Origin of the sequence: Marinomonas phaeophyticola, from assembly GCF_026966905.1 — a bacterium.
Classification (GTDB): domain Bacteria; phylum Pseudomonadota; class Gammaproteobacteria; order Pseudomonadales; family Marinomonadaceae; genus Marinomonas; species Marinomonas phaeophyticola.
In genome coordinates, this window is record NZ_JAPUBN010000024.1 from 1 (window position 1) to 57,671 (window position 57,671).

General features: G+C 41.7%; 51 protein-coding genes, 2 rRNA genes, 1 pseudogene and 1 riboswitch (1 of these 55 running past the window's edge). Of the genes and pseudogenes, 20 read left to right on the forward strand and 34 right to left on the reverse strand.

Annotation, left to right across the window (positions count from 1 at the left end; genetic code table 11):
* From O1D97_RS18340 to O1D97_RS18375, 8 genes are all read right to left on the reverse strand, one after another.
* A 23S ribosomal RNA gene (locus tag O1D97_RS18340) occupies positions 1 to 679 on the reverse strand; the annotation flags it as partial.
* Between the two features lie 393 nt (positions 680 to 1,072).
* A 16S ribosomal RNA gene (locus tag O1D97_RS18345) occupies positions 1,073 to 2,610 on the reverse strand.
* A 371-nt stretch (positions 2,611 to 2,981) separates the two neighbouring features.
* Complete coding sequence (gene purL / locus O1D97_RS18350; protein ID WP_269127642.1) at positions 2,982 to 6,878, reverse strand: phosphoribosylformylglycinamidine synthase; 3,897 nt, start codon at positions 6,876 to 6,878, stop codon at positions 2,982 to 2,984.
* A gap of 129 nt (positions 6,879 to 7,007) precedes the next feature.
* Positions 7,008 to 7,484 (reverse strand): tRNA adenosine(34) deaminase TadA, encoded by a 477-nt coding sequence (tadA, locus tag O1D97_RS18355; RefSeq protein ID WP_269127643.1) that lies wholly within the window; start codon positions 7,482 to 7,484, stop codon positions 7,008 to 7,010.
* Positions 7,485 to 7,543: 59 nt separating this feature from the next.
* Positions 7,544 to 7,783 carry a cold shock domain-containing protein gene (locus O1D97_RS18360; protein WP_269127644.1) on the reverse strand — a complete coding sequence of 80 codons (240 nt, stop codon included), beginning with the start codon at positions 7,781 to 7,783 and terminating at the stop codon, positions 7,544 to 7,546.
* Between the two features lie 77 nt (positions 7,784 to 7,860).
* Entirely contained in the window at positions 7,861 to 10,644 is a 2,784-nt protein-coding gene (locus O1D97_RS18365) for a valine--tRNA ligase (protein WP_269127645.1), read from the reverse strand.
* A gap of 222 nt (positions 10,645 to 10,866) precedes the next feature.
* Positions 10,867 to 11,253 (reverse strand): hypothetical protein, encoded by a 387-nt coding sequence (locus O1D97_RS18370; RefSeq protein WP_269127646.1) that lies wholly within the window; start codon positions 11,251 to 11,253, stop codon positions 10,867 to 10,869.
* A gap of 239 nt (positions 11,254 to 11,492) precedes the next feature.
* Positions 11,493 to 12,956, reverse strand: a complete 1,464-nt coding sequence (locus O1D97_RS18375; protein WP_269127647.1) for a leucyl aminopeptidase — start codon at positions 12,954 to 12,956, stop codon at positions 11,493 to 11,495.
* 125 nt (positions 12,957 to 13,081) lie between these two features.
* Between O1D97_RS18375 and lptF the strand changes: the two genes are divergently transcribed.
* Together lptF and lptG are read left to right on the forward strand one after the other, a co-directional pair.
* Positions 13,082 to 14,173, forward strand: coding sequence for an LPS export ABC transporter permease LptF (gene lptF / locus O1D97_RS18380; protein ID WP_269127648.1), 1,092 nt, complete (start codon positions 13,082 to 13,084; stop codon positions 14,171 to 14,173).
* Positions 14,170 to 15,231, forward strand: a complete 1,062-nt coding sequence (gene lptG / locus O1D97_RS18385; RefSeq protein ID WP_269127649.1) for an LPS export ABC transporter permease LptG — start codon at positions 14,170 to 14,172, stop codon at positions 15,229 to 15,231. Before lptF ends, lptG begins: the two co-directional genes overlap by 4 nt.
* On the opposite strand, the pseudogene O1D97_RS19975 reads toward lptG, so the two are convergent.
* A pseudogene (locus tag O1D97_RS19975) lies at positions 15,224 to 15,681 on the reverse strand (RDD family protein). The gene lptG and the pseudogene O1D97_RS19975 overlap by 8 nt on opposite strands.
* Before the next feature lie 53 nt (positions 15,682 to 15,734).
* Here O1D97_RS19975 and O1D97_RS18395 point away from each other — a divergent pair.
* On the forward strand, positions 15,735 to 16,250 hold the full coding sequence (locus O1D97_RS18395) for a DUF3413 domain-containing protein (protein WP_269127652.1): 516 nt from the start codon (positions 15,735 to 15,737) through the stop codon (positions 16,248 to 16,250).
* Positions 16,247 to 17,578, forward strand: a complete 1,332-nt coding sequence (locus O1D97_RS18400; RefSeq protein ID WP_269127653.1) for a sulfatase-like hydrolase/transferase — start codon at positions 16,247 to 16,249, stop codon at positions 17,576 to 17,578. The genes O1D97_RS18395 and O1D97_RS18400 overlap by 4 nt, the downstream gene beginning before the upstream one ends.
* A 64-nt stretch (positions 17,579 to 17,642) precedes the next feature.
* Here the strand turns inward: O1D97_RS18400 and O1D97_RS18405 are convergent, their stop codons facing one another.
* Entirely contained in the window at positions 17,643 to 18,809 is a 1,167-nt protein-coding gene (locus tag O1D97_RS18405) for an aminotransferase class I/II-fold pyridoxal phosphate-dependent enzyme (protein ID WP_269127654.1), read from the reverse strand.
* A 175-nt stretch (positions 18,810 to 18,984) separates the two neighbouring features.
* Here O1D97_RS18405 and dksA point away from each other — a divergent pair, with 175 nt between their 5' ends.
* The 8 genes from dksA to pgi all read left to right on the forward strand — a co-directional run bounded on the left by dksA (position 18,985) and on the right by pgi (position 27,639).
* Positions 18,985 to 19,419 (forward strand): RNA polymerase-binding protein DksA, encoded by a 435-nt coding sequence (dksA, locus tag O1D97_RS18410; protein ID WP_428981138.1) that lies wholly within the window; start codon positions 18,985 to 18,987, stop codon positions 19,417 to 19,419.
* 34 nt (positions 19,420 to 19,453) lie between these two features.
* On the forward strand, positions 19,454 to 20,341 hold the full coding sequence (gene gluQRS / locus O1D97_RS18415) for a tRNA glutamyl-Q(34) synthetase GluQRS (protein WP_269127656.1): 888 nt from the start codon (positions 19,454 to 19,456) through the stop codon (positions 20,339 to 20,341).
* 124 nt (positions 20,342 to 20,465) lie between these two features.
* Complete coding sequence (locus tag O1D97_RS18420) at positions 20,466 to 21,833, forward strand: sigma-54-dependent transcriptional regulator (protein WP_330221511.1); 1,368 nt, start codon at positions 20,466 to 20,468, stop codon at positions 21,831 to 21,833.
* Between the two features lie 520 nt (positions 21,834 to 22,353).
* Positions 22,354 to 23,811, forward strand: a complete 1,458-nt coding sequence (gene pcnB, locus O1D97_RS18425) for a polynucleotide adenylyltransferase PcnB (RefSeq protein WP_269127657.1) — start codon at positions 22,354 to 22,356, stop codon at positions 23,809 to 23,811.
* Positions 23,804 to 24,280: a 2-amino-4-hydroxy-6-hydroxymethyldihydropteridine diphosphokinase gene (gene folK / locus O1D97_RS18430; RefSeq protein WP_269127658.1), complete on the forward strand. Its 477-nt coding sequence runs from the start codon at positions 23,804 to 23,806 to the stop codon at positions 24,278 to 24,280. The genes pcnB and folK overlap by 8 nt, the downstream gene beginning before the upstream one ends.
* A gap of 10 nt (positions 24,281 to 24,290) precedes the next feature.
* A complete protein-coding gene (gene panB, locus O1D97_RS18435) occupies positions 24,291 to 25,112 on the forward strand; it encodes a 3-methyl-2-oxobutanoate hydroxymethyltransferase (protein WP_269127659.1) in 822 nt (273 codons plus the stop codon).
* Positions 25,113 to 25,114: 2 nt separating this feature from the next.
* Complete coding sequence (gene panC / locus O1D97_RS18440; protein WP_269127661.1) at positions 25,115 to 25,966, forward strand: pantoate--beta-alanine ligase; 852 nt, start codon at positions 25,115 to 25,117, stop codon at positions 25,964 to 25,966.
* A 26-nt stretch (positions 25,967 to 25,992) separates the two neighbouring features.
* Positions 25,993 to 27,639 carry a glucose-6-phosphate isomerase gene (pgi, locus tag O1D97_RS18445; RefSeq protein WP_269127662.1) on the forward strand — a complete coding sequence of 549 codons (1,647 nt, stop codon included), beginning with the start codon at positions 25,993 to 25,995 and terminating at the stop codon, positions 27,637 to 27,639.
* A 92-nt stretch (positions 27,640 to 27,731) separates the two neighbouring features.
* Here pgi and O1D97_RS18450 read toward each other — a convergent pair whose 3' ends face one another.
* The 8 genes from O1D97_RS18450 to O1D97_RS18485 form a co-directional block, all read right to left on the reverse strand.
* Positions 27,732 to 28,277, reverse strand: coding sequence for an Lcl C-terminal domain-containing protein (locus O1D97_RS18450; RefSeq protein ID WP_269127663.1), 546 nt, complete (start codon positions 28,275 to 28,277; stop codon positions 27,732 to 27,734).
* A gap of 2 nt (positions 28,278 to 28,279) precedes the next feature.
* The gene (locus tag O1D97_RS18455; RefSeq protein ID WP_269127664.1) at positions 28,280 to 29,863 is read right to left on the reverse strand and encodes an Lcl domain-containing protein; all 1,584 of its coding nucleotides are present in this window, start codon (positions 29,861 to 29,863) and stop codon (positions 28,280 to 28,282) included.
* A gap of 180 nt (positions 29,864 to 30,043) precedes the next feature.
* A complete protein-coding gene (greA, locus tag O1D97_RS18460; protein WP_269127665.1) occupies positions 30,044 to 30,520 on the reverse strand; it encodes a transcription elongation factor GreA in 477 nt (158 codons plus the stop codon).
* Positions 30,521 to 30,522: 2 nt separating this feature from the next.
* Positions 30,523 to 33,735: a carbamoyl-phosphate synthase large subunit gene (carB, locus tag O1D97_RS18465; protein WP_269127666.1), complete on the reverse strand. Its 3,213-nt coding sequence runs from the start codon at positions 33,733 to 33,735 to the stop codon at positions 30,523 to 30,525.
* 17 nt (positions 33,736 to 33,752) lie between these two features.
* Positions 33,753 to 34,883: a glutamine-hydrolyzing carbamoyl-phosphate synthase small subunit gene (gene carA / locus O1D97_RS18470; protein WP_269127667.1), complete on the reverse strand. Its 1,131-nt coding sequence runs from the start codon at positions 34,881 to 34,883 to the stop codon at positions 33,753 to 33,755.
* Positions 34,884 to 35,147: 264 nt separating this feature from the next.
* Entirely contained in the window at positions 35,148 to 35,699 is a 552-nt protein-coding gene (locus O1D97_RS18475) for a DJ-1 family glyoxalase III (protein ID WP_269127668.1), read from the reverse strand.
* 23 nt (positions 35,700 to 35,722) lie between these two features.
* Positions 35,723 to 36,175 (reverse strand): ribosomal protein S18-alanine N-acetyltransferase, encoded by a 453-nt coding sequence (gene rimI / locus O1D97_RS18480; protein ID WP_269127669.1) that lies wholly within the window; start codon positions 36,173 to 36,175, stop codon positions 35,723 to 35,725.
* Positions 36,172 to 36,972, reverse strand: a complete 801-nt coding sequence (locus tag O1D97_RS18485) for a hypothetical protein (protein WP_269127670.1) — start codon at positions 36,970 to 36,972, stop codon at positions 36,172 to 36,174. The genes rimI and O1D97_RS18485 overlap by 4 nt, the downstream gene beginning before the upstream one ends.
* 198 nt (positions 36,973 to 37,170) lie before the next feature.
* Positions 37,171 to 37,303: riboswitch (cobalamin riboswitch) on the forward strand.
* A gap of 38 nt (positions 37,304 to 37,341) precedes the next feature.
* On the opposite strand from O1D97_RS18485, the gene O1D97_RS18490 reads away from it, so the two are divergent.
* The 3 genes from O1D97_RS18490 to O1D97_RS18500 all read left to right on the forward strand — a co-directional run bounded on the left by O1D97_RS18490 (position 37,342) and on the right by O1D97_RS18500 (position 39,719).
* Positions 37,342 to 38,022, forward strand: a complete 681-nt coding sequence (locus O1D97_RS18490; RefSeq protein ID WP_269127672.1) for an energy-coupling factor ABC transporter permease — start codon at positions 37,342 to 37,344, stop codon at positions 38,020 to 38,022.
* Positions 38,023 to 38,050: 28 nt separating this feature from the next.
* Entirely contained in the window at positions 38,051 to 38,851 is an 801-nt protein-coding gene (locus tag O1D97_RS18495; RefSeq protein ID WP_269127673.1) for a transporter substrate-binding domain-containing protein, read from the forward strand.
* A 61-nt stretch (positions 38,852 to 38,912) separates the two neighbouring features.
* Positions 38,913 to 39,719, forward strand: a complete 807-nt coding sequence (locus tag O1D97_RS18500; RefSeq protein WP_269127675.1) for an amino acid ABC transporter permease — start codon at positions 38,913 to 38,915, stop codon at positions 39,717 to 39,719.
* Positions 39,720 to 39,790: 71 nt separating this feature from the next.
* Here the strand turns inward: O1D97_RS18500 and O1D97_RS18505 are convergent, their stop codons facing one another.
* From O1D97_RS18505 to nrdR, 7 genes are all read right to left on the reverse strand, one after another.
* Positions 39,791 to 40,270, reverse strand: a complete 480-nt coding sequence (locus O1D97_RS18505; RefSeq protein WP_269127677.1) for a phosphatidylglycerophosphatase A family protein — start codon at positions 40,268 to 40,270, stop codon at positions 39,791 to 39,793.
* Positions 40,271 to 40,302: 32 nt separating this feature from the next.
* A complete protein-coding gene (thiL, locus tag O1D97_RS18510) occupies positions 40,303 to 41,253 on the reverse strand; it encodes a thiamine-phosphate kinase (RefSeq protein ID WP_269127678.1) in 951 nt (316 codons plus the stop codon).
* Positions 41,254 to 41,378: 125 nt separating this feature from the next.
* Complete coding sequence (nusB, locus tag O1D97_RS18515; protein ID WP_269127679.1) at positions 41,379 to 41,879, reverse strand: transcription antitermination factor NusB; 501 nt, start codon at positions 41,877 to 41,879, stop codon at positions 41,379 to 41,381.
* Between the two features lie 8 nt (positions 41,880 to 41,887).
* Complete coding sequence (gene ribH / locus O1D97_RS18520) at positions 41,888 to 42,364, reverse strand: 6,7-dimethyl-8-ribityllumazine synthase (RefSeq protein ID WP_269127680.1); 477 nt, start codon at positions 42,362 to 42,364, stop codon at positions 41,888 to 41,890.
* 46 nt (positions 42,365 to 42,410) lie between these two features.
* Complete coding sequence (ribBA, locus tag O1D97_RS18525) at positions 42,411 to 43,529, reverse strand: bifunctional 3,4-dihydroxy-2-butanone-4-phosphate synthase/GTP cyclohydrolase II (RefSeq protein WP_269127681.1); 1,119 nt, start codon at positions 43,527 to 43,529, stop codon at positions 42,411 to 42,413.
* Between the two features lie 140 nt (positions 43,530 to 43,669).
* Positions 43,670 to 44,818 carry a bifunctional diaminohydroxyphosphoribosylaminopyrimidine deaminase/5-amino-6-(5-phosphoribosylamino)uracil reductase RibD gene (gene ribD / locus O1D97_RS18530; RefSeq protein WP_269127682.1) on the reverse strand — a complete coding sequence of 383 codons (1,149 nt, stop codon included), beginning with the start codon at positions 44,816 to 44,818 and terminating at the stop codon, positions 43,670 to 43,672.
* Entirely contained in the window at positions 44,818 to 45,306 is a 489-nt protein-coding gene (gene nrdR, locus O1D97_RS18535; RefSeq protein WP_269127683.1) for a transcriptional regulator NrdR, read from the reverse strand. Before nrdR ends, ribD begins: the two co-directional genes overlap by 1 nt.
* Before the next feature lie 151 nt (positions 45,307 to 45,457).
* On the opposite strand from nrdR, the gene O1D97_RS18540 reads away from it, so the two are divergent.
* Both O1D97_RS18540 and ettA read left to right on the forward strand, forming a co-directional pair.
* Positions 45,458 to 46,369 (forward strand): DMT family transporter, encoded by a 912-nt coding sequence (locus O1D97_RS18540; protein ID WP_269127684.1) that lies wholly within the window; start codon positions 45,458 to 45,460, stop codon positions 46,367 to 46,369.
* A gap of 150 nt (positions 46,370 to 46,519) precedes the next feature.
* Entirely contained in the window at positions 46,520 to 48,181 is a 1,662-nt protein-coding gene (ettA, locus tag O1D97_RS18545) for an energy-dependent translational throttle protein EttA (protein WP_269127685.1), read from the forward strand.
* Positions 48,182 to 48,259: 78 nt separating this feature from the next.
* Here ettA and O1D97_RS18550 read toward each other — a convergent pair whose 3' ends face one another.
* Entirely contained in the window at positions 48,260 to 48,658 is a 399-nt protein-coding gene (locus tag O1D97_RS18550; protein ID WP_269127686.1) for an H-NS histone family protein, read from the reverse strand.
* A gap of 328 nt (positions 48,659 to 48,986) precedes the next feature.
* Between O1D97_RS18550 and O1D97_RS18555 the strand changes: the two genes are divergently transcribed.
* Positions 48,987 to 51,152, forward strand: a complete 2,166-nt coding sequence (locus O1D97_RS18555) for a helix-hairpin-helix domain-containing protein (protein ID WP_269127688.1) — start codon at positions 48,987 to 48,989, stop codon at positions 51,150 to 51,152.
* A 98-nt stretch (positions 51,153 to 51,250) separates the two neighbouring features.
* On the opposite strand, the gene O1D97_RS18560 is transcribed toward O1D97_RS18555, so the two are convergent.
* Positions 51,251 to 51,841 (reverse strand): FMN-dependent NADH-azoreductase, encoded by a 591-nt coding sequence (locus O1D97_RS18560; protein ID WP_269127690.1) that lies wholly within the window; start codon positions 51,839 to 51,841, stop codon positions 51,251 to 51,253.
* 141 nt (positions 51,842 to 51,982) lie between these two features.
* Here O1D97_RS18560 and O1D97_RS18565 point away from each other — a divergent pair, with 141 nt between their 5' ends.
* Entirely contained in the window at positions 51,983 to 52,933 is a 951-nt protein-coding gene (locus O1D97_RS18565; RefSeq protein ID WP_269127692.1) for a LysR family transcriptional regulator, read from the forward strand.
* 34 nt (positions 52,934 to 52,967) lie between these two features.
* On the opposite strand, the gene trmB is transcribed toward O1D97_RS18565, so the two are convergent.
* The 5 genes from trmB to O1D97_RS18590 all read right to left on the reverse strand — a co-directional run bounded on the left by trmB (position 52,968) and on the right by O1D97_RS18590 (position 56,208).
* The gene (gene trmB / locus O1D97_RS18570) at positions 52,968 to 53,675 is read right to left on the reverse strand and encodes a tRNA (guanosine(46)-N7)-methyltransferase TrmB (protein ID WP_269127693.1); all 708 of its coding nucleotides are present in this window, start codon (positions 53,673 to 53,675) and stop codon (positions 52,968 to 52,970) included.
* A 68-nt stretch (positions 53,676 to 53,743) separates the two neighbouring features.
* Positions 53,744 to 54,181 (reverse strand): DUF423 domain-containing protein, encoded by a 438-nt coding sequence (locus O1D97_RS18575; RefSeq protein WP_269127694.1) that lies wholly within the window; start codon positions 54,179 to 54,181, stop codon positions 53,744 to 53,746.
* Positions 54,181 to 55,155, reverse strand: a complete 975-nt coding sequence (locus tag O1D97_RS18580; protein ID WP_269127695.1) for a WD40 repeat domain-containing protein — start codon at positions 55,153 to 55,155, stop codon at positions 54,181 to 54,183. The genes O1D97_RS18575 and O1D97_RS18580 overlap by 1 nt, the downstream gene beginning before the upstream one ends.
* Positions 55,139 to 55,609, reverse strand: coding sequence for a sigma D regulator (gene rsd, locus O1D97_RS18585; protein ID WP_269127696.1), 471 nt, complete (start codon positions 55,607 to 55,609; stop codon positions 55,139 to 55,141). Before rsd ends, O1D97_RS18580 begins: the two co-directional genes overlap by 17 nt.
* Positions 55,610 to 55,710: 101 nt before the next feature.
* Positions 55,711 to 56,208: a disulfide bond formation protein B gene (locus O1D97_RS18590; protein WP_269127697.1), complete on the reverse strand. Its 498-nt coding sequence runs from the start codon at positions 56,206 to 56,208 to the stop codon at positions 55,711 to 55,713.
* A gap of 138 nt (positions 56,209 to 56,346) precedes the next feature.
* Between O1D97_RS18590 and O1D97_RS18595 the strand changes: the two genes are divergently transcribed.
* Positions 56,347 to 56,760 carry a flagellar basal body-associated FliL family protein gene (locus O1D97_RS18595; protein ID WP_269127698.1) on the forward strand — a complete coding sequence of 138 codons (414 nt, stop codon included), beginning with the start codon at positions 56,347 to 56,349 and terminating at the stop codon, positions 56,758 to 56,760.
* Positions 56,761 to 56,849: 89 nt separating this feature from the next.
* On the opposite strand, the gene O1D97_RS18600 is transcribed toward O1D97_RS18595, so the two are convergent.
* Positions 56,850 to 57,134: an oxidative damage protection protein gene (locus O1D97_RS18600; protein WP_269127699.1), complete on the reverse strand. Its 285-nt coding sequence runs from the start codon at positions 57,132 to 57,134 to the stop codon at positions 56,850 to 56,852.
* Between the two features lie 84 nt (positions 57,135 to 57,218).
* Positions 57,219 to 57,671: the final stretch of a chromate efflux transporter gene (gene chrA / locus O1D97_RS18605; protein ID WP_269127700.1), read on the reverse strand. It continues 717 nt past the right edge of the window; only the last 453 of its 1,170 coding nucleotides appear in the window; its start codon lies off the right edge, out of view; its stop codon occupies positions 57,219 to 57,221.

Here is a 57,671-nt window from a genome sequence, read left to right on the forward strand (position 1 = left end):
GGATAGATCGCCCGGTTTCGGGTCTATTCCCAGCAACTAAACGCCCTATTAAGACTCGATTTCTCTACGGCTCCCCTAAATGGTTAACCTTGCTACTGAAAATAAGTCGTTGACCCATTATACAAAAGGTACGCAGTCACGGAACTAAGTCCGCTCCCACTGCTTGTACGTACACGGTTTCAGGTTCTATTTCACTCCCCTCGCCGGGGTTCTTTTCGCCTTTCCCTCACGGTACTGGTACACTATCGGTCAGTCAGGAGTATTTAGCCTTGGAGGATGGTCCCCCCATGTTCAGACAGGATACCACGTGTCCCGTCCTACTCGTTTTCATTGAAAAGGTGTTTTCGTATACGAGGCTTTCACTCTCTACGGCCAAGCTTTCCAGCTTGTTCTACTAACACCAAATCAACTTAAGGGCTAATCCCCTTTCGCTCGCCGCTACTTAGGGAATCTCGGTTGATTTCTTTTCCTTCGGGTACTTAGATGTTTCAGTTCCCCGAGTTCGCCTCATTAAGCTATGTATTCACTTAATGATACCCGCAAGCGGGTGGGTTTCCCCATTCGGAAATGTTCGGATCAAAGTTTGTTTATCAACTCCCCGAACCTTATCGCAGATTACCACGTCCTTCATCGCCTCTGACTGCCAAGGCATCCACCGTGCACGCTTGGTCACTTGACCATATAACCCAAAGTAGTTTTTTAATCCCTCACTTTTCTAAAAGAAAAGTCAGTATCAAAACAACACTCAGATCACATACCAACGATGCTTTTGTGTCATCACTGGATTTTACGATTTAGAAAGTCATCCAGGTTATTCTCAATAAAGAGAAAGATGCTTTCCACCGGTTTGACGCTTGATTATCGTCTATTTCAAAAAGTCACATTGTTAAAGAGCAAGTTTAGTGCAAAGCACTAAGTCAGACATTCATGAATAACGCGAACATTATGATGACTGGTCATCACATAATCGCTTTCATCAACCCCTTGCTTAGGACTCTATCCTAGAACAATTGCTGCTATAAAGTAGTCATCAGATAATTTGTGTGAACGCTCACCAGAGCTTCGTATCGTTTAAGGAGGTGATCCAGCCCCAGGTTCCCCTAGGGCTACCTTGTTACGACTTCACCCCAGTCATTGACCACTCCGTGGTAACCGCCCTCCTCGAAAGGTTAAGCTAGCTACTTCTGGAGCAATCAACTCCCATGGTGTGACGGGCGGTGTGTACAAGGCCCGGGAACGTATTCACCGTGACATTCTGATTCACGATTACTAGCGATTCCGACTTCATGGAGTCGAGTTGCAGACTCCAATCCGGACTACGACGCACTTTGTGGGATTCGCTTACTATCGCTAGTTCGCAGCCCTCTGTATGCGCCATTGTAGCACGTGTGTAGCCCTACTCGTAAGGGCCATGATGACTTGACGTCGTCCCCACCTTCCTCCGGTTTGTCACCGGCAGTCTCCTTAAAGTTCCCACCCGAAGTGCTGGCAAATAAGGATAAGGGTTGCGCTCGTTACGGGACTTAACCCAACATTTCACAACACGAGCTGACGACAGCCATGCAGCACCTGTCTCAGTGTTCCCGAAGGCACTCCAAAATCTCTTTCGGATTCACTGGATGTCAAGAGTAGGTAAGGTTCTTCGCGTTGCGTCGAATTAAACCACATGCTCCACCGCTTGTGCGGGCCCCCGTCAATTCATTTGAGTTTTAACCTTGCGGCCGTACTCCCCAGGCGGTCTACTTATCGCGTTAGCTTCGCCACTAAGTCATTACAACCCAACGGCTAGTAGACATCGTTTACGGCGTGGACTACCAGGGTATCTAATCCTGTTTGCTCCCCACGCTTTCGCACCTCAGTGTCAGTATCAATCCAGAGTGTCGCCTTCGCCACTGATGTTCCTTCCTATATCTACGCATTTCACCGCTACACAGGAAATTCCACACTCCTCTATCGTACTCTAGCCTGCCAGTATCGGGTGCCATTCCAAGGTTGAGCCCTGGGCTTTCACATCCGACTTAACAAACCACCTACGCGCGCTTTACGCCCAGTAATTCCGATTAACGCTTGCACCCTCTGTATTACCGCGGCTGCTGGCACAGAGTTAGCCGGTGCTTCTTCTGAGGGTAACGTCACAGCAATCGAGTATTAATCAATTACCTTTCCTCCCCTCTGAAAGTGCTTTACAACCCTAAGGCCTTCTTCACACACGCGGCATGGCTGGATCAGGCTTGCGCCCATTGTCCAATATTCCCCACTGCTGCCTCCCGTAGGAGTCTGGGCCGTGTCTCAGTCCCAGTGTGGCTGGTCATCCTCTCAGACCAGCTAGAGATCGTCGCCTTGGTAGGCCTTTACCCTACCAACTAGCTAATCTCACGCAGGCTCATCTAATAGCGAAAGGTCCGAAGATCCCCTCCTTTCCCCCGTAGGGATTATGCGGTATTAGCATGCGTTTCCACATGTTGTCCCCCACTACTAGGCAGATTCCTACGCGTTACTCACCCGTCCGCCGCTCGACGCCTGTAGCAAGCTACATCGTTTCCGCTCGACTTGCATGTGTTAAGCCTGCCGCCAGCGTTCAATCTGAGCCATGATCAAACTCTTCAGTTTAAGATCTTTTGCTGATAAATCAGCGTGCTTACTCAAATTTAACTCTAACTAAACTTACATGTTTGTTTGATAAATCAAACAAACATGAACGAATTGAAAGTGTTTGGACTCTCGTAAGACTTCAAAATATTTTCGAAGTCTCCAGCGAGCGCCCACACAAATTATCTGATTAACTATTTTAAAGAGCGTTGAGAGCAACTTGTTCACACCAATGCTTGGAGGCGAACTGCGTCTCAGTGGATGCGTATATTACCTTGTTCTTTTTTTTGGCAAGGGATTTTTTTATATTTTTTAAAAAAAGTTTTAGACACAAAAAAGCCCCATCCAAAAACTCGTTTTGCATAGGGCTTTTTCACATTTCTAGCTTAAGTTTAGCCTAACCATTTACGTGCATTTTGGAATAAACGCAACCAAGGCGCTTGCTCTTGCCATTCAGGTGGATGCCAACTATGCTGAACAGTCCTATAAACTCGTTCAGGGTGGGGCATCATAATCGTTACTCGACCATCCTCTGAGGTAAGCCCAGTGACACCATTCGCGGAACCATTAGGGTTAAACGGATACCGCTCTGTCGCATTGCCATAATTATCAACATATCTCAAAGAAACTTGAGCATTAGCTACCAGAGCATCGTAATCACCCGATTCTCTATATTCTGTTTGCCCTTCCCCGTGAGCGACAACAATTGGCATCGATGAACCTTCCATGCCTTTAAAAAGAATCGAGTTTGAAGCTTGAACTTCAACTTGAACCAAACGCGCCTCAAACTGTGTAGATTCATTACGAACAAATTTAGGCCAATGATCCGTTCCAGGGATAAGCTCTCGTAAATTCGAAAGCATCTGACAACCATTACATACACCTAGAGCAAATGTGTCTTTTCTTGCAAAGAAAGCTGAAAACTGTTCACGAGCAACTTTATTGAACAAGATCGATTTAGCCCAGCCCTCACCAGCACCCAGTACATCTCCATAGGAGAAACCACCACAAGCAACCAAACCTTTAAACGCTTCAAGACTGACACGCCCAGAAAGAATATCACTCATATGTACATCATAAGGAGCAAAACCGGCCTTATGAAAAGCGGCCGCCATTTCCACATGACCATTAACGCCCTGCTCACGTAACACTGCAATTTTGGGCTTAACCACATCCTTAGCAACAAATGACGGTGTTTCATTAATATCAAATGTTAAACGACTATAAAGGCCTGGATCTTTTTCATCTAATAACGCATCAAACTCTTGTTGAGCACAATCCGGGTTATCACGCATAGATTGAATACGGAAACTTGTCTCTGACCAAACACGCTGCCAATGAGTTCGACTTTCTGCTAGTACTAGGTCACCTTGGTAGGAAATTGCGATTTGATCTTTATCATTAAGAGTCGCTATTTCAAATGCAGGTACACTTACCGACTCTAACAAACGCAATATATCTGCTTTATCACTATTGCGGATCTGAATCACGGCTCCAAGCTCTTCATTAAACAGGGCCGCCGCCACTTCTTGCTGATTCGCTGCTATATTATCAAGCTGAACATTCAGCCCTAAATGACTGGCAAATGACATTTCGGTTAATGTTGCAAATAAGCCACCGTCCGATCTGTCATGATAAGCTAATAATTTGCCATCTAAATTCAGGGATTGAATCACATCAAAGAAAGCGGCTAATACTTCTGGCTTATCAACATCGGGAACCGTATTACCAATTTGGTTATACACTTGAGCCAATACAGATCCACCAAGACGATTTTTACCCTCACCTAGATCCAATAAAATTAAACTAGTAGACGCATCATTTACTAATTCAGGGGTTAAGGTTTTACGAACATCCGACACAGGTGCAAAAGCCGTAATAACAAGAGAAAGTGGAGAAACGACACTTTTCTTCTCTCCATCTTCTTCCCATACCGTTTTCATCGACATAGAGTCTTTACCAACAGGAATAGCAATATCCAATGCTGGACATAATTCCATACCGACGGCTTTTACCGTTTCATACAGTTTTTCATCTTCGCCCAAATGACCCGCTGCAGCCATCCAGTTTGCAGATAGTTTAATCGCACTGCGCTTAGTAACCAAAGAGGCGGCCAAGTTTGTTAAAGATTCGCCAACAGCCATTCGTCCAGACGCAGGTGCATTCAATATCGCTAATGGTGTACGTTCACCCATAGACATAGACTCGCCCGTGTAGCTATCTAATGAGGATGTAGTTACCGCTACATCCGCTACTGGAACCTGCCATGGGCCAACCATTTGATCTCTAGCTATCATTCCGGTTATGGAACGATCACCTATCGTAATCAAGAAATTCTTACTCGCCACTGTTGGTAATGATAAAACGCGATTCGCTGCTTCTCTCAAATCAACCAACGAGGCATCAAAACAATCGCCCATAATGTCTTCTTTTGACGCCTGACGGTGCATCTTTGGTGGCTTACCAAATAACACTGACATAGGAAGGTCAACTGGCTGATTGGCAAAAATCGTATCGTCGACGGACAAATGCATTTCTTCTGTTGCTTCACCAACAACGGCAAATGGGCAACGTTCACGCTCACATAACGCACTAAATTCCGCTAAGCGTTCAGGAGGTACGGCCATAACATACCGTTCTTGGGATTCATTACACCAGATTTCTAATGGTGTCATGCCAGGCTCATCATTAAGCACACTTCTTAAGTTAAACTTACCACCACGCTCTCCATCTTTAACTAACTCTGGTAAAGCATTCGATAAACCACCCGCACCTACATCGTGAATAAAACTGATGGGGTTATTTTCTCCCAACTGCCAGCAACGGTCGATGACTTCCTGACAACGTCTTTCCATTTCTGGATTACCACGTTGAACAGATGCAAAATCTAGATCTTCGTTACCATCTGAAGAGGCCATCGATGACGCGGCACTGCCACCAAGGCCAATCAACATAGCAGGACCACCAAGAACAATTAGCTTAGCGCCTACAGGAATCTCATCCTTCTCAACATGATCTCTGCGAATATTACCCAAGCCACCGGCCAACATAATAGGTTTATGGTAGCCGCGGACTTCTGCGCCCATAGGCCCAGCTACTGTCTCTTCATAGGTGCGGAAGTAACCCAATATATTTGGACGACCAAATTCGTTATTAAAGGCCGCCCCACCAATAGGACCTTCGATCATAATATCTAACGGTGATACTATTCGATTAGGTTTGCCATATTGACTTTCCCAAGGCTGCACAAAATTAGGGATTTTAAGATCAGAAACGGTATACCCCGTTAAACCTGCTTTTGGCTTAGAACCAACCCCAGTCGCACCTTCATCTCGAATTTCACCGCCGGCCCCCGTTGCCGCACCAGAGAAGGGAGCGATCGCGGTTGGGTGATTATGTGTTTCCACCTTCATTAAAATATCAATTGGCTGCTGATTAAACCCATACTCTTTTGTTTTAGAGTCAGGGTAAAAACGACCAGCCGTATGTCCTTCCATTACTGCCGCATTGTCTTTATAAGCTGATAATGTGCCCTCTGGATTATGCTCGTGCGTATTCTTAATCATTTTAAATAAAGAGCGCTCTTGATCTACCCCATCAATAGTCCAACTCGCATTAAAAATCTTATGGCGACAATGCTCAGAATTTGCCTGAGCAAACATCATAAGTTCAACATCATTAGGATTGCGCCCTAACTGCATAAAAGCATCTGCTAGGTAATCAATCTCATCATCGGCCAATGCAAGTCCTAAGGATTGATTCGCCTCTACCAAAGCCTGTCGACCGCCACCTAATACATCAACCTGAGTCATAGGTGTCGGCGTTGATTGATGGAATATTTGCGCCACTTGATCAACATTAGCCAATACACTTTCAGTCATACGATCATGACAAATCCCCACAAGTTGCAACAACTCATTTTCTGACAATTCTGATTGACTGTGAATAAAGTACTGAACGCCACGCTCAACACGTACCACTTGAGATAAACCACAATTATGCAAAATATCCGTCGCTTTCGAAGACCATGGAGAAATGGTTCCTAATCTAGGGATTACCAAAAAACGAGCATTGGATTCTTTTACATTGGATGTTTTGGCACCATAAGTCAGAGCTCGAACAAGAATATCATTCTCGCCTTGAGACAAGGTCTGGCTATCTTCAAGCGTTACAAAATGTAAAAATTGAGCATCAATGTCTGTCACAGTTGGTACAATGCCTTGCATCGACGACAGAATTTTGGCCTTTTGAAATGCGGAAAGAGCGGAAGATCCATGCAGAGTTAGCATGCCGTATATTGCCTCGCTATGAGTAGTTTTGGGGAAAGTTGCCGTATTTTAAACAAGGTACTAAAGAGTGGCTAGCAAAGACTTATGATTATTGCTGATAAAGTTAAAAAATGACTATAAAACATCATTTCAGCACATTTTCTTGATCCGTTTTTTTTGAGCTCTTCTATATTGAAAAAAACGACTCAATTTTTGCGACGCTTTTTCAGCTAGTACTCCTCCAATCACCTCGACCTTATGATTTAAAAAGGGTTCGCTGAAAAACTGTCCTTGACTACAGACCACTCCACTTTTTGATTCAACGGCGCCATAAATCACCTGCTCTATTCGAGCATGCACAATAGCACCAGCACACATAGAACAAGGTTCTAAAGTCACATAGAGACGACATCCCGGAAGTCTATAGTTGCCTACGTTCTCACAAGCGGAACGAATCGCTTGAATTTCCGCATGGGACGTGGGATCACAATTCGAAATGGGAGCATTATACCCTCGACCTATTATTTTATTATCAAGTACAACAATCGCACCGACAGGAATTTCACTCTTGGCTTCTGCCTCATCCGCTAAATCTAATGCTTTTTCCATCCAGTATTCATGATCCACAGCATGCCCCTTATTTTTGCAAGGTACTAAAAAATCAGCCCCTTCATTCACTATGACACTTAATCAAAACCAAGGTCTCTTTTTTCTGATACATCGACTGGTAAAACTTCAGACGCCTGACTACCAAACTCCGTTTGAATCACTTGAAAAGTAACTTGCTGTCCTTTTTTCAGCATTTTATGCCCTTCTAAGGCAATCGATTTATAATGAACAAATATATCGGACGCATTTTCCTGAGAAATAAACCCAATACCTTTAACATTATTAAACCATTTAACCTTTCCCAATTGCTTACTCATTCACGGCTTCCTCTTTTTTTTATTTTGAGCCTACAAAAACGGGAGCCTAAGCTCCCGACTTCAGAACGGTATTAATTTTACAGAGATTCTATCGTCTGTTTCTGCTGTTGCAGCTTATGAACCGCCATTTCTAAATCACTTGCTTTTGCTTTTTCTTTTTCTACAACGGCATCAGGGGCTTTAGCAACAAAACTTTCATTGTTTAGTTTCCCCATAATACGTTGCAAATCCTTCTCTGACTTATCAATTTCTTTTTGTAAACGGGCTAATTCAGCTTCTTTATCAATCAAACCCGCCATAGGCACCAAGACCTCCATATCGCCGACCAAAGCTGTCGCCGACATAGGTGCTTCATCCGTTTCGGACAACCAGGCTACTGATTCTAGTTTTGCGAGTTTTTGTAAAAAGGCTAAGTTAGCATCCAAACGTCCATGATCTTCTGTAGAGCCATTACGCATTAAAACAGTAAGTGGTTTCGACGGTGCAATATTCATTTCGCCACGAATATTACGAATCCCTTCGATAACGCCTTTTACCCACTCAACATCCGCTTCGGCTTGTTCATTAACCCGTTCAGAGTTCGCCTGTGGATAACTCGCCAACATAATGGTATCGCCTTCGACACCTGCCATAGGCGCTACTTTCTGCCAGATCTCTTCCGTAATAAAAGGCATCATTGGGTGCGCTAAACGTAAGAATACTTCCAGCACTCGAACCAAGGTACGACGAGTCCCTGTTAATTGCTCTATGGTTGCGTTCTCATCCCACAAAACAGGCTTAGAAAGCTCCAAATACCAATCACAGTATTCATGCCACATAAACTCATAAAGAGCCTGTGAAGCTAAATCATAACGATGCGTATCAAAAGCATGGTTAACCGCTTCTTCAGTTCTTTGGAGACGTGATATAATCCATTGATCCGCTAGAGAAAGAGTTACGTCTTCACCATTTTGACCACAATTCTGATCTTCTGTGTTCATCAACACATAACGGGTCGCGTTCCAAATCTTATTACAGAAATTACGATAACCTTCGAGGCGATTTAGATCGAACTTAATGTCTCGCCCACCTGACGCCAAAGAGCATAATGTAAAGCGCAATGCATCAGTACCGTATGCTTGAATACCGTCTGGATAGGCCTCTCTTGTTGCTTTTTCTACTTTTTTAGCTAATGCAGGCTGCATCATTCCAGATGTTCGTTTTGACACCAGCTCTTCAAGAGAAATACCGCTAATTAAGTCTAAAGGATCGATAACATTCCCTTTTGACTTAGACATTTTCTGACCTTTTTCGTCACGAATCAACCCCGTAATATACACGGTTTTAAAAGGGACTTTATCAGTAAATTTCAGCGTCATCATGATCATTCTGGCTACCCAGAAGAAAATGATATCAAACCCTGTAACCAGCACATCGGATTCACTGAACTTCAAAAAGTCTTCCGTTTCTTCCGGCCAACCTTGAGTAGCAAACGTCCACAAAGCAGAGGAGAACCAAGTATCAAGAACATCATTGTCTTGAGACAATTCTAAATCCGCTGACAATTGATATTTGGTTCGAACTTCTTCTTCACTATTACCAACGTAAAACTTACCTTCAGCATCATACCAAGCAGGGATACGATGCCCCCACCATAACTGTCGAGAGATACACCAATCTTGTAAGTCACGCATCCAAGAGAAATAAGTATTTTCCCATTGCTTAGGCACAAATTGAATATCACCGTTTTCAACGGCTTCGATAGCTGGTTTAGCTAAAGACTCAACCGCCACATACCATTGATTCGTCAGATACGGTTCAATGGCAACACCTGAACGGTCACCACGAGGTACTTTCAACTTGTGATCATCTACTTTTTCTAAGAATCCAAGCGCATCAAAGTCAGCCACAATCACTTTGCGTGCATCAAAGCGGTCCAATCCACGATATTTTTCAGGTGCAACATCATTAATCGCAGCGTCATCATTAAAGATATTAATCAGTGGCAAGTCATGGCGTTTACCCACTTCATTATCATTAAAGTCGTGCGCTGGTGTGATTTTTACACACCCTGTTCCAAATTCTTTATCCACATAGCTGTCTGCAATAATCGGAATACGACGGTCAACTAATGGCAATAATACTTCTTTACCAACCAAATCCGCATAACGCTCATCATCAGGTGCAACCGCAACGGCCGCATCTCCTAACATAGTCTCAGGACGAGTCGTTGCCACTACGATATAGTCTTTACCCTCTGCGGTTTTTACACCATCCGCCAATGGATAGCGGAAATGCCACATGAAACCATTCTCTTCTTCAGATAAGACCTCCAAATCTGAAATAGCTGTGTGCAATTTAGGGTCCCAGTTTACAAGCCTTTGACCACGGTAAATAATACCTTCATCGTACAAACGTATAAACACATCTTGTACCGCCGCCGACATACCTGGATCCATGGTAAAACGCTCTTTTTCCCACGCAACAGAATCACCAAGTACTCGCATTTGTCCTGAAATCGTCCCACCAGATTGCGCTTTCCAGTCCCATACTTTCTCAAGAAACTTTTCACGCCCTAAATCATGACGCTTAATACCATCAGCAAGCAACTGACGCTCTACCACCATTTGTGTTGCAATGCCTGCATGATCACTACCAGGCTGCCATAAAGCTTGCTTACCACTCATACGCTCACGACGAATCATAGCGTCCATTAAGGTATGCTGAAATGCATGCCCCATATGTAAGCTACCCGTCACATTAGGTGGTGGAATCATGATAGAGAAAGGAGTGCCATCACCTTGAGGGGAGAAGTAACCGGACTCTTCCCATTTTTGATAAATTGGCTGTTCAATTGTTTGAGGTTGGTAAGTTTTTTCCATTATGGTTTCTTAGACTTCTATATGTAATGAGATGAAAAAAGAATAACGATTGAGGTTAGTATAACGCGACAAAGGGAGATAAAAAAACAGGCAAAAGTAAGTAAACACCGAAGACAAGGCAAAACAGTAATTACAAAGGTCCATTTAATCGCTAATAATAGGATCGTCTCTACAAAAAATAGCTCACTCCACTAAAAAGAGCTCCGATTTATTAGCAAACCTTCAATCCTTTTTTGTAGATCTTTTATCAATATCTGATGTCAGTTCAGCCACAACATTACTGACAATAGTAGGAAGCAAACGTTCAATCACAGTACTAATGGCCTTATGCAGCTGAGCAGAGTCAAATTCTGTTAGCGATATTTTTTCAACGTCACTTGATGCTCTTGGAAGACCATTATCAGCGACCACACCCGTACAATCTTCTTGTGTAAACTCCTTCTCCATTTTATCTGATAAATGAACCTCTTGACTTACACTTAAAGAAACATGATCTCCGACTATATCCATTAGAATAGGGATATCATCTTGATTTCTTAACGCGGCTATCAAAACATTTTCATCAGGTTCAGCCACTAGGTTTTCGTGTTCTTGAGGAAGGTCTGACATAACAACGCCTAAGCAATAATTAAATTTATAAGAAGATGGATCAAATAACTCTCTCATTGCGAAGAGAAAAAGTCCACAAATGATCACCACCCATGATGATAAAAATCATCAAGATAGATAAAACCCAAAAACAACGTTTTAACTCGCTTTCAACTAAACACTTACTTTACATAAATAAAAATAGGCCGCATAAAACGCTCAATACGGCCTATTAACACTAATATTATAGTAAGCGAATACTATGCATTTTCTTTAGCAAGAAGGTATTGAGTTAATAAAGCCACAGGTCGACCACTCGCGCCCTTGGATGCACCACCAGCCCATGCGGTACCCGCAATATCAAGATGCGCCCATGGATAAGACTTTGTGAAACGAGACAGAAAGCATGCAGCCGTAACAGAGCCGGCTTCAGGACCACCAATATTAGCTATGTCTGCAAAGTTGCTATCCAGCTGCTGTTGGTACTCCTCATCTAAAGGCATTTGCCAAATTTTATCCGCTGAAGTTGTACTAGCAACGTGAAGATCGGCCGCAACCGTATCATTGTTTGCATACATACCAGAATTAACACTACCTAACGCAACGACACAAGCACCAGTTAAGGTTGCAATATCAACGACAGACTTAGGCTCGAAACGCTCAATATAAGTCAAAGCATCACATAGCACCAAACGCCCTTCAGCATCTGTATTTAAAATTTCAACCGTTTGGCCTGACATCGTTCTTACAACGTCACCTGGCTTAGTCGCCCTTCCACTTGGCATATTTTCTGCCGCCGCTACAACCGCAGTGATATTCATCTTTGGCTGTAATTCACAGATGGCTTTCATTGTGCCAAATACGCTAGCGGCGCCGCACATGTCATATTTCATTTCATCCATTTTCGCACCAGGCTTCAAGGAAATACCACCTGTATCAAAAGTAATACCTTTACCAAGTAATACATGAGGAGCATCACCTTCTTCACCGCCTTTATATTCCATTACAATTAAGTAGCTTGGTTGATCACTGCCACGACCAACTGAAAGCAAACATTGCATCCCTAACTCATCCATACGATTTTCATCTAACAGATCAATTTTTAATTTGTAATCGTCCCCTAGCTGCTGAGCTTGTGAAGCCAAATAACTTGGAGTACAAACATTACCTGGTAAATTACCTAATTGGCGAGCGTAATGGGAACCTTTCGCGGTTGCCACACCAATTTTAAGCGAATCTTCATCCGTACCTTGCAATAAAATGGTTTCCACATCAGGAGCAATTTCAGGTTCTTTCTTAAAGCCAATAAATTCATAAAAACCTTCGTTTACCCATTGAGCAACTAACGTCAATACATTGTTTTTTGAACGTTTTTTTATCGCAAGCTCAGAACTAGCAATCGCCACTGTTTTGTACGGCAATTTTTTTATTTGTGATGCTACCGATGCAATAACTTTTCGAGCTTGGGCATCAGATAATTCATCATCTTTACCTATACCAACAAGTAAAATTGGTTGAGCGAAATCTTGATTTGTCACTGGCAACAATAACGTCTCGGCCAACTTACCTGAAAATACTTTTGTCGCTCTTAACTGCTCAATACTGCCATCTAAACTTTCATTTAACCAACTTGTTGAATCCGGTAATGCAGAATCACTTGGAACAAAGGCCACAACCAAATCGGCTTGAACTGTAGAAAAACGATCGAATAATGCCGTGTTCATTTATAAACCCTCTAATTATAATTTCAAAAAAAACTGGATCATCACCATACTAGCACGTGATAATGGGGACTTTATATCTATTGTCAACTTTCTAAGTATTAACACATTACACAAATGAGGTACTCTTGATATTATTCAGATACTTAGCAAAAGAAGTTCTAGTATCAACGGCAGCTGTTTCACTTATATTACTTTTGATCATTATAAGTGGTCGTTTTGTCAGTTACCTAGGTAGAGCTGCAGAAGGGAAAATGACGTTTGAGTTTCTCTTCATCATTTTGGGGTTTCATATACCCAGCTTCGCTCAGATGATTTTGCCACTCGCTTTTTTCCTCTCACTGCTTTTGGCTTACGGCCGCTTGTACGTTGAGAATGAAATGTCCATTTTATTCTCTTGTGGCGTAAGTAAACTAAAATTAACGGGGTACACCCTGGGAATTGCTTCCATTGTCATGATACTAAATGCCATCTTAACTTTTTGGATTGCACCAGCAAGCGAATATCAGGTAGAGCAAGCGGCCCAGCAACAAAATCAACTAACCGCCTTTGACTTTGTTAAACCAGGTCGTTTTCAAGGAAGAGGACAAAAAACCACGTACGTTGCCAGTTTAACTCCGAATGAAGGCTGGATGAATGACGTATTCATCTCAGATTTCATTAGAATGAAGGGGCAGGACATTCCTGTGCAAACCCTTGCTTCCTATGTAGAACAAGTAAAAATAGATGATGAAGGAGGAAGAAATTATTTAATATTTAAAGAAGGTACTCGGTATGAAGGAACACCAGGGACAAGTAATTATAAAGTCACCTCTTTTGATACCTATGCAGTTCGCCTAGAGGACACTGAAAAAGAGGACATAACCGATATTGTTACTCGCTCAACCCGCTCCATTTGGAATAGCTCTAATTTGGAAGAGTATGTAGAAATGCAATGGCGTATCGCTATCGTAGTGATGATCCCTATTCTTGCGGTGATCGGAGTCGCTCTAAGCCATGTAAATCCTAGACAAGGGCGCTTTTTTAAGCTTTTACCAGCCATCGTATTAGTGATTATTTATTTAGGTATGCTAATTTGGGCTAGAACAGCACTAGACAAAGGAACCATTCCATCCAAATTTGGACTGTGGTGGGTGCACGGCATTTTCCTAACTTTAGCGATCATGCTGCTATTACAATTTATTGGGTTCACCTTTACAAAACAGAGAAAGCATCAGTGAAAAAACTCGATCGTCATATAGGATTAGGGATATTTTGGGCCTTTTTAATCGTCGCTTTTGTCCTATTAGGAATAGACTTTGTTTTAACTTTTATTGATCAAGTTAAAAAGGTAAATACGTCATTTCCCATTAGTTCGCTTTTAGAAGTACTTATCTTCCGCCTCCCTGGTAAGTTCACTGACTATATCCCAATCGCTTCATTAATAGGAACGCTCATTGGACTAGGCTCCATGGCCGCAAACTCTGAACTCACAGTAATACGTGCCGCCGGCATACCCTTATGGCGAATAGGTTACTCTGCCATTAAGCCAATATTACTCATTTCTGCTTTTGGCATGGTAATCACTGAGTACATAGCCCCTGAAGCAAGACAAAAAGCCGACTTAATTGAGAAGCTAAGAAACCAGCAAGACAACCAGTTTTCTCTTACTGGTGGTGTTTGGATCCGCTCAGAGGAAAAATTTATTTATATTAATGCAGCCGATAAAGATGGCACGCTATATGGCCTACAGATCTTTACACCTGACGGGCAAAAGCTCACTCAAATAAGCAAGGCAAACACAGCCACACCTCTTTCTAATAACCAATGGGAGCTGCACTCAACCAGGACAACACGCTTTTTGGAGACATCTATTGAAACAACACAAGCTCAAACTAGCGTGTGGGAGACATCGCTAAAACCTGAGCATTTATTCCTTGCTGCCCAAGAGCCAGAATCACTCTCTTTAAGTCAGTCAAATCAATATCAGTCCTATTTAGAACGACAGGGGCTTGACAACACTCAATACAAATTAGAATTCTGGAGCAAAGCGCTCAGCCCTCTAGCCTCGATTGCACTCGTCATCGTAGCCCTGTCTAGCGTATTTGGCCCCCTAAGGTCATCTACAATGGGAGGCCGAATATTCTCTGGTGTTATGATTGGCTTGGTATTTCAAAATGGACTCAGCTTGTTTGGTAAAATGAGTTTAGCGATTGGGTTCTCTCCCTTAATAGGTGTAATTACACCTATTATGATTTGCTTTATCATAGGTCTTATTCTTATGCGCAGAGTTAGCTAGTTTTTTTATTCTTTTTATGATCAATAAAAACCAATTTGGTATGGCTTAGTTTGTCATGCCAAGATCGGTTCTCTTTATCAAATAAACACCATAAAAAACCCAAACCCAAAGCCCCCCATGAAACAATAGAAAAAACAAACCTCGCACTGGCTTGTCGTAACGTCACCTTGCCCCCTCTTCAGACACAACCTGAATTTTCCAAACTTGCATACCCAGTGTCTGTCCAGGGTGACACCAGAATTTCACAAAAAAGCCCCATGCAACGAGTAATAACAGCCAAAACATCCATGGGCCTTCAACGGCAGCCCCATCATTCAGCAAAACGGCCCCCCATCCCAAAATAAAATACAGAGCCAACAATAGAAAGCTATCGTATAAAGCAGCAGCAAAGCGCCGCCACAGTTTTACCCTTATTAGATCCATAGTTTTTGTCACTTTATTAAAATTCATTTAGATATAATGCCTGTACAAATATTCCACAATTCAGTTTCTTGAGCATCCTAATGGCAATACCCTATTTAACTCGCAGTCAATGGTTTAAAGCATCGTGGTTATTTAGCTTAACCTGCATTATTTTAGCTTATTTTATGGCATCTCAATACCTACCGTATATACAAGTATTAAGTCCATTAGGAACTGTCTATTTAAGTACGGCTTTTATTGGGCAAATTGGCATTATAGGCATAGTCATTACTTTACCAATATCCTTACTCACTTTCGCAATCAAAAACAGAGTGATCAACGCACTTCTTCTTTGGCTTAGTGCATCCTCACTCCTGTTACTACTCGTTCTTGACACTCAAGTCTACTCTTTGTACCGCTTTCATTTAAGTGGCTTTATTTGGAACCTTGCGTTTGGAGAAGGAGGCAGCCAAATCATCAACTTCTCTTGGTATTCCCTTATATTAACCAGTGCAGGGGTGCTATTTATATTTGGTATAGTATTGACTCTGCTACTTATGTCATTAAGCAGAGTCTCTAAGAACCAAAAAAACCCATCATTAGATACTTCCTTTTGATTCTAATCAGTTTTTTAAGCGCAAATGCTATCCACGTTTGGTTTGATGCTCATGGTAACACTGAAATACGAGGAATGACTCGCCACCTACCACTTTATCAACCCGCTACGGCGGTGCGCTTTATGGCTAAACAAGGTTGGATTGATGCACATCAAGTAAATCAACAAGCGTCACTGAAACGCAACCATAGTAATTCAGATTTATCTTACCCAAAGGCGCCTTTTTTAACTAATATAAGCGAACAACCAAATATTATCTTTATTGCTATTGATGCATGGAGAGCGGATACCTTTGATAGGGACACGACACCCAACACGTTCCAATTAACAAAAGACAAGAATGCGCAATATTTTAAAGACCATCACAGTGGAGGCAATGTCACAAAAGGCGGTATTTTTAGCCTGTTTTACGCCCTTCCACCCACTTATTGGGATGCTTTTACCGCCGCTCAGCAAGCTCCCGTATTCTTTCAAACATTACAGAATGCTGGCTATAACACAGGGATATTTGGTTCTGGGCCATTAATAAATCCTAGCTTCCATCGTAATGTCTTTAGTAGCATAGAAAACCTTACTACTATGACTGAAGGTGATACCGCGTCCCAGAGAGATATACAGATGGTTAGCAACTTTCAAACCTTTTTAGATCAAAATCAGCAAGAACCTTTCGTTGGCTTTCTTTTCTTTGATGCGGCACACGGATATGCACCACCAGAAGATTATGAGCCCAAATTCACCCCCTATTGGGACAGAGTAGACCACATTAAATTAGGGCCAGATTTCGATCCTGTTCCATATAAAAACCGATACAAAACAGCCTTACACTTTGTTGATAGTCAAATAAAAAACGTCATTGAAGATTTAAAACAAAGAGACCTATATAACAATAGTATTATTATCATTACATCAGATCATGGTGAGGAATTTAATGAAACCAAACTAAACTATTGGGGACATGGGAGTAACTTCACGCCTAATCAAACACAAGTACCACTGCTCATTATATGGCCAGAGAAATCCGCCCAAACAATAGAATATCGCACTAGTCATTACGACATCGTACCAACGTTATTACAAGAGGCATTCAAGGTAACAGAGCCTATGGAAAGCTACAGTAGCGGTCACTCACTATTTAAAGAAGGGGGCAGAGACTGGCTATTAGTACACAGTTATTTCAATTACGGAGTCATAATGAAAGATAGGATAATTACCACTTACCCCACTGGCCAATATGAAGTTACTGATATTAACCTGCAGCCGTCAGAACTCCCCATGCCAGCAGCAACGACAATAGAAGTACTTAATGAAATAAGCCAATTCTATAAATAAGAACACTGACATAGAGAGGAATACAGAGTAAAAAAGCATTCGTTTACTTTTACTCTGTATAATATTACTTCTCTCGATTCATATATTGCTCAATCCTAAATAACGCCTCTGCTAAACGATCCTCATCACATGTATAAGCAAAGCGCACATACTTTTGCGCATTATGAAAACCAAAATCATCTCCAGGGGTGAGGGCAACGTAATACTCTTCCAGCAATCCTAAACACCATGACATGGCGTTATCCGTTATGTGAGATACATCCACAAATACATAAAATGCACCTTGAGCAGGTGCCACTACAGGCAGCCCTAAACGCGCCAACCCAGCCAACAAAAAGAGGCGACGCTTATCTAAAGTCTGACGTCGTTTTTCACATTCTTCTAATACAGCTGGCTGAAGCGCTTGAATTGCGGCATATTGAGATACCGTTGGAGCTGAAATAAATAGGTTTTGAGCAAGCTTTGTCGCACCTTCAATCGCCCATTCAGGAACGACGATCCATCCTAATCGCCAACCAGTCATAGCAAAGTACTTGGAAAAACTATTAATCACAAAGATATCCTCAGAAATAGACAGGGCGGTCATATCTTCTCCCTCGTATACCAAGCCTTGATAGATTTCATCCACCATAAGGTGTCCACCTAGTTCTTCAACTTTTTCCAGAGCCCCTTCAAGATAAGAACGATCTAAGACAGCCCCCGTTGGATTAGAAGGTGATGCCAACCATAAGCCAGTCGTTTTATCATCCCAGTGAGTTTCAACATCATCTAAATCGATGGCAAATTGAGTTTCCGAATCGGTCTTAATTAATTTGGCTTCAGCACCTACTTGCACCAAAAAATGACGGTTGCATGGATAACAAGGGTCAGGCATCAAAACATTATTACCGCTATCTACCATCAAGGAAGACAACAATATTAATGCACCAGAAGCACCTGGAGTGACAACAATCCTCTCAGGAGCCACTGTCGTTTTGTATTTAGTCTGATAGTGCAAAGCAATCGCCCGCTTTAACTCAGGTAAACCAGTCGCTGAGGTGTAGCCTGTGTTATGCTTTTGAATAGCATCAATGCCTGCCTCTGCCACGGAAGACTCAGCAACAAAATCCGGCTCACCTACCTCTAGGTGAATAACATCCCTGCCCTTAGCCTGTAACATTTTGGCTTTATCTAAAATTGCCATAACGTGAAATGGCGCAATTTCTTCAACTCTTTTCGCTAGTTTTCCCATGATTTGCTTAAATTCCTCAGATAAATCACCCTTTTTCAAAAAGGATTGACAGAAAGTGTTAAAAGGTGTGGTTTCATGATCAATAATTTGATAAGTTTTCCGCCCTCAATATACCACCCTTAATTATTGTTTACAGGTTAGCTTAAAAACAACCTGCGAAGTGAGGCAAATGAACATGCCAAATATGAATCCAGAATCATTAATGAAAGACTTCACTCCTTATCAAGCGAAGGCTGATGAAGAGTATATGAACGAAGCTCAACGCGAGCACTTTATAAATATTCTAAGGAACTGGAAACAGAACTTAATGGAAGAAGTTGATCGTACCGTTCATCACCTTCAAGAAGAAGCCGTTAACTATGCCGATCCAAATGATCGAGCAAGCCAAGAAGAAGAGTTCAGTTTAGAGCTTCGTACTCGTGACCGTGAGCGTAAGTTGGTGAAGAAGATCAACAAAACGATAGAAAAAATCGAAGAAGATGATTATGGCTTCTGCGATCATTGCGGCATAGAAATTGGCATTCGTCGTTTAGAAGCGCGCCCTACTGCTACTCTTTGTATTGACTGCAAAACCCTTGCAGAGATCAAAGAAAAACAAGTAGGTCGCTAATCTAAATAGCCTCTAGACAAGCCACTCTAAAAGCATGCATAGTCACTATGTAGGTCGGTTTGCACCCTCTCCAACAGGGCCTCTGCACTTGGGGTCTTTAGTGAGTGCTCTAGCCAGCTATTTAGACGCTAAAAAGAATCATGGCAAGTGGCTTATTAGAATTGAGGATGTTGATCAGACTCGTTGTAAGCCTCTTTATACAGAGGCCATAGTAAGCTGCTTATCAAGTTATGGCCTAGAAAGTGACGGCCCTATCGCTCTACAATCTGAACGTTCTCATATTTATCAAGATCATCTAGACATACTTAAAAAACAGCACCAAGTATTCCCCTGTAACTGCACGCGACAAACACTTCAAAGTAACAACAATCAGCATATTGGAGCCTGTAATAGCGACATAGAACAACCTCATTCTTGGAGATTACTGAGTCAAGAAGCCCAACTACACCATCAAGATCCTATCCAAGGCAATCTGCATTTTTCTCTAAATAAACAAACAAATTGCCCCGTATTAAAACGTAAAGACCAATTTTTCTCCTATCAATTAGCCGTAGTCATTGATGATCATCTACAGAAAATAACACATATTGTTAGAGGCGCTGATTTACTAGATACCATGGACACCCAACTTTACCTCTATACACTCTTTAATTGGCAGCCCCCTAGCATAGCTCACACTCCTCTTATTTTAGATATCCACAAACAAAAAATAAGTAAACAAAATCATGCCCGCGCCCTACCTCATGGAGAACTCAGTATTTTAAAAACCGCCCTTTCTTATTTATGCATTCCAGAAAGCCATAGTTGTTCCATTCAAGAAACACTTATCCATGCCATTCAACACTGGACTCCAGGCAATTTAAAACAACAAACACATTTAGAAATCAAAACCGAACACGCCCACCTAGCCACACAAAATTAAGTTCAAAAAAACACAACAGACCCCTCCTACAAGTTTTATGCTCAAAGTGTATAATCGTTACACTGCGTTACCATTAGTGACATTCAACCTATTGGCAATACTTTCATATACAATGGCTACCTAAATGCAAAACATTCTACTCATACATCCAACAAGTTCTTTATTAAGCGCCGCAACGGAGTGGCTATCACGTAGCGGGTTTCACGTTACCTCATCTGACAATGTCAATCAGATACAAACAACCCACGACATAAATACAATTGATTTAATCTTAATCGACTCTAAGACACTTCCAGACGAAACCATCAACTTCAGTCTCTCCCCTTGCCCAATCATTGTATTAGACCAATACCCTACGATAGACAAGGCTGCGCTTATGATCAAAGAAGGCGCTCAGGATTATTTACAATTACCTATAACGGCTGAAAAGCTGTTAGAAAACATCATCAACCTATTTGACAAAAGCTCCTCAAAGACCAACTTATTTGCTAATACCGGAAGCAAAGATGAAGCACTCCATTTACAAATTCTAGCTAATGGCATTATTGGCAGCAGCCCTTCAATGCAATCACTCTTCAGTGACATGCAAAAAATATCTGGCACAGACGTTACCGTACTTATTAGAGGAGAATCTGGCACAGGTAAAGAGCTAGTAGCAAAAGCACTACACAACCTCAGCCATAGAAAGAATCAACCCCTCATTAGCGTTAACTGCGCAGCCATTCCAGAAAACCTGATTGAATCAGAGCTATTTGGACATGAAAAAGGCGCCTTCACCGGAGCCATTAGTGCTAGAGACGGATTAATCTTCGCGGCCAATAACGGTACGCTATTCCTAGATGAGATTGGAGAACTCCCCCTAGAGGCCCAAGCACGATTATTGAGGGTATTACAAGAGGGAGAAATCCGTCGCGTTGGCGCAGTCTCATCTACTCACGTGAATATTCGCTTGGTCACGGCCACTCACCGGAACTTACAAGAGATGGTCTCTCAAGGGCTGTTTCGAGAAGATTTGTATTATCGGCTGTACGTTATGGAATTAATTCTTCCTCCTCTAAGAGAGCGAGGGGATGATATTTCTTTAATTGCAGAAACCCTGCTTTATAAGGCCTGTGAAAAACACCACAAAACCAAACTTCAATACACCAAAGAATTTGATCAAGCCATTAGAGCCCACAATTGGCCAGGGAATGTTCGAGAATTAGAGAATGCGATTGAACGAGCAACCATATTAAGTGACTCTCACAAAATAGACCCTTTCAACTTAAAAATTCCACAACCAACACAACAAACTAAAAATCCTAAAGAAGAAAATCAAATAAATGACAACCTCACTCTTGATGGCTACCTGAAATACGTCATATTAAGGAAACAAAATGCATTAACAGAGACTCAACTTGCACATTCTTTGGGCATTTCAAGAAAAAGCTTATGGGAAAGAAGACAAAAGCTAGGGATACCCAGAAAAGTAACAACAAAAAGTAACACTTGATACGATAATACCCACATTTCTTTCATTAAAATTGTAACTTTTGTCATGAAAAAAACAAAAAAACCTTACACATCATAAAGATAGTAAAACTGGCACAGCTTATGCTCTATTACGGACACAACGATAACAAGATAGACCATAATAAAAATAAGTTAGTCGTCGAAATGCGTTCCAAAAAATAAAAATAAAAACACAGGAACACCTTAGCCTCTTAAAATAAAAATAAGAACTTGAGGCTAGGGATAGAAAAATCGCTTTGGATAATTGATCTTTTTAGATATGTAAGCCTTCGGGCAATGAAAACATTGCAATAATAAAAATAAGTTTTGAGTAGAACTGCAATAGCAGCACCAACTCTGTTTTCGGAACTAATATCTTCATGTATCCAAAGCGATTATTTTGTTTATCGCTTTCCTACCCCCTACTTTTCATACTTCTTCATACACCTTTTATTTCAAGTGAAAAATTTGTCTTAGACGTGTAAAATACATCTGTCGTCAATTTAATAGTCTGTATTCCAATGCTAACAGGATTTAAATATCTAGCTAAAAAGGCAAGTTCACTCTTTGCTACCAAATCAGCAACGTATCCGATAGTGATACCGCGAGACAAACACACTCTATCACGCTCAGGTCTTAGTCCAAATGCGATAAAAGTGCTTTATCGTCTTAACAAAGAAGGCTTTGACGCTTACCTAGTAGGCGGCTGTGTCAGAGATCATCTGATCGATATTGAACCTAAGGACTTCGATGTCGTTACTAATGCCACCCCTGAAGAAGTCCACGCTATTTTCTCCAATTCCCGACTGATAGGAAGACGCTTTCGATTAGTACATGTTACCTATGGTCGAGAAATCATCGAAGTATCTACTTTTAGAGCTAACTCAGCCCCAACAGATGAGTCCAAAGAGATAAATGGAGATAGCGGCAACTTAAAAGGCAAAGATTCAGCACGGTCCGCTCACGGAATAATCCTCAGAGACAATGTCTGGGGAGACATAGAGCAAGATGCTCAGCGCCGAGACTTCACTTTTAACGCACTCTATTACAATGTCGCGGACTTCAGTATCCATGATTATTGTGGCGGACTTGAAGACATTCAAAAACAACAGGTGAGAATGATTGGCGATGCCAGCCAGCGGTATCAAGAAGACCCGGTACGAATGCTAAGAGCGGTTCGTTTCGCGGCTAAGCTCAATTTTGAAATCGAGCCAAATACAGCTAACCCAATCAAAGATATGGCTCACTTGCTAGACCACATTCCACCAGCAAGACTCTTTGAAGAAGTACTAAAACTACTGGGAAGTGGTAATGGTGTCGCAACCTACCATCTTTTACGAGAATATGGCTTATTCCGCTATTTGTTTCCTGAAACCGATGACCTTATTCGTAGTAATTGGAAAAACCCACACATTGATGTCGAAAAATTCATTTTACAAGGCCTAAAAAATACTGATAATCGAATTCAAGAAGGCAAGAGCACTGCGCCGTACTTCTTATACGCCATTCTACTTTGGCCAAAAGTACTTCATCGCCACACAGAATTTTTAGCTCAAGGATTGCCGGAAACACCGGCTTTGCACCAAGCCGCCTCTCTTGTCTTAGATAACCAAGTTGCCCATACATCGATACCAAGACGCTTCTCAACACCTATGAGGGAAATCTGGGATTTACAATTCAGACTGCCAAAACGGTTTGGAAAAAGAGCATTTACCCTTGAGCAGCACCCAAGATTTAGAGCGGCCTTCGATTTCATTCTTATTCGAGAAGAAAGCGGTTCGGATCTAGATAACCTGGGATCTTGGTGGCAAGATTTTCAAGATGCAAATGATAAGGGTCGATTAGATTTAATAAACAAAGCAGACCCATTAAAAAATGGTAAGAAACTCCCTGCTAAACGCCGCCCTCGCCGCCGCAAACCCAATTCAAAAAGAGTAATCAGTTCGGTAGATAGCGGAGATTCTGTGTCTCATGAATAAAGTATATATTGGGCTAGGAAGCAATCTAAATAACCCTCTAGAACAATTAGAAAGTGCATTAAAGGAATTACGTGATCGAACAGACATACATAACCTGTCTGTTTCTCCCTTTTATTCTAGCAAACCTGTAGGACCTCAAGATCAACCTGACTTTGTCAATGCTGTGGCTATGTTTTCAACAACACTAAAGCCAATTGAGATACTCGATACCCTACAAGCAATAGAACACTCCCATCATAGAGTTAGAGAGCGACATTGGGGGCCAAGAACGCTCGATTTAGATATACTACTTATTAATAATGACATCATATCATTACCAAGATTGACTGTGCCTCATCCTTATATGCTAGAGCGCGGTTTTGTAATTAAGCCACTCGCAGACATTACACCACAAATGCTATTATCAAACGGCAAAACTGTAGAAGAGCATTTACACCAAATCAACACAACCGACTTAGTCTGTTTATAAGAAGAAAACTATGTACGCTGACCACTCAAAGAAAAAACTTAGTAACCCTGTCACCCTTAGCCATTTAAAAAAAATGAAGGCTGAAGGAGAGAAGTTTACTTGTCTAACGGCCTACGATGCGACTTTTACCCATATTATGAATGAAGCTGGCATTGAAACAATTCTAGTAGGTGACTCTTTGGGCATGGTCATACAAGGACAAGATAGTACTCTCCCAGTGACAATAGAAGAAATGTGCTACCACGTGAGAGCCGTTAAACGCGGTAATAGTAATGCCTTTTTATTAGCTGATATGCCTTTTATGAGCTATAGCAAACCGGAATTAGCTCTTGATAACGCCGCAAAACTCATGCAGGCAGGAGCTAATATGGTCAAGCTAGAAGGAGGAAGCTGGCTTTGCGATACCGTCCAACTTCTATCCCAAAGAGGCATTCCCGTCTGCGCTCACCTTGGATTAACCCCTCAAGCCGTACACAAGCTAGGAGGGTACAAGGTTCAAGGGAAAAGTGACTCTGCCGCCGAGCAAATTAAGCAAGACTCTATCGACCTTGTAAATGCGGGCGCTGACATCCTTCTATATGAATGTATCCCAACAGAGCTCGGAAAAGAGATCACAGACATGGTTAATGTACCCACTATCGGTATTGGGGCTGGACAACACACAGATGGCCAAGTACTCGTTTTACATGACATGATTGGCATCAATCTCGGTAAACGCCCAAGATTTGTGAAGAATTTTTTAACCGATGGCCGCTCCATTCAAGAAGCATTCGAAGCCTATGCACAAGAAGTGAAAGAACAAACATTCCCTGCAAATGAACACGGTTTCTAACTATGAGAACATGCCACACAGTTAAAGAATTAAGAGCGGCACTAAAAACAGAACGACTAAAGGATAGAAGCATCGTATTTGTACCGACCATGGGCAACTTACATGATGGCCACATGAGCCTTATTCGACGAGCACAAAATGAAGGCGATATTATTGTTGCTTCTATTTTCGTTAATCCAATGCAATTTGGCGCCAATGAGGATATTGAACGCTACCCAAGAACACTCGCAGAAGACCAAGCACTGCTTCAGGAAAATGGCTGTAATTACCTCTTCGCTCCAGATGCCCTGGAAATGTATCCAGACGGAAAACGTAGCCAAACGCAAATAGAAGTTTCTGGAATATCAAATATACTATGTGGTGCCAGCCGTCCAGGTCACTTTGTTGGCGTGGCAACTGTAGTAACCAAGTTATTTAATATTGTTCAACCTGACACCGCTATTTTTGGCGCAAAAGATTTTCAACAACTCAAAGTCATTGAAAATATGGCAAGAGACCTTAGCTCCAACATTCGGGTTATAGGTGAAAAAATTGCTCGAGCGAAAGATGGCCTTGCATTAAGTTCTCGCAATGGTTACTTATCTCCTGACGAACGAGCGATTGCTCCCGCCATTTATAAAAGCCTGCAAGTTGCGGAAGCTGAAATAAAGTCAAAAAAATATTCATTTGAAGAGATTAGCGAGCGCGCACAACAGCGATTAGAAAAAGCCGGATTCACAAGAGACTATTTTGAAATTCGTTCACAGCACTCATTAAAAAAGCCAACTCAGGATGAGAAAGAATTGGTCATTTTAGTCGCCGCTTATTTAGGAAAAGCAAGACTTATAGACAACTTATGCATCACGTTACACTAATTTATAACGTACTTTAGGAGAGAGAAATGACGTCACCTACGCATCTATCTGCTTGGATAGCATTATCTGAACATCGTAAGGAAATCGACGCAACCAGCATCCAGCAAATTTTTAGCGCTCAACCCGACCGAATCACAAAATGCACCGCCGTAGCCGCTGGCTGGACGTTAGATTTCTCAAAACATCGCGCCTCATCAAAAACCTTCTCGCTTCTAACAAAGCTAGCAAAAGAAGCTAGCATTGAATCTCTCCGAGAGAAAATGTTTCGAGGAGACAATATAAATGCAACCGAAAATCGCAGCGTGTTACACACAGCGTTAAGAGCAAGCCATGCTAAAGATTCTTTATTGATCGATGGCAATAATGTTTTAGCAGAAGTACGATCCACCCTAAAACAAATGGAAAAATTCATTTGGCAGCTGCAAAGCGGGCAATGGAGAGGATACTCAAATAAAAAAATTACCGATGTTGTATCGATTGGAATCGGAGGGTCCTACTTAGGACCTAAAGTCGTTACCGAAGCGCTCAAACCGTATGCTCAAAGCACTATTCGAGTGCATTACATTGCCAATATCGATGGCTCTGATATAACCGAAAAATTAAAGAAACTTGACCCTGAAACAACCCTATTCATCGTTTCATCTAAATCCTTTGGCACCTTAGAAACTCTATATAATGCCAATGCATCAAGAGAATGGTTTTTAAGAAATGGAGGACCAGAAAGCAGTGTTCATAAACACTTTGCCGCAGTCAGCTCCAATGTCAAAAAAGCCGTTGAATTTGGCATCGCGGAAGAAAATATTTTTCCTATGTGGGATTGGGTTGGTGGCCGTTATTCTCTTTGGTCTGCCATTGGCTTACCGATTGCCGTTGCTGTCGGTATGGAAAACTTCCGTGAACTCCTTAAAGGCGCCCACGAAATGGACAGCCACTTTCAGACGGCCCCATTAGAAGAAAACCTTCCAGTAATCATGGGTACTCTAGGTATATGGTATAGCAATTTTTATGGAGCTCAATCACATGCGCTTATCCCTTATGACCATTATTTAAGAGCTCTCCCTGCCCACATCCAACAGCTCGACATGGAGAGCAATGGTAAAGCTAACCTACAGGATGGGTCCGCAACAGAAATAGATACAGGTCCAATTATTTGGGGCGGTGCAGGTACAAATGGTCAACATGCTTATCACCAGTTACTGCATCAAGGCACCCGTTTAGTTCCTGTAGATTTTATCGCACCGCTCACCACTCACAACCCAGTCAATGACCACCATACTCAGCTATTCGCTAACTGCGTTAGTCAATCACAAGCATTGATGGTAGGAAAAACGTTATCACAGGCAAAAGAAGAGCTGAAAAAAAGCGGAGCTTCTGCAGAGCAAATTGAGAAAACGGCACCTCATAAGGTCATTCAAGGTAATCGCCCAAGTAACACTCTACTAACAGATAAGCTGACGCCATTTACTGTTGGTTCATTAATCGCCCTATATGAACATAAGACGTTTGTACAGGGTGCGATTTGGGGGATTAACTCGTTTGACCAATGGGGTGTAGAATTAGGAAAAGAGCTAGGTACGGACATAGCCGAAAGATTAGCATCTAACTCTGATAATTCAGCTCTTGACCCCTCCACTCAAAATTTAATAGCTGCGTTCAAGAAGGCACAATCTTAGTTGGACAAGCATAAATAGATTTACCTTAGTCCAAAAAAACACCCACCTTTATACTTCAAAAGTGGGTGTTTTTTTATTGCAGAATCATGCACTCACTCTGCATCAACATTACGCACTAATCTAAGTGACGCAGAAAAATTTAAACGCTTTGCCTCGACTCTCCCATGAATAAATTCAACAGTCCATATATTGTCACGAAAAACATCTTTTACCGGAGTAGAGGTAAAAAAACTAACGATAGGAGTATTGGGAAACACAGCTAAATTCACAGCAGGTCGGTAGCATTGCGCCTCAATAATTGACCTCAACTCTTTAACGTTAGGCATTCTCCAATCATTAAATCCAGCAAAACCTTCTCCCGAATTTAAAATTTCAATACTTCTTAAAAAGACATCCCAAAATGCCGTATCTACACTACCTTCCGAACAACTATCTCCAGACAAACCTTCAGGGCATTGCTTCCACATTAAACGTGTTTTTAAATCGGTAACGGTTGCGTCTGCATTCAATATAAAACGCGTCGTTGGCGTGCTAGCAACGAGATTGTCTGGTTTACAATTCACCTGTTGCTCAGCATAAGCTGACGACCAATACCCCAGGCAACCTAAAAAGATAACGTTAACCACTCTTGTCCACATAATCATTCCCCACTCACTAGACGAACAGAACGTCCTGCAACCTTAGATTCAGATAGAAGAAGGCTACCAGAGGTAAGTGTTGCTGCATTTTTTACATCAAACAAAACCACCCACGCTTTATGACTCTCTGTATTTTCTGGGTCCGTACCATTGGTCCAAAACTTAGCACCTGAAGCAATACTAGGAAAATACTCAGTATCAATAGATGGAGAACTATTTCCAAAATGCACTAACCCGAGTAATTCACTGGGTGTTGGCATGCGCCAGTTTTCAAGACCACATAACTTACTTGTATTTACGCGCTCGACAAATGCTTGAGTATTACACAAGTTTTCATCGTCCGATGTATAACCAAAACACGCAGCCGACTGAGTATCATCATTCCCAGGATCACGACCATTTTCAGCGGTATTAGAGTTATACCAACTAAAGATATCATCTATATCATGCAGACCTTGATCCGCCTTAAAGCCGTTACCTCCCTGCTTAACTTCCCACACTAAGCCAGTAACATTATCTTGAACACAATTCCAAAAGGGAGCGTCCTTCTCTAAAGGTGACCCCAATGAATCCAGCTTAGTATAGTTAAAACCGACAGCCCCATCTTCATTATCATTATTTGTAGCATCTAACCCTTCTGAACAATCCTGTAGCTCAAAAAATGTACCGCTACAATCTGCATTATGATTTCCAGTTGCATTCGAATTAGTCGCATAATCTGGAAAATCAATACCGAAATCAATTCCGGTATCATTCAATGAGGCGGAAGTAACCCCCGAAGCCGCGGCCTTTGGTGTCGCGGAGGCTTCATTACTTATCAACCCTTCGATACCAGAAACTATGGCGGTTACTACAAAAAAATGAGGGAGGTCATTCACTAAACCACCGACAGTGGTCGACGTTAATACATTGCCCTCTACAAATGTCCCGGTTTCTAAAGACGCATAATTCACGACATCAGATAATGTCGAAAAACTTTCTGTCGCATAATACAAATTATATGAAGAAGCATTCTCCACTTCAGTCCAGGTTAACTCAACGCTCTGATTTCCGGCTACGGCCATCAAATTTTGTGGGGAGCCATTATCCGCTGCAGGCGTTGCCTTTACTTCAGCACTTCGGCCACTCTCACCAACATTATTGACGGCAGTGATTGTAAAGAAATACTCACTCCCATTTGTCAATCCGGTAACTTCAGAGCTTACGCCTGAAAGACTACCGATAATACGACCATCAGCCAAAGCAACAACCTCGGATAAACTAGATAGTCCAGCCATACTTTCTAGCGCGTAATAAACCGTGTAACTTGCGGCCCCATCGACCGCAGACCAAGACAAATCTACGGCCTCATTTTTAGCCGCAGCATTGAGTGAACCAACAGTCTTAGGCAAGCTAACAGCGTTGTCTCCAGACGAAACCTCTTCACTTGTTGCATCATCTGTCCCGGCATTATCTTCTACGGTACCAGTATCCGTTCCCCCTTCTGATGATGAGCTATTATCACTACCCCCTTCTGGCGTACCACAACCAAGCAAGCCAAAAACAATAACAATAGGGAAAATCCAAAAAAAGTTTTCATAATCCACTCAACGTTTGTAATTCAGCAACAATAGATACATGAGCTCAAAGTATGCCCATCATTCAAACCTATAAACACACTACTAAAGCGTATCGACATAACAAGGCTATTCTTTATTTAAAACAAAAAAAAGCAGAGTGATTAAACTCACTCTGCTTTTCTAAATTGCCAACCTAATAAACAACTATTAAATGTGTTCTACTTTCTCTATTTCGTAGATCACTTCACCACTTGGAATTTTAATAGTTACTTCATCGCCTTCCATTTTACCGATAATCGCTTTTGCAATAGGAGATGCGTAAGAAATTTGTTTTTTCTTAACATCCGCCTCGTCATCCCCAACTATACGATAAACAACCGTACCTTCCGTATCCACGTTAAATAAGGTAACGGTAGCGCCAAACACTACTTTTCCCGTGTAAGGAATCGTTTTGACGTCGATAACTTGAGAATCAGCAAGCTTACCTTCGATCTCTTTTATACGACCTTCAGCAAAGCCTTGCTCTTCTCGTGCAGCATGATATTCCGCATTCTCTTTTAAATCACCGTGTTCACGAGCTGTCGCGATATCAGCAATGATTCGAGGACGCTGGACAGTTTTCAAGTTGTTTAATTCTTCACGAAGTGTTGCTTCGCCAACAACTGTCATTGGTACTTTTCTCATTATTACCCCAAATGCAAATCTTGCAATCTTCTTACCTTAGTTTCCCCTTTAAGGCCAATCGCCAAGCTTGTCGCTTCTGCACCAGCCAGCGTTGTAGTGTAACAAACCTTGCGCTGTAATGCTGTACGGCGAATAACCGATGAGTCCGCAATCGCTTGCGTACCTTCCGTTGTATTAATAATGTAGTCAATATCACCATTTTTCAACATATCGACAATATGAGGGCGACCTTCATTAACTTTATTTACTTTTACAACTGAAATCCCTTTATCTTCTAAGAATTTCGCCGTGCCACCCGTTGCAACAACCTCAAAACCATAAGATATTAAGCGCTCAACGACGGCAACAGATTTTTCTTTATCCATATCTCGCACACTTATAAAAGCACGACCGGAAGTTGGCAGCACAGTACCGCCACCCAAAACAGCCTTACCAAACGCTTCAGCAAAGGTATCACCGATACCCATAACTTCACCTGTAGACTTCATTTCTGGGCCTAAGATAGGATCAACACCTTGGAATTTATTAAATGGGAATACCGCTTCTTTAACACTAAAGTAACTTGGGATAATTTCTTCAGTAAAGCCAAGCTCATCTAACGATTTACCAGACATAACTAAAGCCGCAACTTGAGCCAAAGAACGACCGATACACTTAGACACAAATGGCACCGTACGAGAAGCTCGTGGATTTACTTCAATGACGTATATTTCACCATCCTGTAATGCAAGTTGTGTATTCATCAAACCAATGACCCCTAACTCTAGAGCCATTTTTTTAATCATTACACGAATAGCATCTTGATCTTCAACAGACAGAGAATACGGAGGCAATGAACAGGCGGAATCACCAGAGTGAACACCCGCTTGCTCTATGTGTTGCATAATGCCACCAATCACAACCTGCTTACCATCAGAGATACAATCAATATCCATTTCAATGGCGGCATTCAAGAAGTGATCTAATAGAACAGGACTATCATTCGATACTTTCACTGCATTTGTCATATAACGGACTAATTCAGATTCGTTATAAACAATCTCCATGGCACGTCCACCCAAAACATAAGAAGGACGCACAACAAGAGGATAACCAATTTCCGACGCTTTCATGATCGCTTGATCCGTACTACGAACCGTCGCATTCCTTGGCTGTTTAAAGCCTAGTCGCTGAATCATACTTTGGAAACGTTCACGATCTTCTGCTCGGTCAATGGCTTCTGGTGTCGTTCCAATAATTGGCACGCCTTCCGCTTCCAATGCTCGCGCAATTTTTAGCGGTGTTTGGCCACCAAATTGAACAATCACCCCCATTGGCTTTTCTTTACGCACGATTTCTAATACGTCTTCTAGGGTTACTGGCTCAAAATATAAACGGTCAGAGGTATCATAGTCAGTAGAAACGGTCTCAGGATTACAGTTAACCATAATGGTTTCATAACCATCTTCACGCAGAGCCAAAGCCGCATGCACACAACAGTAATCAAATTCAATACCTTGACCAATACGGTTAGGCCCACCACCTAAAACAATCACTTTTTGACGGTCTGTTGGCTCAGCTTCACACTCTTCCTCATAAGTAGAGTACATATAAGCGGTATCTGTAGCGAATTCAGCCGAACAGGTATCCACACGCTTATACACTGGATGAACATCAAGTAGATAGCGACGCTCTCTTAACGATTTTTCAGTCACATCCAATAATTGAGCAAGACGAGAGTCTGAGAAACCTTTACGCTTCAAGCCACGCATCACATCATAGCTCAAGTCAATCAACCCCTTATCAGACAAAGAAGCTTCATCTTTAATTAAGTCTTCGATTTGAACCAAGAACCAGTGATCAACACCAGTCAGTTCGTAAACTTCTTCTATTGAAAGGCCTAAACGGAAAGCATCACCAATGTACCAAATACGGTCAGCACCAGGAGTCTTCAGCTCACGAATTAATTTTTCTTTGGAATTCTCTTCATTAAAATCCAATTGAGGATTAAAACCGTCTGCGCCCACTTCTAAACCGCGCAATGCTTTTTGCAACGATTCTTGGAAAGTACGACCTATTGCCATTACTTCACCAACCGACTTCATCTGTGTCGTTAGTCGATCATTCGCCGTAGGGAATTTCTCAAACGTAAAGCGTGGAATTTTAGTTACAACATAATCAATGGCAGGCTCAAAACTGGCTGGCGTACGGCCACCTGTGATGTCATTCTGCAATTCATCTAAAGTGTAGCCAATAGCCAGTTTCGCAGCGATTTTTGCAATTGGAAAGCCTGTCGCTTTAGAAGCCAACGCAGAAGAACGAGATACACGAGGGTTCATTTCGATAACAACCAGGCGCCCTGTCTTCGGGTCCATACCAAATTGTACGTTCGAACCGCCCGTTTCTACACCAATCTCACGCAACACAGCAAGCGATGCATTACGCATGATTTGGTATTCTTTGTCCGTAAGCGTTTGCGCAGGAGCAACTGTAATAGAATCGCCCGTATGTACACCCATGGCATCAAAGTTTTCAATGGCACATACAATAATACAGTTGTCGTTCTTATCACGAACCACTTCCATTTCATATTCTTTCCAACCGATCAAGGACTCATCGATTAGCAACTCATTGGTCGGAGATAAGTCCAAACCACGAGTACAAATTTCATCAAACTCTTCCATGTTGTATGCAATACCACCACCGGTACCACCCATGGTGAAGGAAGGACGAATAATACAAGGAAAACCTAATTCTGCTTGTACCTTCAATGCTTCTTCCATGCTGTGAGCAATGCCCGCACGAGGACACTCAAGACCAATCGCCTTCATAGCTTGGTCGAAACGATTACGATCTTCCGCTTTATCAATTGCGTCCGCGGTAGCACCAATCATTTCAACATTATATTTTTCTAAAACGCCATGACGCTCTAAATCAAGCGCGCAGTTTAATGCTGTTTGACCACCCATTGTAGGCAGTACGGCATCAGGACGTTCTTTTTCAATAATTTTCTCAACCGTTTGCCACTCAATAGGTTCAATATAAGTCGCATCCGCCATCACTGGATCAGTCATTATGGTGGCAGGATTGGAGTTAACCAGAATAACTCTGTAACCTTCTTCACGTAACGCTTTACACGCCTGTGCTCCAGAATAATCAAACTCGCATGCCTGACCAATTACAATCGGACCGGCACCTAAAATCAATACACTTTTTATATCAGTACGCTTTGGCATAGTATGTTCGTCCCCAATCAGGCTTTGTTCGCTTTAATATTATCGATAAACTGATCAAATAAAGGTGCCACATCATGTGGACCAGGGCTGGCTTCAGGATGACCTTGAAAACTAAACGCTGACGTATCTGTACGAGAAATACCCTGTAAAGAGCCATCAAATAACGACTTATGTGTTACTTTCAAATACTCAGGCATACCCTCTTCATCAACTGCAAAACCGTGGTTTTGGCTAGTAATCATTACCGTGCCTTTTTCAACGTCTTGCACTGGATGATTGGCACCATGATGACCAAACTTCATCTTTTTAGTTTTTGCACCACTTGCTAATGCCAGTAGCTGATGACCTAAACAAATACCGAACACAGGGATATTCTTCGTTAGAATTTCTTTAATCGCCGCAATAGCGTAATCACACGGCTCTGGATCACCTGGTCCATTTGATAAAAATACACCATCAGGATTAAGAGCTAATACGTCACTTGCTGGTGTTTGTGCTGGCACAACCGTTAGACGACAACCACGCTCAACCAACATTCTTAAAATATTACGCTTAACGCCAAAATCATAAGCAACCACATGGAATGCAAATTCACTTGGTGTAGTATGCCCAGCGACTAAATCCCAAGTGGATTCAGTCCATTCGTAGGGCGCTTTAACCGTTACTTCTTTTGCTAGATCCATCCCTTTCAATCCAGGGAAGGCTTTTGCTTGGGAAATAGCTTCGGCTTCAGAAATATTATCTCCAGCCATGATACAACCAGCAAGAGACCCTTTTTCACGTAAAATACGAGTTAATTTACGTGTATCAATATCCGCAATACCCACAACGCCTTTACGCTTTAAATAAGCATCCAGAGTCTCTTCAGAACGCCAACTACTCGCCACAAGAGGTAAATCTCGAATAATTAGACCATCACACCAGACATTATTTGATTCTTCATCTTCTGGGTTAACGCCAGTGTTACCAATATGAGGATACGTTAGAGTGACGATTTGTCGTGCGTAGGAAGGGTCAGTTAGTATTTCTTGATAACCAGTCATTGAGGTATTAAATACTACCTCAGCGGTCGATGAGCCATCTGCTCCAATCGACACGCCCTTAAATACAGTGCCATCTTCAAGAGCAAGAATTGCTGATGTTGCCAAAGGAACCTCCCATTTTAAGCCTTTCAGGTTGCAAAAAAGCGAGACGAACACTCTGGTTCATCTCGCTTTTTAGGAATTTCTGCAATGGGCAAAGCGGGCAAGAAAACTTGCCTTGATGCGCCCAAAAATCTTAACAATTTTACTCTTAGATGACGAAAATATCCACTAAAAAGCCATTATTTTCGAGCGTTTTTGCATAATTGATCGTCATTTTAACTGACCTAAAAGTCAGGATTAACTTTATCGTCAAGAACTAAAATTCAATTAACATAAAAGCTGATCAGCGACCTCTTGCGCAACATCATACCCTTTCAAGTTTGCTAATAGTCCTAATGCAAACGTCATGGCAGTAGCTGGCCCCTGACTGGTTAAAATATTACCATCCATAACAATCGGTTGATCCGATACATAATCAGCCCCTGTGAGACCTGTCTCGAACCCAGGGTAACACGTTGCTTGTTTATCCACTAAAAAACCATGTGTTCCTAAAACTAACGCAGGGGCGGCACAAATAGCGGCGAGTAAAGCGTCGTGTATATCATGCTTTTCTAACATATCAATTAACACACTACTGTCTCTTAAGTGCTCAGCCCCTGGCATCCCTCCAGGAAGAGCAATGGCGTCAAACATGGTATCCGCCACATCAGTAAGTAAAACATCGGCTTCAATGTTCGAGCCTCGAGCGGCTTTTATCATCTTCCTATCATGAACACTGGCAACAACAACTTCAACGCCACCTCGGCGCAATACATCAATAATAGTAACGGTTTCAATATCTTCACTGCCATCAGCAATTGGCACTAGTAAAGTCGTCATTATCTTATCCTTTCAATTAATGGTTAAACATCGATATGATCTTCAGGAAGCCGGCTCATCAATAACGCATGCTCAGCAGGAGAGGAATAATAATGCTTTCTAAGACCAACTTGAACAAACCCCATTTGTAAATACAGAGAAATGGCCGCTTGATTCGACTCTCTCACCTCGAGTATAAAATGACTCACTGACGCCGTCATCATTTCAGAAAGCCAATGGAGCATCAGTTTATGAGCATATCCCTGGCGACGAGCACTAGGAGCAACAACAATAAGCTCAAGCTCGGACTCATCCAATATGCGAGAGGCCGTTAACCAAGCCAAAAGTTGGCCGTTTTCTGAACCTTCAATGACCCAGTTATGACGAGAAACTAGAGCCTCTTTAATTAGCTTCTCCCCCCATGGATGAGTATTCGCTTCTTTGTCTAATTGAGTAATCGCACCCACATCTTCAAAACAAGCCGCTCGAACTTTCACTCCATCACCTTTTTCATTGCCGCCCACGCCTCTCGCTTCAATTCTGGAATTCGGTATAACTCGGGTAAACTCACAATATCAGCTCGTGGAAAAGACATAATAGGGGCTTCTGGCCGTAAAGAAGAAACCATTTTTTGTATTTGAGTACCTGCAACAATCATAACAGGTCTGTCAAGCCCATCTAAATATCGTTCGATAAAGCTATCAAGAGCACTTAACATCCAGTCTGTGTTTTCAATAAAATAAGGGTTATGTAGCTTATCTGGCCAAGAGAAACGAGCCGATACCCATTCGTCCGTTGTTTGCCTTAACAAGGCTTGAGACATTTTTAAAGCTAACTGTTCAATCTCATTAAAGTCATCAAATGCTTTTGGCACCTGAGTCAAAATAATCAACCGCTTTTCAACCACATAAAGCTGAATACAAATATCATGTACTAGTGTTTCATCAAATACGGTTTGCGGTGCGATATCGACAGCCAACTCTTCTATGGGCTGCAAGTCTTCAACAATCACTGACGAGTTAGATAAAAGCTCTTCTTTTAGGCCAGCAACGGTCTTTTGAGTAACTTCCATATCCATTGATGATGAAACAACCGAGTTCAAAGCAAAACCGGTTGCCGTTTCATCATGACTGGTGGGACAGTTATCTTCTGATATAGAAGACGTAAGCTCAGTATCCCATGGGGAAATAGGGCGGGATAACGTTAATTCACTCACTACAGCTGATTTAGGCAACCAACTAACAACGCCCATCCGCTCCAAGCAATAAGCCTGTTGAGACGCATTATCTTGCATTAGATGTTACATCGACTTCAAAATAAAAAAACACAGTAAACTCACTTTTCATAAATACATTCGTGATAGTAAGATCAAAAATCAGCTTAATCATAACAGTATATCCGCTTCGACGAATCATAGATTTATGAAAATCGCATAACTTTCATAATGAGCGGATGACTTTTCATAACCTTCAGTAAAAAAAGCCGCTATAATTCCAATGCCTAGTCCTAAGGTGCTTTTTATAAAGTGAAACGGGAAAACAGTGCAAACCTGTTACTGCCCCCGCAACAGTGAATTGATTACTGCAATCAATAGTCTGGAGACCGGCCTTAGCGACACCTAAAATCATTACACGGGTGAGTGTAATTTACGGAGTATAATCACATGCACATTGAACCAGAACTCGTTACTGGCGCCAAATTATTACTAAGCTATGCTACGGCAACCGTCTCTTTGGGGCTGGTCGCACGCGCCTCACTTAAAGCCATTAAAGAAGAGGGGATCAGCAAGTTAGCCATTCGTAGCCTTATGTCTGTTATTGCTGTTTTTGCTTTTTTTGAATTGTTTATTCACCATTCAGTTGGTGTTTCTGAAGTCCATTTGATTTTAGGCTCTTCCCTATTTCTACTTCTAGGCCCTGCCGCCGCTGGCATTGGCTTAATGGGTGGCCTATTGATACAAGGTATGTTCTTTGCCCCCATTGACCTACCGCAATATGGAATGAATGTTACTACCTTATTACTACCATTATTTGTTATGTCGGAATTAGCAAAACGAATTATTCCACAGAATACAAAATATGTGGATTTAAACTATTCACAGACATTAAAATTGTCTTTCGCCTATCAAGGTGGCATCATTGCTTGGGTCGCGTTTTGGGCCATTTACGGTCAAGGGCTTGAAGCAAGTAACCTAATCTCTGTTGCCACTTTCTCTGGAGCTTATTTGAGCGTTATCTTACTTGAGCCACTGGTCGACTTAGGTCTATTAGCATTAGCAAAAACGTTGTGTAATTTCAGCGTTTCCGCTCTATTTGAAAAACGCCTGTATGCTTCTCAAGCTTAAATAGTAACGCGTCTTTTTAAGGGACATTATGAATTTATCTACTTTTTTTACTGCCGCTGCAATCTCTGCTTCAGCCATATTTTCAGCTCAATCTGTCGCCAGCGAAACGTCTTTACCGGATTTAAACGGTCAAGTTATCGTCGCGGTTACTGAGAATGCCTACACACCTCTCAATTTTATTGACCCAGAAACGGGCAATGGAATCGGTTGGGAATACGACGCCTTTAACGAAATTGCGAATCGCTTAAATGCAAAGGTAGATTGGCAATTAAGCAGTTGGGATTCTATGATTCAAGCGGTCAAACAAGGGCAGTTTGATGTAGGAATGGATGGCATTACGATCAATGATGAACGTAAAAAAGAAATTGATTTTTCTGTCCCCTATATGATTTCACAGCAATTCATGCTAGTTCGCCAAGACGAATCTCGCTTTAGCGAACATACCAGCTTTGCTAAAGACAGCGACTTACTGATTGGTGCGCAACCAGGCACAACCAATTTTTATGTTGCCGTTTACAATGTATTAGATGGAGATGAAAACAACAGCCGTATACAGCTCTTTGAAACCTTCGGCGCCTCAGTACAAGCATTAAAAACAGGTGATGTTGACATGGTGCTCATGGACGCTTCATCTGCAAAAGGCTACATGGGAGCGAACCCGGGGACCTTTAAATTAGTTGGTGATCCTCTTGGAACGGAAGAGTTTGGCTTTATTCTAACTCCAGGATCCAAGCTAACACCGGCTATTAATGCCGCTATCAAGAGTATGCAAGAAGATGGAACTTTAGAAGCGTTGAATCAAAAATGGTTCTTTGATTATCAACACTAACCCTTTCTAAACTTTCTATTTAGTAGGCCACTTTTTAAAGTGGCCTACGCAATTAGGCCTTATGATTAAAAAACGCTCTTTATCGACCCTTCCTTGGTGGCTGCTTTTTACGGTAATTATCGGCTTACTTTTAAGTTGGAATATCGTTTCAGATGAAAACTATGCACAGATATTTAACACCTTAAGCAAAGGCCTGTGGACGACCATTAGTGTTACTCTCATCGCATTCAGCCTCGCCACCCTTGCAGGTCTTTTTGTCGCGCTTGCTGGTTTTTCTCGTTTTGCCATAGTACGCCAAATTGCAACCTTCTATGTTGAAATTATTCGCGGCATCCCTGTCCTTGTCATTTTATTTTATATTGCCTTTGTGGGCGCACCTGAAATTATCAAATTTTATAATTGGGCCCTGCAGGGTTTTATAGAAAATGGCCTTATTTCAGCCGCTAGAACTCGAGACTTTAATATGGTGTGGCGAGCCATACTCGCACTAAGCATCAGCTATAGCGCCTTTCTTGCAGAAGTATTTCGTGCAGGCATCCAAGAAATAGATAAAGGACAAATTGAAGCGGGTAAAGCGTTAGGGCTCAGTGGCTGGCAGCGATTTCGTTTTATCATTTTCCCTCAAGCAATTAAAAAGATTTTACCTCCTTTGGGTAATGACTTTGTTGCTATGATAAAGGACTCCGCTTTAGTATCTGTCTTAGGTGTTCAGGACATTACTCAAATGGGTAAGGTATACAGTGCATCCACCTTTCAGTTTTTCGAGACTTATAACGTCGTCGCGTTTATGTACCTGGTTCTTACTCTCAGCTTGTCGTTAACCATTAGAGGGCTTGAAGGCTATTTACGACGTAATGAAAAACACTAATCTGTAAATAGAGTTATTAAAAACGAAGGCGACCCTTCGCTTTCGTTTTTAATGGTGATAAATGGTCGCCATTAGATACCGAGATGAATCAATCCTTGTAGCGCCAGTAAAGCAAACACACCCGCAAGTACATCATCAATCATAATACCAAAGCCTCCCTCCACCTTTTTATCCAACCAAGAAATAGGCCAAGGTTTTAATATATCGAACACTCTAAACAGAACAAACCCCACTATTATGTATAACCAACCTTCAGGGGCCATCCACATAGTAATCCAGAAACCAACAAACTCATCCCAGACAATCCCAGAATGATCATGCACCCCCAGATCCTTAGAGGTTTTATCACACAGATAAATTCCGACAATAAACGTCACTATTAACATGATCAGATAGTTCAGATCAGTCCAATGTTGCATTAATAAATAAATAGGAATCGCCGCCAAGGTGCCAAAGGTCCCCGGCGCTTTATCTACCGTTCCGGACCCCAGACCAAAGGCCAAAAAATGCACTGGATTACGCCATACGGAACGGGGAACTTTATCTGCCATGAAAAAACCTCTTTTCTTTTTCAAAATTAATATTAGAAATGTTGCCACCCCTCTAAGTCACCAGCATATCCTTCAATAGAAAAACCTGTTTCCACAACTTCTCCAACTCGACAACAAGGTAGGTGCAATGTCTGAGTAATTAAACTAATTTCTTCTCTCGTTGATTTAGGCGCTGTAAAACAAAGTTCATAGTCATCGCCCCCCGTCAATGCGATCGTTAAAGCGTTATCAGGCTGCCAATCGCGAAGGAAATCAGATATTGGAATTTGATTCCCTTGAAGCACCGCACCAACATTGGATGCCAACAATATATGTTGAATATCTTGAGCCAGCCCATCAGAGATATCCATCATGGCATGAGCTACTCGCTTTAATGCCATACCCGCAATGAGACGAGGTGTCGGCCGCCAGTAACGCTCATAGAAGTAATCATATAAGTCATTCGCCACAATGATTTCGTCCGTAACAATAGGCACCGCCGCCGCCGCATCTCCAAGCACCCCAGTCACATAGATATCATCCCCTAATTTTGCCTGAGATCGCGTTTTTATCAGTGCAGCTTCGACATATCCATGAACTTGTAAAGTAATCGTTAAGGGGCCTCTAGTTGTATCACCACCCACCAACAGTAAGCCAATAGGTTCCGCAAGTTCAGCCATCCCTTCCGCAAAAGCCGATAACCATTGCGGATCCGAGTGAGGTAAAGTCAACCCTAAGGTAAAAAAAGACGGTCTTGCTCCCATTGCCGCCAAATCACTTACACAGCTGGCAACGGCTCGATATCCTATCGCCGAAGGGTCTGCATCATAGGGGAAATGCCGTCCCTCAACCAAGGTATCCATTGACAATACCAAGGTTTGATCTGCTGGCACGTTTACCTGTGCACAATCATCACCTATCCCCAGTAAAATATCTCTACGACCTTCAATATTTGCCATCGAAGACGCTTTAAATATATGCTGGATAAGCTCAAACTCTTTCATAGTTGCATCTCTAAATACCGCCTAACGTTTTATTAGACAATAATGGTTAATTTACCTCACCGTCGCCTAATTCTAAACATAAAAAAACCATCATAATGATGGTTTTTTTATTCAGAAACTAATGCTTACCTTTCACGACGTGCGGCAATTTCTTCACGACGCACTCGTTGAGCAAGCTTGTCTAAAATTCCATTAACGTATTTATGACTCTCTGTTGCCCCAAAGGACTTAGCTAACTCAACGCCTTCATTAATCACAACTCGATACGGAACATCCAAACGCTCAGACAGCTCAAAGCTACCAATACGCAGGATAGTCAACTCTATTGGATCCAACTCTGATAGAGGGCGGTCCAGCAAAGTTTCATATAAGTCATCTAATTTTTTAGCATTAAAAGTTACACCTTGAATTAATTCACGGAAGTAGACTTTATCACATGTCCCCAAATCATGATCAACAGTAAATTGAGCTTCAATCTCATTTACTGGAGTCTGATTCATTTGCCATTGATAGGCGGCTTGCAAGGCAAAGCTTCGTGAAGCACTGCGTAATTGCGAACGGGATGGTTTCTTCGCTTTTGGCTTAGATTCCGTTTTTTGTTGGGTAGATTTATCTACTTCGCTCATTGTGTTCCTCAATTATCCAAGCTACGCAATACAGCTACTGTTTCAAGAGCGGATAAAGCGGCTTCAGCGCCTTTATTACCTGCTTTCGTACCTGCACGCTCTATGGCCTGTTCAATGGTATCAACTGTCAAGACACCAAAAGCAACAGGAATACTGAATTCTAACGCTAAAGAACCTAAGCCTTTCACACATTCACCAGCAACATATTCAAAGTGTGGTGTACCACCACGAATAACCGCACCTAATGCGATGATGGCATCAAATTCACCTTTTTTCGCTACTTTTTGCACTACTACTGGGATTTCAACCGCCCCAGGAGCACGAACAATAATAATATCTTCTTTACGGATGCCATGACGCACTAATGTGTCTACCGCCCCTTCAACTAAACTTTCTACAATATAGCTGTTAAAACGACCAACAACCAACGCAAATTTTGCGCCTGGTGCTGCAAAATGGCCTTCGTACACTTTAATGTCTTTCATATTTTCCTCTACCGCATGCGGATCGAATTAAACTCGACTGCCTGCCTTAATTGCCTTCGTATGGAATAAATTCCACCGCTTCTAAATCAAATCCGGTTAATGAGTACTTCATTGGCGAACTCAATAACTTCATTTTTCCAACTCCCAAATCTTTTAGTATCTGAGAACCGGTGCCAACTGTTAAATACATACCAGAACCACTTTTATCAGAGCCTTTTCCACTCGGAGGGTTCAAAGAAGCCGCAAAACGAGCTGCCATGTCAGTTGGCTTATCTATTGTATCCACCAACAACACCACTCCTTCACCTTGCTCGCCAATATATTGCATGGCTTTATGCATAGACCAGCTTTGTTTACTCGCATTAGTAACTGCGCCAGTTAAATCTCTAGCCAAATCAGGAACATGCACACGCACAAAAGTCGGGATATCTGCTTTAGGTTGACCTTTCACAAACGCTAAATGAGACAAACCATGAACCGTGTCACGATAAGTAATCATATTGAACTCACCGGATTCAGTTTGAATAATTTCTTCTGATTCACGCTGGATTGTGGTTTCGTTCAATGTACGATAATGAATAAGATCCGCAATTGTACCAATTTTTAAATCATGTTTCTCGGCAAACTTTTCTAAATCAGGTCGACGTGCCATAGTGCCATCGTCATTCATGATTTCAACGATCACAGAGGCGGCTTCGTACCCTGCCATTCTAGCTAAATCACAACCGGCTTCTGTATGACCTGCACGGCTTAGGACGCCACCAGGACGAGCCATTAATGGAAAAATATGACCCGGTTGAACGATATCTTCTGGTTTTGCATTGGCCATTACCGCACGCTTAACCGTTAACGCTCTGTCTGCGGCAGAAATACCGGTAGTAACACCTTCTGCTGCTTCAATCGACAAAGTAAAATTGGTGGAAAAAGCCGCCCCATTGTTATTTACCATTAAAGGCAGTTTTAATTGCTCACAGCGCTCATTTGTTAGCGTTAAGCAAATTAAACCGCGTGCATGTACCGCCATAAAATTGATCATTTGAGGCGTAATGCATTCTGCTGCAACAATAAGATCGCCCTCATTTTCACGGTCTTCATCATCCATCAAAATAACCATCTTACCTTGACGGATATCACTTAAAATCTCTTCAATTGTATTAATTGCCATAATTTTATCCACTTTAAGCTTAGACACAGTCAATGAAAAACGCTCATTACTCGCCTACTTATAAATTTAGACACCTATAGTAAAGCAAATAGGTCCAGTAGCGACTCTTAGATTATCGTTCGCTTTTCTCTTTTTATCTATTATCCATCGATTTCGTCTTCCATTTCATCTAGATAAAGAGGAACAAAAACGATTCGTAAATCATTACCAACTTGACGAACAGATTGAATTGTTAAATCTACCGCCTCGTCCATAGACTCAATAGGTAGTTGAAATAATGGCCTAGCCAAAGAGCCCATTAGTTTTGGCGCCATATAAACCACAACTTCATCAACTAAACCTTGCTGCAAAAAACTCCCAGCTAATTCTGAGCCTGTTTCAACTAAAACTTCATTAATGCCTTGATCTGCCAATTGCTCCATCACATGGATCAAATCAATACGGCCATCTTCACCACGATCTACAAATGAAACTTGCACGCCTTTTTTTGATAAAGTAAGCCAATGCTCTTCTTCAATTTCTTCTTTTATTGAAAATATTTCTACTTGATGGGTCGGGTAAAGAATTTTCGATTCAGGAGTAATCGAAAGTGCCGTATCCATCACAATACGCTTTGGTTGGCGTACTGTTTTAGGGTCAACTTCATTGTCTTGAGAGTCTATGCGAACCGTCATACTAGGATCATCCGCTAATACTGAGCCAATGCCTGTAATAATAGCGTCGCTCTTCGCTCGTAAACGTTGCACATCCATACGTGCATCCGGTCCTGTTATCCATTTGCTTTCTCCGGATTCCATAGCCGTTCGACCATCTAAACTCATCGCCATTTTAAGTCGAACAAAAGGTAGCCCTTCTTGCATACGTTTAATGAAACCAGGATTTAATTGTGCGCATTCAAGCTCTAGAACAGGACCTATTACTTCAATTCCTGCCGCCTTAAGCTTATTCAAACCATTACCAGCCACTTCTGGATTAGGATCTTGCATACCAAAAACAACCGTTTTCACCTTTGCTTTTATCAAGGCTTCGGCACAAGGGCCTGTTTTCCCTTGATGACTACAGGGTTCAAGTGTCACATAGGCCGTTGCACCAGTAGGATCTACCTCCGTCGAATTAAGGGCATTAATCTCAGCGTGGGCTTCTCCTGCTTTAAGATGAAAGCCTTCACCGATTTTTTGTGCCTCTTTTACTAGGACACAACCCACTCTTGGATTAGGGTGCGTTGTGTATAATCCTTTACGAGCGAGTTGGCAGGCTTGAGCCATCCAAAATTCATGTGACTGAAGCATTATCTTGTTTCCTTTGATGCAAGCAATTTATTTTTTTCACTTTTCTCTAGGCGCTCAATTTCATCACGAAATTCGCTAATATCTTTAAAACTACGATAAACAGAAGCAAAGCGTACATAAGCAACTTGATCTAACGATTGCAGTTCATCCATTACCGCCTCACCTAACCACATAGACGGCAATTCTCGCTCACCGGTTGCTTGCATTTTTTCTTTAATTCGGGAGATAGAGGTTTCAATTTCCTCCATGCTTACAGGGCGTTTTTCAATTGACTTAAGAATACCATTGCGCATTTTTTCTTCATCAAATGGCACTCGACTACCATCGCTTTTTATTAAACGAGGCATCTGTAGTTCAGCGACTTCAAAACTTGTAAAACGTTCATTACAGACATTACAAGTGCGTCTACGACGAACTTGAGCGCCTTCCGAAACTAGACGTGAGTCGACAACTTTGGTGTCGTGTGCTCCACAGAAAGGGCATCTCATATTGATTCCAAAAGCCTATCTAAAAAGAATGATTTCCTATTTTAATAACAGGATATTTCAACTTGCAAATGATACCAATCCGACACTAATATAGCTACCTCTCATGCTCCTTAAGGGCCTTCTTAGGACGCTACTTTAGCAAGGATTCTACATGACATTTGTTGAGTTATCCGGTCTAGTTGCTGCTCTATGCTGGACACTATCCAGCCTCATGGCACCAAAGCTCATCACCACATTTGGGGTAATGCGCTTTAATACCTTTCGCATAATCATTGCGGCCTTTATTTTATTATTCGTTAGCATGATAGGTAACCGCTTTGACGAAGCCATTTGGACTCACTCCGGTTATTTAGTTTTATCTGGTTTAACGGGGATTTTTATTGGTGACTCATTACTTTTTGCCGCTGTTTCACGCTTAGGCCCTAGAAGAACGGGGGTCTTATTCGCAACCAACGCCCCCATTTCCATTTTCCTTGGCTGGCTTCTCTTAAATGAGAGCTTATCCTTAATCGAGCTGTTTGCATGCACTCTTGTATTGATTGGGGTCATTGTCGCCATCCTTTTTGGTAAACGAAAAGCACAAGAACATTCATGGGAAGAAACGAAGGGAAAACTCTATATCGGTATTTTAATGGCATTAGGTGGCGCGTTGGGTCAAGCATCTGGAGCGTTATTAAGTAAACCGGCATTATTAGCCGGTGCAGATACCATAGCCGTTTCCGCAATTCGAGTAAGTGTGGGAGCCATCGCCCTGACCCTTGCTTATAACTTATACTATAAGAGACACTCCTCTTTGGCCGACACTTTTACTTTTCGATCGACACCATTGATTGAATACGGTCGCTTAGTACTCATGGCTTGTATAGGTATGGTCATCGGCATGAGCGTTTTAGTATGGGGCATAGGTAAAGGGAACGTTGGCATCGTCACCACGCTATCAGCGACCACCCCAGTGTTAATTCTACCAGCCATTTGGTTAACCACAGGCCAGAGACCAGCCTTTGGCGCTTGGATTGGCGCTTTACTTGTCGTTGTAGGTGCCTCAATGATTATACTGTTGTAAATTCATGTCTTTTTTAACGTTCTCAACAAGGAGTATATTTTTCCCTTTTCTCCCTTGTGTTATCCTGTAATGACTATTGTTTTAGATATTTATTTCTTTATATTCGATACCTAAATACAGTCCTATTAACCTAAAAAAGCATTATTTCATATGGCTCAATTCGTATATAGCATGAATCGCGTTGGGAAAGTTGTCCCGCCGAAGCGCGAAATATTAAAAGACATCTCTCTTTCATTTTTTCCAGGTGCCAAAATTGGTGTTCTCGGTCTCAACGGTTCTGGTAAATCGACTTTACTAAGAATTATGGCAGGCGTAGACACGGAACATAATGGTGAAGCTCGCCCGATGCCGGGAATTAAAATCGGCTACTTAGAACAAGAACCTCACCTTGACCCAACGAAGAACGTGCGCGGCATTGTAGAAGAAGCCTTTACTGACGTTATCGAAGCCATGACGCGTTTGGATGCAGTTTACGCTGAATATGCTGAGCCAGATGCAGATTTCGATGCGCTAGCAAAAGAGCAAGGTCAACTTGAAGCCTTGATCGAAGCCAAAGAGGGTCACAACCTAGAGCGCGCGCTTGAAGTCGCAGCCGATGCACTTCGTCTTCCACCTTGGGAAGCAAGCGTTGAGCACCTTTCCGGTGGTGAACGTCGCCGTGTTGCCCTTTGTCGTCTATTGCTAAACAAGCCAGACATGATCCTTCTCGACGAGCCGACTAACCATTTGGATGCGGAATCCGTGGCTTGGCTAGAACGCTTCTTGAAAGATTACCCTGGCACTGTTGTGGCTATCACCCATGACCGTTACTTCCTAGACAACGCAGCAGGCTGGATTCTGGAACTTGACCGTGGTCACGGCATTCCATACGAAGGTAACTACTCTTCTTGGTTAGAGCAAAAAGACGCTCGACTACAAACAGAAGCGAAACAACAAGCCTCTCACCAAAAAGCCATTAAATCGGAACTTGAGTGGGTTCGCCAAAACGCTAAAGGCCGTCAGTCTAAATCCAAAGCTCGTTTAGCTCGATTCGAAGAGATGAACTCTCAAGAATTCCAAGACCGTAACGAAACTAACGAGTTGTATATTCCACCAGGACCACGTCTTGGTTCGAAAGTCATCGAAATCGAAGGCGTGAGCAAAAGCTTCGAACACAAGATGCTGCTAGAAGACTTCAACATGGTGGTACCGCAAGGCGCAATCGTGGGTGTCGTTGGTGGTAACGGTGCTGGTAAATCAACTCTATTTAAAATGATTGCGGGTACCGAACAACCAGATACTGGGACTGTCACAATTGGTGAAACTGTACAATTAGCGTATGTCGATCAAATGCGTGAACTGGATGGTGATAAAACCGTTTTCGAAGAAATTGCTGACGGCCAAGACATGATCACGGTAAACAACTATAAAGTCCCTTCTCGTGCCTATATCGGTCGCTTTAACTTTAAAGGCTCCGATCAACAAAAATTGGTTAAGCATTTGTCTGGTGGTGAGCGTAACCGTTTGCACCTTGCGAAATTACTTAAAGAAGGCGGCAACGTATTACTACTGGATGAGCCAACCAACGACCTTGATGTGGAAACTTTACGAGCACTAGAAGACGCATTACTTGCTTTCCCTGGCGCTGCGATTGTTATTTCCCATGACCGTTGGTTCCTTGACCGTATCGCAACACATATTCTAGCGTACGAAGGCGATTCAAAAGCGGTGTTCTTCGAAGGTAACTACGCCGAATACGAAGCCGACTACAAACAACGTACCGGCAACGACGCCACACCAACTCGTATCAAATACAAACGTATTGATGCGTAATTCCTCTTAGTAGGATTAGTTGGTAACAAAAAGCCCGCATAACTTGCATTATGCGGGCTTTTTTATAACTAAGACAACTTATTTAATCATGCAGCTTTCTTTGCTATTCCCTTTATCAAAATATTCTTGGAATACTTTTGGGGTACGACCACGACCAGTCCACTCATACACTTCACCTTCAACTTCAAGGCGGTATTTAGGATCAACGGTTCTACCTTTGGTCACTGTGGCTCTTGGAGTAGAAAGCATGGCAATCTCTTCCATTGTTAGCCCACTGTCAGCAATCAACTGTGCAATCTTGCCTGCTGCCGCTGCTTTTTCAGCTTCTTGTTCTGCTACTAATGCTTCTTCTTCTTTTAGTTTTACTAATGCATTATTAAAACCCGCAATTAAATTTTCTAATTGAGGAATCGTTAGCTCTTTTGCGGCCGCTCGCGCTTTTGCTTTATTTCCAGCAAGTTCAAGTAATAAATTCATACAAAACCTCTATACATTTCATAAATGGAACGTTTTAAAACAACGCGCTTTACTTCCCTTAGTAAGTTCACCGTTCATTAAGTCCGTTTATCTGCTCAAAGTCAGGTACAATGACAGGGAAAATAGTGTGGTAATCATTCACGTATTTAAGTAACTTTTTACTCGCTCAGATATAATTTTAAGAAACATATTGAAACTTATAAAAAACATACACGAAGTAATTATATCTTACTTTATTTTCTTTATGTGATTTTAATAAATTATTAACAAAATATCTAACGAACTTTCTATAAGTATTGCCATAAATGTGTAAGGAATGTGATTATATATGTCTAACATCCTAAAAAAACTCATTTCAGAGTTTTCTATATCTCAAAGCGCCGTAGAAAAAACAATCGACCTGTTTAAAAATGGGTCAACTGTCCCTTTTGTTGCCCGTTATAGAAAAGAAATAACAGAAGGCATGAACGACATTCAATTACGCGACTTCTATGATAGGTGGCAATATTTGGAAGATTTTGAACACAGACAAGCCTTTATATTAAATAACCTATCTGAACAAAAGAAGCTATCTAGCGAACTTCACAAAGCCATATTAGAATCTGAAACAAAAAGTCAGCTTGAAGAATTGTATTCTCCTTATAAATCATCAAAAGTAAGTAAGGCCGATATTGCTCGTCAAAAAGGCCTAGCACCTCTAGCGGAACTTAGTTGGCAGCAATGGGATACTTTTCATCCTAAAAACGTTCAACTATGGTGTTCAAATAATCAACTAAAAATCTCCACAGAAGACGCCTATTCTGGCGTTATGGATATTTTATGCGAGTCCTTAAGCCTACATATTCCTTTAATAGCAGAAATAAGAAAAAATCTATTAGATCAAGGCGTTATAAAAAGTAGAGTTATTCGAGGCAAAAAAGAGGTTGGAGAGAAGTTTCAAGATTATTTTGATTTCAGTGAATCAATAAAAAGAATGTCTCCTCACCGAATGATGGCTCTCTTGAGAGGCAAGAAAGAAAACATCCTAAGAATAAGCATTTCATTTGATACAGAAGAAAATATTTTTCCATTCTTTTTACTCAAAGATCTAGCAATCATTCAATTATATGAAAGCAACCAAACTATAACAAAACTCTCTGCATTTAAAAAAGAAGTTTTAGAAAAGGCTTGGCTAGAAAAAATCTTACCTAAATTGGAAAGCGACATATTATCAGAATTAAAAAACAATGCGGAATCGAAAGCGATTGAAGTCTTTGCAAACAACCTATCGGATTTATTGATGGCGCCACCAGCAGGGCAAAAGGCAATATTAGGTGTTGACCCAGGGTTTCGCAATGGAGTAAAAATTGCAGCGGTTACTAATAAAGGACTGTGTAGTGATCATGCTGTGATATACCCACACCCTCCACAGAATAAAATCGATCAAGCCAATAAAACATTATTACAATTAATTAAAAATAATAATATTGAACTCATTGCAATTGGCAATGGCACGGCCTCAAGAGAAACCGATCTATTAATAAAAAAATTGATTAAAGAAAATAACCTAAGCTGCCAATCCGTTATTATTAGTGAAGCAGGCGCTTCAGTTTATTCCGCTTCTGCTATCGCCTCAGAGGAATTTCCTGACCTTGATGTAACTATCCGAGGGGCCATATCCATCGCTCGAAGACTACAGGACCCACTCGCTGAACTAGTCAAAATAGAACCGCAAGCTATCGGAGTTGGACAATACCAACACGACCTTAAAAACAGTGCACTTATACACGCCCTTAAAGCCGTTGTAGAGGATTGCGTTAATAGGGTTGGAGTGAACCTGAACTTAGCCTCATCAAGCTTGTTAAGCTTTGTATCGGGATTAACCCCTAGGTTAGCAGAGAACATAGTGCATCATCGAAATAAAGAAGGGGCATTTCGCTCCCGTTACGACTTAAAAAAAGTGTCCGGTATTGGCGATAAATGTTTCGAACAATGTGCAGGATTTTTAAGACTGCCTTCTTCAACGTATGCCCTTGACGCATCTGGCGTTCACCCAGAATCTTATGCTTTAGTTGAAAATATGGCGAAAAGCCTACGCACTTCCGTGGACAAGCTAATAGAAAATACGCCGCTTATTACTGAGGTGAAGCAACAAAGAGCGCTTTTTCCTGAGATAGATGACTATACATTTAGCGATGTCCTGACAGAACTTGAAAAGCCAGGACACGACCCTAGACCTAAATTCACTTATGCGACGTTTAGACAAGATATTCATTCAATGGAAGATCTAAAACCAGAAATGGTACTCGAGGGAACGGTCACTAATGTGGCGGCATTTGGTGCATTCGTAGATATTGGTGTACACCAAGATGGACTTATCCATATTTCTCAACTTTCTGATCGGTTTGTAAAAGATCCAAGAGAGCTAGTAAGAGTAGGGCAAGTAGTAAAGGTCTCTGTGTTAGAAGTAGATGTAAAGCGAAAACGAATCAGCCTCAAGGCATTTGGTTTGTAGCAACTAATAAAAAACCTCAAAAAACGCCTTTAGGTCTCTATTTTGTAAAGTTTAAGAGACCTAAAAGGAGATGATTACAACGACTTAGAATGAATTGACTAAAGCGCTGAGATTGACGCTTTGGTTTTTTCAAGAGCCTGTTGCCCGGCTTCTCCCATAGCTTGACCACCAGCGGTAAAGGTTTCTACCAAGTTTATCCCTAGGAAAGATAAAAAGGTTTTAATATAAGGCATCTGATGATCATAAGGTGTGCCTTCTAAAAAGCTACCACTGCTTGTAAACACGTACGCCTCATTAGACAATAAGCCAACAGGACCCGTTTCTGTGTATTTGAAGGTTTCACCGGCGCGAGAAATATAATCAAAATAGCTTTTTAGAGTAGATGGAATGGAAAAGTTATAAATAGGAGCACTGATTGCAATAACATCTGCACTCTTTAATTCTTTTATCAGTGTATCACCGACCGCAACAATCGCCTTCTGAGCGTCGCTTCGTTGCTCTTCTGGAGTAAAAAGAGAGCCTAATACCTCATGAGTGTAATGGGGCAAAGGGTTCGCATCAACATCACGAGCGATGACCTTCCCTGATGGGTTCTTCTGTAGCCAGTTAGCAACAAATTCATCCAACAATTGACGTGACGTGGAGTTTTGGCCTGATGCACTGGAATCGATTCGAAGTAATGTTTTCATTTTGTCTTCCTCAATATAAAAAGAATGGTTTCAACGGAATAAAAACATCATAACGTCTAATTATCTGATCTAATAGCGTAAAATTTAGCAGATAATGATCGAAAAATACGATACTTTATCAAAGAGAAAAGGAGACAAAACATGTCAAAAGCCCCAAGAGTCACATTAGAGCAATGGCGAGTATTGCAAGCCGTTGTCGATCACGGCGGTTTTGCACAAGCCGCCGAGGCGCTTCATAAAAGCCAATCATCGATAAGCTATACCGTTGCCAAACTCCAAGAACAACTCGGCTTTCCACTATTAGTGATTGAAGGCCGTAAAGCGCAATTGACGGATAGGGGCAATGTTTTGGTAAAACGTTCACGACATTTATTAAAAGAAGCGATTGACTTAGAGTCATTAGCACATACTTTAGGGAAAGGTTGGGAACCCGAAATTGAGCTCGTCGTTGATGCCGCTTTTCCAACTTTCCCACTGCTAAAAGCCTTGAAACGTTTTGAACCTCAAAGCCAAGGCACTCTTGTTGAATTAAAAGAAACGGTATTAGGAGGTGCGGAAGAAGCGCTCCTAACAGGGACTCCAGACCTGGTCATTAGCCCATTCGTTCCTACCGGTTACCTAGCCGATTCCATCATAGAAGTCAGCTTTTTAGCTGTCGCCGCACCAAATCACCCACTATTTACAGAAATGGAGCTGATTACCAATGAACGTCTATCCAATGAGTTACAGATCGTCATTCGAGATTCATCCAAAGAAAATAAAAAAGACGCAGGATGGCTAGGCTCAGAGCGACGTTGGACAGTATCAAGTCTGCAGTCCGCGTTAGAAATTGTCATCAGCGGGATCGGTTTTGCTTGGTTACCAACATCTGAGATCAGCAAACAACTAGAAAGTGGTCATTTAAAAGCCTTACCCTTGGTATCTGGGGCTTATAAGTCAGTCAATCTGTTTGCTATTTTTGGAAAAGGGGAAAGAACTGGGCCAGCCACACAACTGTTTTTAGACATATTACAAACAGAATCAGCACCTTGCCCTACGTCTAAAGAAATCGAAAAGCAATTAAAGCTAACATCAAGCTATCTATATAAATAACTTGATGTTGCATTTATTTGGAGGTCAAAAAATCTTATTTTTTGGCGTAAATAAGATCCCAAACACCATGACCTAAACGCTCACCTCGTTGCTCAAACTTGGTTAATGGACGCCAATCCGGTCGAGAATGGTATGCATTTTTACCTGCGACATTGTTATATAACGTTTGCGCTTCCATTACCTCCATCATATGTTCTGCATAGGGCTCCCAATCTGTTGCCATATGGAATGTTCCTGCAGGTTTTAAGATTTGGGCAATTTTTTCCGCAAAGCTTGCTTGTACAATACGACGCTTGTTATGACGTTTTTTATGCCAAGGATCAGGGAAGAAGAGTTGGAATGTCGCCACAGAGTCATTTGGAATACACTTAGCCATTACTTCGATAGCGTCATCACAGAATACTCGAATATTTTTCACACCCGCTTCATCAGCCAACATCATCAGTTTAGCAACCCCTGGAGGGTGAACTTCAATACCAATAAAGTCTTTTTCAGGCGCATTTTTAGCCATTTCAACAAGGGAACCACCCATGCCAAAACCGACTTCAACAACAATATCAGACTCTCTACCAAAAACCTCTTGATAGCTTAATAGCCCATCTTCAAGGTTTAAGCCGTAGAAAGACCAATTAGCGTCATACGCTTTCTGCTGACCTTCTGTCATACGGCCACTGCGTACAACAAAGCTTCTAATGGTGCGTATTTTTGGTGTATTTTCTAGTTCGTTTGGATTATCTGACATGCTCTAATTCGTTCAGTAATTAAGTAAGGGGAAGTTTTATGGTGGGATATGCTACCCGAAAAGTCAGATTATGTCCTGTAAGCAAAGCAGGAAAACACAAAAATCAACCAGCCCCACCCCAAAAGAAATAAAAAGCCTCCAACAGGTGTCACCACCCCAAGTGCTGTCATACCTGAAAGTGCCATAATAAACAAACTACCAGAGAAGAATACACTGCCTATGAGAAAGGACCATAAGGCCACTCGGACACTAGAAAATTGTTCTAAGAACATAGATGCAATACATCCAGCCAATGCATGATACATCATATACTGACAACCAGTGTGCCACCAAGATAGGGACTTTTCATTCACCATGGTTTGCAATGCATGGGCACCAAAAGCACCAAAAGCTACCGCTAGAAAAGCCATCAAAGCAAATACAGCAAGCCAAATGCTCTGCGACTTGGAAATGTGTAAAGAGTGTGGAGCAGGAAGAGAGATTGGTTTTTTTTCGGGGCTAGTCATTATTGAAATACATTCAGTTTGCCATTACTGCCAATTGCGTAATAGCTTGCATCCGTACCAAATGCTAACGCCAATACCGAGGAGCCAGTAGGTCGTAAGACATCTTTCAACTCAAGAGACCATTCTTTCAGTACGTCTCCACTTGCTAAACTGATAAGCTTAACGTCAGGGCTGATTCCACCCGTAAGAAGATAGCGATTATCAACAGAAAAAACGGCTTTACTGATCGTTACCTTGCGAGAATTTAATTGACCTGTTGCAATATCCAATAACTCTTCGCCAGTCTCTGTAGACCATACTTTAGCATTGCCTAACTGAGCAGAAGCAAACGCATAACGACCATCCGCCGACAAGGTTACCGCTGCGATTCGATTACTTAGCTTCCATTGATGTTTAATCAAGCCATTCTCTGAATCCCACAAAATCACTTGATACTTGTCATCACCCGTTATAGCTAAACGTCCGCTATCATCAACATCAACACTTCTAACAATTGATCCAGTCCGAAAAGTTTGTTTAATACCACCGTTTTTCACATCAAAATAACGAGCAGTTTCGTCATCTAGACCGACAATGGCATAATCACCATTACGAGTCAGTTTTGTTGAACGAATATCTCCAGGTGTCGTCCAAAAACCTTCGGATTGTCCTGTCGATGTATTCCAAAGCACCATAGTTCGGGCACTACCTGTCAAGGCATAGCGTCCAGAAGGATCAATATCGACACTGATTAAAGAGGTATACTCTCCTTGTGCATGATTCCAATTAAACCGCCTTTCCGTTAGTTTATTGTTCCAATAGCTACCACCATGCTGAATAGAGCCCACTAACGCGCTTTCACCATCTGAGCTTAAAGCAGCAGAATACAGTCCTTGAGTCGCCAGTTCAGCGGTTTTCGAAGGACCTTCAGCGGAGCAAGCAAGTAACAAAAAACTTACCGAAAGAGAAAGCGCAAATTTAAGCACTTTGCTCATTATGCGCCTCATGCAACTCTTTAATTAATAAGTCTTCTAAACTAAAACGATCGACCATCATGACACTCAGCGTTTGTAATGCAAAAGGCAGCTCTGTAAGCATGTCATTACAATGCTCTTTAGTATCGAATTTATCATTAAACTCAACAACAAACTCAGTTGTTGCTTGAATTTCTGGCATCAAAGCCGTCAGACGCTGTAATGCACTATCATCACGAAATTCTTTTGCTTCAATAGCCAGTTGTTCATAAATTTCAAAATGCCCTGCAGAAACATAGTCGACAAGTTTCTCAGATACAGACAAAATTAACGGTGTGTCAGTTGGGGTAAATTCTTCCCTTTTTTTCAACTTAACCATGCTTTCAACTAACTCTCGACGTTGCTCTAACCAGCGATCAATCATTATATGAACACCGCCCCAACGCTCTTGTGCAGACTTACAACGTTCCAACATAAGATTGCTCCCTAAAATCAATTATTATCAATAGCATATTCCCATCCTATAGAGGCTGCAAGAGATTCACTAAATCTGTTTACACATTCACAACAATCGCGTTAACTCTGATGGGATTTAACGGCAATTATTATATTAACAACCGCCATTCCAATAAATGCGACCAAAGTCCAACCCGGTATACTTAATCCTAAGAAAGTCCATACGACATCACCACATTCACCTGTTCCCATAATCATCGCCGCCATAATTTCCTGCCATGGAAACACTTCAACCATATAACTTAAACCAGGTAAACAAGCTGGTAACTGCTCCTCAGGTAAACCTTGTAAATATAAGTGACGAATCGATAAGCCAGCACCTAAGATAGAAAGCACCACAATGCCAATAGCGTAATTACGGAACCCTCGTACAGAGTTATGTACAGCCGAAGCGAGAGCAACAATGCCAATTACCAGAAATACAATCCGCTGTAACATACATAGAGGACAGGGCTCTAAACCCATTTCATACTCCATATAAAAAGCAACACCGAGTAATGCAAATGCCGTAAAAGCAATTAACCCATGAAAACGTCTTATAGATAAAATCTGCAACATATCCTGCCTCATACTAAAAAATACTTTACATTCACTCAATCAGAGAAGAGAGATGTAACAAAAAACCTTGATTACTACTGACATAAAGCTTGTTAGGCGGGTAGTATACAAATAATTGGACTTAAAACGAGATACCTTATGAAACAACGTACGATACCTTACATTTTACTGACGTTTATTTTGAGCTTCGTCGCTTTAAATTCCGCTTATGCAGAAGAAGAGGAAGCCGTAAGCCTTCCTGTCTACATTGAGCTGACTCCGGACTTTATTGTTAATTATGGAGCTAAAGGGAACAAGCTTAAATACATCAAAACCGGCATTACGCTAAGAACAAAAACAGAAATGGCCAGCTACATTGAAAGCAATATGCCATTGGTAAGAGATTCAATTGTTATTTTTATGAGTCAGCTTAAAGATGAACAAGTCAAAGGGGCACTAGCTCGAGAGCAAAGTCGAAAGGATGCCTTAGTCGCACTCAACGAAACCTTAAAAGAAGAAACAGGCCAAGAACCCGTCATCGACTTATTATTTTCTAGCTTCGTTACCCAATAGCGTTTCTCTAACTAAGAGTAATACGACAAGCGTCCATAAAAAAAGGAAGCCTCTTCTTGCTTCCTTTTTTTATGGACTTATTAATATGGTCACAATTCAATAATATCGCTCGGATCAACATAACCAGTAACACGGTCTGTAGGCTCATTATTAAAGAACTTATCCATTTGTTCCATGATGTATTTACGTGATTCCGGCATCATCATATTAAGCTGTTTTTCATTGATTAACATGGTTTGCAATGTTTGCCACTCTTGCCAAGCTTGCTTAGAAACAGTCGTAATGATTTCTTGTCCACGGGCACCAGGAAAAGGCGCTCGTTCAAGCGCTTCTAACTCTTTTTGGTATTTTTTACAAAATACAGTATTTGCCATAATCAAAGCCTTTTTAAATAACCTATGGGTAATCCATAAAATAATAAACAATTACCTTATTTAATGCGGCACAAGTTGAGAAAATCAAGCCACTAGGTAACGTATCCAAGCAATTGTAGAAAACACCAGCAAAAGCAACAGAACACTTGGTCGTTTATAAAACAACCATCCCCCTCCAGCCAGCATAACAATAGCATCAAGCGGTCCAAGTATACTGTGTGGCAATACCACTGAAGCAAAAACATAGATCAATAAGCCCACAACAGTGGCATTCAAAGCAACAATGGCCGCATTTACTCTAGGAACCGTTGCAAGTCGCTTCCAATGGTGCACGGCAAACATCATCAATAACAGCCCAGGTAAAAACACACCGATTGTGGCTATGCCTCCTAGAATAACCAAGGAAGACACTCCCCCTGATTCTGCACCAGTAATACCGCCTAAAAAGGTCGCAACGGTAAACATAGGTCCAGGAACAGACTGCGCAAGTGCATAAGCCGCCAAGATGATATCTTCAGGGAATTGATCTAAAGCATT

Coding starts and splice junctions, on each gene's coding strand:
- thiL (WP_269127678.1), bottom strand. CDS start 41,253: ATGAAAGAGTTTGAGCTTATCCAGCATATATTTAAAGCGTCTTCGATG.
- O1D97_RS18550 (WP_269127686.1), bottom strand. CDS start 48,658: ATGAATTTATTACTTGAACTTGCTGGAAATAAAGCAAAAGCGCGAGCG.
- O1D97_RS18600 (WP_269127699.1), bottom strand. CDS start 57,134: ATGGCAAATACTGTATTTTGTAAAAAATACCAAAAAGAGTTAGAAGCG.
- O1D97_RS18365 (WP_269127645.1), bottom strand. CDS start 10,644: ATGGAAAAAACTTACCAACCTCAAACAATTGAACAGCCAATTTATCAA.
- O1D97_RS18475 (WP_269127668.1), bottom strand. CDS start 35,699: ATGACGACTTTACTAGTGCCAATTGCTGATGGCAGTGAAGATATTGAA.
- pgi (WP_269127662.1), top strand. CDS start 25,993: ATGACGTCACCTACGCATCTATCTGCTTGGATAGCATTATCTGAACAT.
- O1D97_RS18500 (WP_269127675.1), top strand. CDS start 38,913: ATGATTAAAAAACGCTCTTTATCGACCCTTCCTTGGTGGCTGCTTTTT.
- ettA (WP_269127685.1), top strand. CDS start 46,520: ATGGCTCAATTCGTATATAGCATGAATCGCGTTGGGAAAGTTGTCCCG.
- O1D97_RS18395 (WP_269127652.1), top strand. CDS start 15,735: ATGGCAATACCCTATTTAACTCGCAGTCAATGGTTTAAAGCATCGTGG.
- O1D97_RS18485 (WP_269127670.1), bottom strand. CDS start 36,972: ATGCAAGATAATGCGTCTCAACAGGCTTATTGCTTGGAGCGGATGGGC.
- O1D97_RS18375 (WP_269127647.1), bottom strand. CDS start 12,956: ATGAACACGGCATTATTCGATCGTTTTTCTACAGTTCAAGCCGATTTG.
- rsd (WP_269127696.1), bottom strand. CDS start 55,609: ATGTTGGAACGTTGTAAGTCTGCACAAGAGCGTTGGGGCGGTGTTCAT.
- O1D97_RS18420 (WP_330221511.1), top strand. CDS start 20,466: ATGCAAAACATTCTACTCATACATCCAACAAGTTCTTTATTAAGCGCC.
- O1D97_RS18405 (WP_269127654.1), bottom strand. CDS start 18,809: ATGGGAAAACTAGCGAAAAGAGTTGAAGAAATTGCGCCATTTCACGTT.
- O1D97_RS18490 (WP_269127672.1), top strand. CDS start 37,342: ATGCACATTGAACCAGAACTCGTTACTGGCGCCAAATTATTACTAAGC.
- carB (WP_269127666.1), bottom strand. CDS start 33,735: ATGCCAAAGCGTACTGATATAAAAAGTGTATTGATTTTAGGTGCCGGT.
- O1D97_RS18505 (WP_269127677.1), bottom strand. CDS start 40,270: ATGGCAGATAAAGTTCCCCGTTCCGTATGGCGTAATCCAGTGCATTTT.
- O1D97_RS18560 (WP_269127690.1), bottom strand. CDS start 51,841: ATGAAAACATTACTTCGAATCGATTCCAGTGCATCAGGCCAAAACTCC.
- gluQRS (WP_269127656.1), top strand. CDS start 19,454: ATGCATAGTCACTATGTAGGTCGGTTTGCACCCTCTCCAACAGGGCCT.
- dksA (WP_428981138.1), top strand. CDS start 18,985: ATGCCAAATATGAATCCAGAATCATTAATGAAAGACTTCACTCCTTAT.
- O1D97_RS18575 (WP_269127694.1), bottom strand. CDS start 54,181: ATGACTAGCCCCGAAAAAAAACCAATCTCTCTTCCTGCTCCACACTCT.
- trmB (WP_269127693.1), bottom strand. CDS start 53,675: ATGTCAGATAATCCAAACGAACTAGAAAATACACCAAAAATACGCACC.
- O1D97_RS18595 (WP_269127698.1), top strand. CDS start 56,347: ATGAAACAACGTACGATACCTTACATTTTACTGACGTTTATTTTGAGC.
- O1D97_RS18495 (WP_269127673.1), top strand. CDS start 38,051: ATGAATTTATCTACTTTTTTTACTGCCGCTGCAATCTCTGCTTCAGCC.
- ribBA (WP_269127681.1), bottom strand. CDS start 43,529: ATGGCAATTAATACAATTGAAGAGATTTTAAGTGATATCCGTCAAGGT.
- panC (WP_269127661.1), top strand. CDS start 25,115: ATGAGAACATGCCACACAGTTAAAGAATTAAGAGCGGCACTAAAAACA.
- ribD (WP_269127682.1), bottom strand. CDS start 44,818: ATGCTTCAGTCACATGAATTTTGGATGGCTCAAGCCTGCCAACTCGCT.
- O1D97_RS18450 (WP_269127663.1), bottom strand. CDS start 28,277: ATGTGGACAAGAGTGGTTAACGTTATCTTTTTAGGTTGCCTGGGGTAT.
- O1D97_RS18360 (WP_269127644.1), bottom strand. CDS start 7,783: ATGAGTAAGCAATTGGGAAAGGTTAAATGGTTTAATAATGTTAAAGGT.
- ribH (WP_269127680.1), bottom strand. CDS start 42,364: ATGAAAGACATTAAAGTGTACGAAGGCCATTTTGCAGCACCAGGCGCA.
- purL (WP_269127642.1), bottom strand. CDS start 6,878: ATGCTAACTCTGCATGGATCTTCCGCTCTTTCCGCATTTCAAAAGGCC.
- O1D97_RS18565 (WP_269127692.1), top strand. CDS start 51,983: ATGTCAAAAGCCCCAAGAGTCACATTAGAGCAATGGCGAGTATTGCAA.
- nrdR (WP_269127683.1), bottom strand. CDS start 45,306: ATGAGATGCCCTTTCTGTGGAGCACACGACACCAAAGTTGTCGACTCA.
- O1D97_RS18590 (WP_269127697.1), bottom strand. CDS start 56,208: ATGTTGCAGATTTTATCTATAAGACGTTTTCATGGGTTAATTGCTTTT.
- O1D97_RS18555 (WP_269127688.1), top strand. CDS start 48,987: ATGTCTAACATCCTAAAAAAACTCATTTCAGAGTTTTCTATATCTCAA.
- panB (WP_269127659.1), top strand. CDS start 24,291: ATGTACGCTGACCACTCAAAGAAAAAACTTAGTAACCCTGTCACCCTT.
- folK (WP_269127658.1), top strand. CDS start 23,804: ATGAATAAAGTATATATTGGGCTAGGAAGCAATCTAAATAACCCTCTA.
- O1D97_RS18540 (WP_269127684.1), top strand. CDS start 45,458: ATGACATTTGTTGAGTTATCCGGTCTAGTTGCTGCTCTATGCTGGACA.
- greA (WP_269127665.1), bottom strand. CDS start 30,520: ATGAGAAAAGTACCAATGACAGTTGTTGGCGAAGCAACACTTCGTGAA.
- O1D97_RS18370 (WP_269127646.1), bottom strand. CDS start 11,253: ATGTCAGACCTTCCTCAAGAACACGAAAACCTAGTGGCTGAACCTGAT.
- nusB (WP_269127679.1), bottom strand. CDS start 41,879: ATGAGCGAAGTAGATAAATCTACCCAACAAAAAACGGAATCTAAGCCA.
- O1D97_RS18580 (WP_269127695.1), bottom strand. CDS start 55,155: ATGAGCAAAGTGCTTAAATTTGCGCTTTCTCTTTCGGTAAGTTTTTTG.
- pcnB (WP_269127657.1), top strand. CDS start 22,354: ATGCTAACAGGATTTAAATATCTAGCTAAAAAGGCAAGTTCACTCTTT.